The sequence below is a fragment of the Metabacillus mesotrionivorans genome (assembly GCF_052171315.1).
Taxonomy (GTDB): domain Bacteria; phylum Bacillota; class Bacilli; order Bacillales; family Bacillaceae; genus Bacillus_P.
On sequence record NZ_JBQMFF010000002.1, the window covers coordinates 401,524 to 457,929 of the forward strand.

65 protein-coding genes (1 of these 65 only partly in view) are annotated in these 56,406 nt (G+C 43.5%); 13 read left to right on the forward strand and 52 right to left on the reverse strand.

Features of this window, described 5'->3' with window-relative positions:
• Positions 1-35: 35 nt before the first annotated feature.
• Complete coding sequence (gene wrbA, locus ACTSEZ_RS06840; protein ID WP_029566379.1) at positions 36-647, reverse strand: NAD(P)H:quinone oxidoreductase; 612 nt, start codon at positions 645-647, stop codon at positions 36-38.
• 926 nt (positions 648-1,573) lie between these two features.
• Positions 1,574-2,977, reverse strand: a complete 1,404-nt coding sequence (locus ACTSEZ_RS06845) for a S41 family peptidase (RefSeq protein WP_369733421.1) — start codon at positions 2,975-2,977, stop codon at positions 1,574-1,576.
• 154 nt (positions 2,978-3,131) lie between these two features.
• Here ACTSEZ_RS06845 and ACTSEZ_RS06850 point away from each other — a divergent pair, with 154 nt between their 5' ends.
• Positions 3,132-3,854, forward strand: coding sequence for a class I SAM-dependent methyltransferase (locus ACTSEZ_RS06850; protein WP_369734067.1), 723 nt, complete (start codon positions 3,132-3,134; stop codon positions 3,852-3,854).
• Positions 3,855-3,933: 79 nt separating this feature from the next.
• The gene (locus ACTSEZ_RS06855; protein WP_369733422.1) at positions 3,934-4,194 is read left to right on the forward strand and encodes a hypothetical protein; all 261 of its coding nucleotides are present in this window, start codon (positions 3,934-3,936) and stop codon (positions 4,192-4,194) included.
• A 30-nt stretch (positions 4,195-4,224) separates the two neighbouring features.
• Here ACTSEZ_RS06855 and ACTSEZ_RS06860 read toward each other — a convergent pair whose 3' ends face one another.
• The 3 genes from ACTSEZ_RS06860 to deoD all read right to left on the reverse strand — a co-directional run bounded on the left by ACTSEZ_RS06860 (position 4,225) and on the right by deoD (position 6,428).
• Positions 4,225-4,755: a mismatch-specific DNA-glycosylase gene (locus tag ACTSEZ_RS06860; RefSeq protein ID WP_369733423.1), complete on the reverse strand. Its 531-nt coding sequence runs from the start codon at positions 4,753-4,755 to the stop codon at positions 4,225-4,227.
• Positions 4,755-5,576: a M15 family metallopeptidase gene (locus tag ACTSEZ_RS06865; RefSeq protein ID WP_369733424.1), complete on the reverse strand. Its 822-nt coding sequence runs from the start codon at positions 5,574-5,576 to the stop codon at positions 4,755-4,757. Before ACTSEZ_RS06865 ends, ACTSEZ_RS06860 begins: the two co-directional genes overlap by 1 nt.
• Before the next feature lie 147 nt (positions 5,577-5,723).
• Positions 5,724-6,428 (reverse strand): purine-nucleoside phosphorylase, encoded by a 705-nt coding sequence (gene deoD / locus ACTSEZ_RS06870; protein WP_029280764.1) that lies wholly within the window; start codon positions 6,426-6,428, stop codon positions 5,724-5,726.
• A 180-nt stretch (positions 6,429-6,608) separates the two neighbouring features.
• Here deoD and yoyE point away from each other — a divergent pair, with 180 nt between their 5' ends.
• On the forward strand, positions 6,609-6,752 hold the full coding sequence (yoyE, locus tag ACTSEZ_RS06875; protein WP_369733425.1) for a protein YoyE: 144 nt from the start codon (positions 6,609-6,611) through the stop codon (positions 6,750-6,752).
• Positions 6,753-6,791: 39 nt separating this feature from the next.
• On the opposite strand, the gene ACTSEZ_RS06880 is transcribed toward yoyE, so the two are convergent.
• The 10 genes from ACTSEZ_RS06880 to ACTSEZ_RS06925 all read right to left on the reverse strand — a co-directional run bounded on the left by ACTSEZ_RS06880 (position 6,792) and on the right by ACTSEZ_RS06925 (position 13,355).
• Positions 6,792-7,100 (reverse strand): hypothetical protein, encoded by a 309-nt coding sequence (locus ACTSEZ_RS06880; RefSeq protein ID WP_369733426.1) that lies wholly within the window; start codon positions 7,098-7,100, stop codon positions 6,792-6,794.
• 52 nt (positions 7,101-7,152) lie between these two features.
• On the reverse strand, positions 7,153-7,776 hold the full coding sequence (locus tag ACTSEZ_RS06885; RefSeq protein WP_369733428.1) for a phosphatase PAP2 family protein: 624 nt from the start codon (positions 7,774-7,776) through the stop codon (positions 7,153-7,155).
• A gap of 24 nt (positions 7,777-7,800) precedes the next feature.
• Positions 7,801-7,947 carry a hypothetical protein gene (locus ACTSEZ_RS06890; protein WP_369733430.1) on the reverse strand — a complete coding sequence of 49 codons (147 nt, stop codon included), beginning with the start codon at positions 7,945-7,947 and terminating at the stop codon, positions 7,801-7,803.
• A 163-nt stretch (positions 7,948-8,110) separates the two neighbouring features.
• A complete protein-coding gene (locus ACTSEZ_RS06895; protein WP_369733431.1) occupies positions 8,111-8,980 on the reverse strand; it encodes a sulfite exporter TauE/SafE family protein in 870 nt (289 codons plus the stop codon).
• An 88-nt stretch (positions 8,981-9,068) separates the two neighbouring features.
• Positions 9,069-10,103, reverse strand: a complete 1,035-nt coding sequence (locus ACTSEZ_RS06900) for a class I SAM-dependent methyltransferase (protein WP_369733433.1) — start codon at positions 10,101-10,103, stop codon at positions 9,069-9,071.
• Positions 10,104-10,889: 786 nt separating this feature from the next.
• Entirely contained in the window at positions 10,890-11,111 is a 222-nt protein-coding gene (locus ACTSEZ_RS06905; RefSeq protein ID WP_369733434.1) for a hypothetical protein, read from the reverse strand.
• A gap of 37 nt (positions 11,112-11,148) precedes the next feature.
• On the reverse strand, positions 11,149-11,439 hold the full coding sequence (locus ACTSEZ_RS06910; RefSeq protein ID WP_369733435.1) for a hypothetical protein: 291 nt from the start codon (positions 11,437-11,439) through the stop codon (positions 11,149-11,151).
• A 179-nt stretch (positions 11,440-11,618) separates the two neighbouring features.
• Entirely contained in the window at positions 11,619-12,389 is a 771-nt protein-coding gene (locus ACTSEZ_RS06915; RefSeq protein ID WP_369733436.1) for a sporulation protein, read from the reverse strand.
• A complete protein-coding gene (locus ACTSEZ_RS06920) occupies positions 12,376-13,191 on the reverse strand; it encodes a serine/threonine protein kinase (RefSeq protein WP_369733437.1) in 816 nt (271 codons plus the stop codon). The genes ACTSEZ_RS06915 and ACTSEZ_RS06920 overlap by 14 nt, the downstream gene beginning before the upstream one ends.
• Positions 13,191-13,355 carry a hypothetical protein gene (locus ACTSEZ_RS06925; protein ID WP_369733439.1) on the reverse strand — a complete coding sequence of 55 codons (165 nt, stop codon included), beginning with the start codon at positions 13,353-13,355 and terminating at the stop codon, positions 13,191-13,193. The genes ACTSEZ_RS06920 and ACTSEZ_RS06925 overlap by 1 nt, the downstream gene beginning before the upstream one ends.
• 111 nt (positions 13,356-13,466) lie before the next feature.
• Between ACTSEZ_RS06925 and ACTSEZ_RS06930 the strand changes: the two genes are divergently transcribed.
• Complete coding sequence (locus ACTSEZ_RS06930) at positions 13,467-14,558, forward strand: DUF2515 family protein (RefSeq protein WP_369733441.1); 1,092 nt, start codon at positions 13,467-13,469, stop codon at positions 14,556-14,558.
• Between the two features lie 23 nt (positions 14,559-14,581).
• Here ACTSEZ_RS06930 and ACTSEZ_RS06935 read toward each other — a convergent pair whose 3' ends face one another.
• Entirely contained in the window at positions 14,582-14,758 is a 177-nt protein-coding gene (locus ACTSEZ_RS06935; protein WP_081414131.1) for a YozD family protein, read from the reverse strand.
• Positions 14,759-14,899: 141 nt separating this feature from the next.
• Between ACTSEZ_RS06935 and ACTSEZ_RS06940 the strand changes: the two genes are divergently transcribed.
• Positions 14,900-15,070, forward strand: coding sequence for a hypothetical protein (locus ACTSEZ_RS06940; protein WP_369733442.1), 171 nt, complete (start codon positions 14,900-14,902; stop codon positions 15,068-15,070).
• Here the strand turns inward: ACTSEZ_RS06940 and yodN are convergent.
• Positions 15,067-15,741: a germination protein YodN gene (yodN, locus tag ACTSEZ_RS06945; protein ID WP_369733443.1), complete on the reverse strand. Its 675-nt coding sequence runs from the start codon at positions 15,739-15,741 to the stop codon at positions 15,067-15,069. The genes ACTSEZ_RS06940 and yodN overlap by 4 nt on opposite strands.
• A gap of 162 nt (positions 15,742-15,903) precedes the next feature.
• Here yodN and ACTSEZ_RS06950 point away from each other — a divergent pair, with 162 nt between their 5' ends.
• Positions 15,904-16,026 (forward strand): DUF4023 family protein, encoded by a 123-nt coding sequence (locus ACTSEZ_RS06950; protein ID WP_369733444.1) that lies wholly within the window; start codon positions 15,904-15,906, stop codon positions 16,024-16,026.
• A gap of 280 nt (positions 16,027-16,306) precedes the next feature.
• On the opposite strand, the gene ACTSEZ_RS06955 is transcribed toward ACTSEZ_RS06950, so the two are convergent.
• From ACTSEZ_RS06955 to ACTSEZ_RS06975, 5 genes are all read right to left on the reverse strand, one after another.
• Complete coding sequence (locus ACTSEZ_RS06955; RefSeq protein ID WP_369733445.1) at positions 16,307-17,020, reverse strand: YwaF family protein; 714 nt, start codon at positions 17,018-17,020, stop codon at positions 16,307-16,309.
• Between the two features lie 161 nt (positions 17,021-17,181).
• Positions 17,182-17,976, reverse strand: coding sequence for an ABC transporter permease (locus ACTSEZ_RS06960; RefSeq protein ID WP_369733446.1), 795 nt, complete (start codon positions 17,974-17,976; stop codon positions 17,182-17,184).
• A 12-nt stretch (positions 17,977-17,988) separates the two neighbouring features.
• Complete coding sequence (locus ACTSEZ_RS06965; RefSeq protein ID WP_369733447.1) at positions 17,989-18,777, reverse strand: ABC transporter permease; 789 nt, start codon at positions 18,775-18,777, stop codon at positions 17,989-17,991.
• A 13-nt stretch (positions 18,778-18,790) separates the two neighbouring features.
• Complete coding sequence (locus tag ACTSEZ_RS06970; protein ID WP_369733448.1) at positions 18,791-19,786, reverse strand: ABC transporter ATP-binding protein; 996 nt, start codon at positions 19,784-19,786, stop codon at positions 18,791-18,793.
• Positions 19,787-20,015: 229 nt separating this feature from the next.
• Entirely contained in the window at positions 20,016-21,899 is a 1,884-nt protein-coding gene (locus ACTSEZ_RS06975) for an LTA synthase family protein (protein ID WP_503129015.1), read from the reverse strand.
• 221 nt (positions 21,900-22,120) lie between these two features.
• Here ACTSEZ_RS06975 and ACTSEZ_RS06980 point away from each other — a divergent pair, with 221 nt between their 5' ends.
• Together ACTSEZ_RS06980 and ACTSEZ_RS06985 are read left to right on the forward strand one after the other, a co-directional pair.
• Positions 22,121-25,183 carry an efflux RND transporter permease subunit gene (locus tag ACTSEZ_RS06980; protein ID WP_369733450.1) on the forward strand — a complete coding sequence of 1,021 codons (3,063 nt, stop codon included), beginning with the start codon at positions 22,121-22,123 and terminating at the stop codon, positions 25,181-25,183.
• An 80-nt stretch (positions 25,184-25,263) separates the two neighbouring features.
• Positions 25,264-25,809 carry a GNAT family N-acetyltransferase gene (locus tag ACTSEZ_RS06985; protein ID WP_369733451.1) on the forward strand — a complete coding sequence of 182 codons (546 nt, stop codon included), beginning with the start codon at positions 25,264-25,266 and terminating at the stop codon, positions 25,807-25,809.
• A gap of 47 nt (positions 25,810-25,856) precedes the next feature.
• Here the strand turns inward: ACTSEZ_RS06985 and ACTSEZ_RS06990 are convergent, their stop codons facing one another.
• From ACTSEZ_RS06990 to ACTSEZ_RS07065, 16 genes are all read right to left on the reverse strand, one after another.
• Complete coding sequence (locus tag ACTSEZ_RS06990; RefSeq protein WP_369734068.1) at positions 25,857-27,014, reverse strand: MFS transporter; 1,158 nt, start codon at positions 27,012-27,014, stop codon at positions 25,857-25,859.
• A 189-nt stretch (positions 27,015-27,203) separates the two neighbouring features.
• Positions 27,204-27,701 (reverse strand): GNAT family N-acetyltransferase, encoded by a 498-nt coding sequence (locus ACTSEZ_RS06995; RefSeq protein WP_369733452.1) that lies wholly within the window; start codon positions 27,699-27,701, stop codon positions 27,204-27,206.
• A 62-nt stretch (positions 27,702-27,763) separates the two neighbouring features.
• A complete protein-coding gene (locus tag ACTSEZ_RS07000) occupies positions 27,764-29,287 on the reverse strand; it encodes an alpha/beta hydrolase (protein ID WP_369733453.1) in 1,524 nt (507 codons plus the stop codon).
• Positions 29,288-29,421: 134 nt separating this feature from the next.
• A complete protein-coding gene (locus ACTSEZ_RS07005; protein WP_369733454.1) occupies positions 29,422-29,715 on the reverse strand; it encodes a DUF3817 domain-containing protein in 294 nt (97 codons plus the stop codon).
• A 168-nt stretch (positions 29,716-29,883) separates the two neighbouring features.
• On the reverse strand, positions 29,884-31,512 hold the full coding sequence (locus tag ACTSEZ_RS07010) for an MDR family MFS transporter (protein WP_369733455.1): 1,629 nt from the start codon (positions 31,510-31,512) through the stop codon (positions 29,884-29,886).
• A 10-nt stretch (positions 31,513-31,522) separates the two neighbouring features.
• Positions 31,523-31,948: a MarR family winged helix-turn-helix transcriptional regulator gene (locus ACTSEZ_RS07015; RefSeq protein WP_369733456.1), complete on the reverse strand. Its 426-nt coding sequence runs from the start codon at positions 31,946-31,948 to the stop codon at positions 31,523-31,525.
• 254 nt (positions 31,949-32,202) lie between these two features.
• Complete coding sequence (locus tag ACTSEZ_RS07020; protein ID WP_369733457.1) at positions 32,203-32,436, reverse strand: YozE family protein; 234 nt, start codon at positions 32,434-32,436, stop codon at positions 32,203-32,205.
• Positions 32,437-32,520: 84 nt separating this feature from the next.
• A complete protein-coding gene (locus ACTSEZ_RS07025; protein ID WP_029565887.1) occupies positions 32,521-32,802 on the reverse strand; it encodes a YokU family protein in 282 nt (93 codons plus the stop codon).
• Entirely contained in the window at positions 32,795-34,207 is a 1,413-nt protein-coding gene (kamA, locus tag ACTSEZ_RS07030; protein ID WP_369733459.1) for a lysine 2,3-aminomutase, read from the reverse strand. The genes ACTSEZ_RS07025 and kamA overlap by 8 nt, the downstream gene beginning before the upstream one ends.
• A gap of 420 nt (positions 34,208-34,627) precedes the next feature.
• Complete coding sequence (locus tag ACTSEZ_RS07035) at positions 34,628-36,028, reverse strand: sigma-54 interaction domain-containing protein (protein WP_369733460.1); 1,401 nt, start codon at positions 36,026-36,028, stop codon at positions 34,628-34,630.
• Positions 36,029-36,067: 39 nt separating this feature from the next.
• Positions 36,068-36,922, reverse strand: a complete 855-nt coding sequence (ablB, locus tag ACTSEZ_RS07040) for a putative beta-lysine N-acetyltransferase (protein WP_369733461.1) — start codon at positions 36,920-36,922, stop codon at positions 36,068-36,070.
• A gap of 75 nt (positions 36,923-36,997) precedes the next feature.
• Positions 36,998-38,428, reverse strand: a complete 1,431-nt coding sequence (locus tag ACTSEZ_RS07045; protein WP_369733462.1) for an aldehyde dehydrogenase family protein — start codon at positions 38,426-38,428, stop codon at positions 36,998-37,000.
• Between the two features lie 66 nt (positions 38,429-38,494).
• Entirely contained in the window at positions 38,495-39,763 is a 1,269-nt protein-coding gene (locus ACTSEZ_RS07050; protein ID WP_369733463.1) for a peptidase, read from the reverse strand.
• A 22-nt stretch (positions 39,764-39,785) separates the two neighbouring features.
• Positions 39,786-40,424 carry a 3-oxoacid CoA-transferase subunit B gene (locus tag ACTSEZ_RS07055; protein ID WP_369733464.1) on the reverse strand — a complete coding sequence of 213 codons (639 nt, stop codon included), beginning with the start codon at positions 40,422-40,424 and terminating at the stop codon, positions 39,786-39,788.
• Positions 40,403-41,101: a CoA transferase subunit A gene (locus tag ACTSEZ_RS07060; protein WP_369734069.1), complete on the reverse strand. Its 699-nt coding sequence runs from the start codon at positions 41,099-41,101 to the stop codon at positions 40,403-40,405. The genes ACTSEZ_RS07055 and ACTSEZ_RS07060 overlap by 22 nt, the downstream gene beginning before the upstream one ends.
• Positions 41,102-41,116: 15 nt before the next feature.
• On the reverse strand, positions 41,117-42,457 hold the full coding sequence (locus ACTSEZ_RS07065) for an aspartate aminotransferase family protein (RefSeq protein ID WP_369734070.1): 1,341 nt from the start codon (positions 42,455-42,457) through the stop codon (positions 41,117-41,119).
• A gap of 238 nt (positions 42,458-42,695) precedes the next feature.
• On the opposite strand from ACTSEZ_RS07065, the gene ACTSEZ_RS07070 reads away from it, so the two are divergent.
• Positions 42,696-42,890, forward strand: coding sequence for a DUF6954 family protein (locus ACTSEZ_RS07070; RefSeq protein ID WP_369733465.1), 195 nt, complete (start codon positions 42,696-42,698; stop codon positions 42,888-42,890).
• A gap of 37 nt (positions 42,891-42,927) precedes the next feature.
• Here the strand turns inward: ACTSEZ_RS07070 and ACTSEZ_RS07075 are convergent, their stop codons facing one another.
• Together ACTSEZ_RS07075 and ACTSEZ_RS07080 are read right to left on the reverse strand one after the other, a co-directional pair.
• Positions 42,928-43,371, reverse strand: coding sequence for a GNAT family N-acetyltransferase (locus ACTSEZ_RS07075; protein ID WP_369733466.1), 444 nt, complete (start codon positions 43,369-43,371; stop codon positions 42,928-42,930).
• A gap of 17 nt (positions 43,372-43,388) precedes the next feature.
• Positions 43,389-44,099, reverse strand: coding sequence for a nucleotidyltransferase domain-containing protein (locus ACTSEZ_RS07080; protein WP_369733467.1), 711 nt, complete (start codon positions 44,097-44,099; stop codon positions 43,389-43,391).
• Positions 44,100-44,300: 201 nt separating this feature from the next.
• Between ACTSEZ_RS07080 and ACTSEZ_RS07085 the strand changes: the two genes are divergently transcribed.
• From ACTSEZ_RS07085 to ACTSEZ_RS07095, 3 genes are all read left to right on the forward strand, one after another.
• A complete protein-coding gene (locus ACTSEZ_RS07085) occupies positions 44,301-44,960 on the forward strand; it encodes a phosphatase PAP2 family protein (protein ID WP_369733468.1) in 660 nt (219 codons plus the stop codon).
• Positions 44,961-45,067: 107 nt separating this feature from the next.
• Complete coding sequence (gene speD, locus ACTSEZ_RS07090; RefSeq protein ID WP_369733469.1) at positions 45,068-45,478, forward strand: adenosylmethionine decarboxylase; 411 nt, start codon at positions 45,068-45,070, stop codon at positions 45,476-45,478.
• Positions 45,475-46,458, forward strand: coding sequence for a spermine/spermidine synthase domain-containing protein (locus ACTSEZ_RS07095; RefSeq protein WP_369733470.1), 984 nt, complete (start codon positions 45,475-45,477; stop codon positions 46,456-46,458). The genes speD and ACTSEZ_RS07095 overlap by 4 nt, the downstream gene beginning before the upstream one ends.
• A 419-nt stretch (positions 46,459-46,877) precedes the next feature.
• Here the strand turns inward: ACTSEZ_RS07095 and ACTSEZ_RS07100 are convergent, their stop codons facing one another.
• The 11 genes from ACTSEZ_RS07100 to ACTSEZ_RS07150 all read right to left on the reverse strand — a co-directional run bounded on the left by ACTSEZ_RS07100 (position 46,878) and on the right by ACTSEZ_RS07150 (position 54,403).
• Positions 46,878-47,306 (reverse strand): MarR family winged helix-turn-helix transcriptional regulator, encoded by a 429-nt coding sequence (locus tag ACTSEZ_RS07100; protein WP_369733471.1) that lies wholly within the window; start codon positions 47,304-47,306, stop codon positions 46,878-46,880.
• A 21-nt stretch (positions 47,307-47,327) separates the two neighbouring features.
• On the reverse strand, positions 47,328-48,038 hold the full coding sequence (locus tag ACTSEZ_RS07105) for a GTP pyrophosphokinase (protein ID WP_369734071.1): 711 nt from the start codon (positions 48,036-48,038) through the stop codon (positions 47,328-47,330).
• Between the two features lie 41 nt (positions 48,039-48,079).
• Positions 48,080-48,487: a transcriptional regulator Spx gene (gene spx / locus ACTSEZ_RS07110; protein WP_369733472.1), complete on the reverse strand. Its 408-nt coding sequence runs from the start codon at positions 48,485-48,487 to the stop codon at positions 48,080-48,082.
• Between the two features lie 145 nt (positions 48,488-48,632).
• Positions 48,633-48,803 carry a hypothetical protein gene (locus ACTSEZ_RS07115; protein WP_369733474.1) on the reverse strand — a complete coding sequence of 57 codons (171 nt, stop codon included), beginning with the start codon at positions 48,801-48,803 and terminating at the stop codon, positions 48,633-48,635.
• 309 nt (positions 48,804-49,112) lie between these two features.
• Positions 49,113-50,603 (reverse strand): amidase, encoded by a 1,491-nt coding sequence (locus ACTSEZ_RS07120; protein WP_369734072.1) that lies wholly within the window; start codon positions 50,601-50,603, stop codon positions 49,113-49,115.
• A 39-nt stretch (positions 50,604-50,642) separates the two neighbouring features.
• Positions 50,643-51,086 (reverse strand): NUDIX hydrolase, encoded by a 444-nt coding sequence (locus tag ACTSEZ_RS07125; protein ID WP_369733476.1) that lies wholly within the window; start codon positions 51,084-51,086, stop codon positions 50,643-50,645.
• A 37-nt stretch (positions 51,087-51,123) separates the two neighbouring features.
• The gene (locus ACTSEZ_RS07130; protein WP_369733477.1) at positions 51,124-51,972 is read right to left on the reverse strand and encodes a GAF domain-containing protein; all 849 of its coding nucleotides are present in this window, start codon (positions 51,970-51,972) and stop codon (positions 51,124-51,126) included.
• Between the two features lie 131 nt (positions 51,973-52,103).
• Positions 52,104-52,781, reverse strand: coding sequence for an amino acid ABC transporter permease (locus tag ACTSEZ_RS07135; protein ID WP_369733478.1), 678 nt, complete (start codon positions 52,779-52,781; stop codon positions 52,104-52,106).
• 15 nt (positions 52,782-52,796) lie between these two features.
• A complete protein-coding gene (locus ACTSEZ_RS07140) occupies positions 52,797-53,582 on the reverse strand; it encodes a transporter substrate-binding domain-containing protein (RefSeq protein WP_369734073.1) in 786 nt (261 codons plus the stop codon).
• A 140-nt stretch (positions 53,583-53,722) separates the two neighbouring features.
• Positions 53,723-53,974: a DUF2164 domain-containing protein gene (locus ACTSEZ_RS07145; protein WP_369733479.1), complete on the reverse strand. Its 252-nt coding sequence runs from the start codon at positions 53,972-53,974 to the stop codon at positions 53,723-53,725.
• A gap of 78 nt (positions 53,975-54,052) precedes the next feature.
• Positions 54,053-54,403: an avidin-fold protein gene (locus tag ACTSEZ_RS07150; protein ID WP_369733480.1), complete on the reverse strand. Its 351-nt coding sequence runs from the start codon at positions 54,401-54,403 to the stop codon at positions 54,053-54,055.
• Positions 54,404-54,517: 114 nt separating this feature from the next.
• Here ACTSEZ_RS07150 and ACTSEZ_RS07155 point away from each other — a divergent pair, with 114 nt between their 5' ends.
• A complete protein-coding gene (locus ACTSEZ_RS07155) occupies positions 54,518-55,483 on the forward strand; it encodes a DMT family transporter (RefSeq protein WP_369733481.1) in 966 nt (321 codons plus the stop codon).
• A gap of 423 nt (positions 55,484-55,906) precedes the next feature.
• On the opposite strand, the gene ACTSEZ_RS07160 is transcribed toward ACTSEZ_RS07155, so the two are convergent.
• Positions 55,907-56,406, reverse strand: the final stretch of a protein-coding gene (locus tag ACTSEZ_RS07160) for a serine hydrolase domain-containing protein (protein WP_369733482.1). Its footprint extends 544 nt past the window's final position; only the last 500 of its 1,044 coding nucleotides appear in the window; its start codon lies off the right edge, out of view; the stop codon is at positions 55,907-55,909.

The following is a 56,406-nucleotide window of genomic DNA, read 5'->3' on the forward strand; positions in this document are numbered from 1 at the left end:
CAAACCCCTTATTCTTGAAAATTATTGCTTGAAAATTATTGCATTCCTTTTTTAATAGAATCAGCTACCATAACTGTCCGCTTAGCCTGATGCTTAACGGCCGGTTCAACATTCTCTTTTAAATTCCCGTCCTGATCTGCTGTAACAGAAGTGCCGTACGGATTTCCTCCAGCCTCGAACAGAACCTGGTCTGTGTATCCCGGAGCAGCAACAATTGCACCCCAGTGGTACATTGTTGTATAAAGGCTTAAAATGGTTGCTTCCTGACCGCCATGAGGATTACTTGCCGATGCCATTGCACTTACTACTTTATTAGCAAGCTTCCCCTGGAACCATAGTCCTCCAGTTGTATCAAGAAACTGCTTCATTTGAGCAGGTACGTTTCCAAACCGGGTCGGAACGCTGAAGATGATGGCATCTGCCCATTCAAGATCGTCAAGCGTAACTTCAGGTACATGCTGAGTGGCTTCGAGATGCGCTTTCCATGCTTCATTGGACTCAATCGCAGACTGCGGAGCCAGTTCAGGAACTTTTAACACTTTTACTTCCGCTCCCGCTTCCTTTGCTCCCTCTTCAGCCCATGAAGCAAGCTTGTAATTTGTACCTGTAGAACTGTAGTAGATGACGGCTAATTTTACATTTGACATTCCGGTCTCTCCTCATTTCGGTTCGATTTTTATCTTTAAGTAATATATCTCGAAGTCGAATTAATTATATGCTGACCGTATATAAAAGTCAACAATTAACAGTTTCTATAGGTAATATACCCATGAATACAGGGAGAAAACATGTTTCTTGCAGTTTGTTAGGGTTACGTTGGCGCGCTATGGTTTAAAACACTTTCTGAGGTTGGGATTCCTGACAAAGTGTTGTTAACTCCGGTTTAGAACACTTTCTCTTGTTCAGAGCGGTGACAAAATGCTGCTAACTCAAGTTAAGTACACTTTCTGCTGGCCGAATACATAAATAAATGTTGTTAACTCCAGGTAAGAACACTTTCTGCTGGCCAAATCCATAACTTAGTGTTGTTACCTCCGGTTAAAAACACTTTCTCCTGTTCAAATGCCTGAAAAAGTGTTGTTAACTCAAGTTAAGAACACTTTCTGCTGGCCGAATACATAAATAAATGTTGTTAACTCCAGGTAAGAACACTTTCTGCTGGCCAAATCCATAACTTAGTGTTGTTACCTCCGGTTAAAAACACTTTCTCCTGTTCAATGCCTGAAAAAGTGTTGTTAACTCAAGTTAAGAACACTTTCTGCTGGCCAAATCCATAACTTAGTGTTGTTACCTCCGGTTTAGAACACTTTCTCCTGTTCAAATGCCTGACAAAATGCTGCTAACTCAAGTTAAGAACACTTTCTGCTGGTCTAATCCATAACTTAATGCTTCTAACTCCTACTTAGAACACTTTCTCCTGTTCAAAGCAGTGACGAAATGCTGTTAACCCCTCCTATAACACTTTCTCCCCCTTCATCAAGTGAAGCATAACCCCTGTCAGTCAGAAAAATACTTTACATAGAAAAAACCGAACTAATGAATAGTCCGGTTCCTCTTTTTCATATTCTTTTCTTTACTTCATTTGCTCATTCAGCACTTCAAGCGCTTTAGACATCTGCGTGTCGTTTTCCTTAAGTTTTGCCTGCAGGAGTTCCAGCATTTTAATGGTGGTTTCTCCTTTTATTGTTCCTGTTTGGCTGAGGTTGTTTTCAGTCTGGAACCTGGTAACTGCTTTTTTGGTCGTTTCCTCAAAAAATCCTTCTGTTTTAATGTCCTCATAGCCCAGTGCCTGCAGCATCTGCTGTGCTGCTTTTACTTCTGCTGATGAGTCTCCCTGTTTCAATTCTTTTTCAGGATTTAGATACGGGAGATTGGCGTAAGCCGGAAGTGATGCTTTGTGCTGGGGCTCTATTCCCTTTTTATGAATCCAGGATCCATCCGGTGTCAGCCATTTTGCAATCGTATATTTAATGGATGATCCGTCTTCAAAGCTTTTGGCTGTCTGAATCGTTCCTTTGCCGAACGTTTTTTCACCGACGATCGGGATGCCTGCGGACTGATGAAGGGCTCCAGCCATAATTTCAGCCGCACTTGCGGTTCCATTATCGACGACAACGACAACAGGTACGTTCACCGCTGAATCGTTTTGTGATTTTTGAACTTCTTTTGTTCCATCCTTATTTTCAACCTGCATAATCGTTTTGCCTTTTGGAACGAATATATCGCTCATGGCAATCGCCTGATCAAGCAGTCCGCCCGGATTCTGACGCAAATCGAGAACAAGACCCTTAACGTTTTGGTCATTTAATTCGTTTAATGCATCTGCGAGCTCTTTTCCTGTTGTTTCAGAAAACTTGGTAATCTGAACTTTCCCGATACCATTTTCTACTTCTGTGTAAACCGTTTCGAGCGGAATGGTATCTCTCGTCAAATTAAAATCAAGCTGTCCCACTCCGTCGCGTTCAATGACAAGCTGAACCTTTGACCCTTTTTCGCCGCGGATCAGCATGACAGCTTCATTGACTGTCATTCCTTCCACACTTTTATCATCCACTTTAAGAATTTTATCTTTTGGCTTAAGTCCCGCCTTTTCAGCAGGGGAACCTTTAATTGGGGAAACAATCATGATTTTGCCGTCAGATTCCTGAACCTCTGCCCCAATTCCTTCAAAAGAGGATGAAATGTTTTCATTGAAGCCTTTTGCTTCTTCCTGATCCATATAGGCTGAGTATGGATCTCCAAGTGATTGAAGCATTCCTTTAATGGCTCCGTCTACAAGCTTTTCTTCATTGGTATTCTGATAAAATTCGCCCTGAAGCGTGTCGTATGTAGAATAGAGCTTTTCAAACGGATCATCGCCGGTTCTCTCAGCCCCGCTTACTCCCGTGCCTTTTTGAACTACGGCAAACGTAATTCCGGCACTTATGACAGCCGTCAGCAGGATTGCGAACAAAAATTTCAGTTTGTTGTTGGACAAAGTAACACCACCCTCGTTATGTAATCATTATGAGTAACAGAGAGAAAAACGTCAACTAAAATCACCATGAAACAGATTCCCTCAAACAGTATGCTCTATATATGAAAATCCATTCTTTCGGCATGCCTTCTCACACCAAAAGCAAAGCCATCATATCCTAATCAGAAAGGAGTGGTTGAAGATGCCGACTTATCTGGATCTGCTGGCGCAGCTCGGCGTTGGCGGCGCCCACCCGGGGGGTTTTTTGCTGACAAAGGAAATCATTGACCTTGAGATGATTCCCGAAACAGCAGCTGTTCTTGATGCCGGATGCGGAACGGGGCAGACCATGCAGTTTTTAAAGTCCATGATTCAGGATGTCAAAGGACTTGATCCTGATCCTGTCATGATTCAAAAAGCAGCAAAAAGGTTAAACGATTCTTCCTGCCTCATCAAAGGATCGCTCGAGGAGCTGCCTTTTGAGAGCCGCACATTTGATTACGTTTTTTGCGAATCGGTTTTAAGCTTTACTGATGCAGAAACTTCCATTAAAGAAGCACACAGGGTTTTAAAAGATGAAGGCATTCTTCTTGCCATTGAAATTGTAAAATCGGAAAGTGCCGAGAAGCTGATGGCAGAAGAAATTGAAGCGTTTTATGGATTCCAGTCTCTGTTAAATGAAAATGAGTGGATCAATCTTTTTAAAAGCGCAGGATTCACAAGCATAACCGTAAAATCTCAAGAAGACTTTTTAATAGAAGAGAATGAACCAACAACCGAATTTGATATGTCCGAGAATATTCCCGAAACCTATTTCGAAATGCTTGCAAAGCATGAAAGTCTCAGGGAAATCTTTCACCGCGCCGTCCAATTTCGCATTTTCAGGTGCGTAAAATAAGGGCACCGGGGTATTCGTACAAACCCTTCCTGCTGTTTTTTCATAGTTTATGGTGAAGCAGGTGAAGGGAGGAAAAAAAATGTCGCAAAATTATTATAATCTATGCTGCCAATACAACGGGCAGGTAGTGCGCATCAGCGACCGTTTCGGCAGACAGCACGTTGGAAGAATTACAAATGTCACAAGACAGCGTGTATTTATCCAGCCGCTTGGCGGACGCGGACGCGGCGGCTTCGGCATGGGCTATTATGGCGGATACGGACCAGGCTACGGATACCCATACGGCATCGGTCTGGCATTTGTAACAGGTGTTGTTCTTGGCGGTTTGCTGTTCTGGTAAACAAATTAAGGTAAGGAAAAAAGCAGGCCATCACATTTCAGAGATGGCCTGCTTTTTCTTCATAATTAGTGGGATTTCATTATAAATTTCAACAATATCGCTGATTTTCATCCTGACAAGTCCGCTGGAAGATGGTGCCGCAAATTCAAGTACACCCCCGGCAAGCGGATCGTGCTGGAGGCCCCAAGCGGCTTTTTTCTTCCCGCTGTATGCGAGGTAAACTCCTTTTCCAACAAAACAGGCAAGTTTGGGCTGATAGGTTTGGAGCTTATCAAGCAGCTGCACTCTGCCTGCTCTGTATTCGCCTGGAGTAATTTCAGCAGCCGTTTTAGTCGGCCGGTGAACAATGTTTGTGAAACCGATTCCCTGGTCAAGAAGGTCCTTGTCTTCGAAAGGAGAAAACAGCCTGTCCGTAATTCCCGCCTCATAAAGAATCCGGTAGAAACGGTTGTTTTTGCCCGCATAATGATGCATGACCTGTGCTGAATACAGGCTTGGATTGAAGCCAATGAACAAGAGATCCAGTCCGTGTCTGATTCGGTCGAGCTCAGGCCCGCTCATCAGATTTTCTTCACTTTTTTAAAGTATTCTTCTAGAGTCAGCTGGTTTTCGACTATTTCTGTCGCTTCTTTTACCCCTACATAACGCAGGTGCCAAGGTTCATATGAGAACTTTGTGATCTCTTCTTTGCCTTTTTGATAGCGGATGATAAATCCGAATTTATGCGCGTTCGCCTGTACCCATTTTCCTTCGGGAGTATTTCCGAATTTTTCGGTAATATCCATATCGGCGCTTTTGCTTGTAATATCCATCGCTAGTCCTGTTTGATGTTCGCTTTGGCCCGGAAGCGCAACCGTCTCAAGGGCTGTTGTGTCTCCTTTTCGTTCCTTTTCTACATTTAAGATGCCGGTCTGGCGTTCATATGATCGGTAACCGGAGACTGCAAATAATTCTACTCCCTCTGCAGCAGCCTGTGCGAACAATCGTTCAAGGGCTGCAGCTGCTTCTTTTCGAATATAGCGCTGAGGCACCTCTGCATCGCCAAAAGAAAATGGAACATTCGGGGAGACCAGATCAGCAGGCTCGTAATCAGCCGGCAGGGAGAACTCTTTATTTACGAGTACCATGCGGTTCTCGGGGTTCGCAATCGTTTGCTTTCCATTAACCTCTTTAATTTGATTGAAAAACGGCTCTTCTAATGTCAGAATTTCTTCTTTAACTTCTTTTTCCGGCTCTATTTTTTCTTGATGTTCCTGTGTCTTTGCCTGTCCTTCTTTAAAAGGGTTCAGGCTTTTGGAAAAATCCAAGCCGGAACATGCTGAAAGCATCAGTGTCAGCGGCAAAACAGCAGCCATTGTTTTTTTAGTTGCACTCAATTTCATTCACCTTACCTGCATTTTGACATTTCATAGCTTTTATTTTATCACTATTGCCTAAAATGAGGAAAACTATATCTGTCATTTGTGACAGATTTTGTCGAAAAATAAGAAAAACGCACGAAAAAATTTCGCGCGTCTTTTTTTGTACATTTATTTTTTGATCGCTGCTTCAAGCGCAATTTCCATCATTTCATTGAATGTTGTTTGACGCTCTTCAGATGTCGTTTCTTCCCCTGTAAGAATGTGATCGCTTACTGTCAGAACAGAAAGTGCCTGGCGGCCAAATTTAGCAGCAAGTGTGTAAAGGGCGGCGGATTCCATTTCGATGGCCAGTACGCCGTATTTGGCCCATTTTTCAAGCTCTGAATTGTCGTTGTAGAACATATCGGCGGTGAACACGTTGCCTACTTTCAATTTCAAGCCTTTTTCATTTCCTGCTTCATAAGCAAAGCGCAGCAGGTCAAAGTCAGCAGTCGGAGCATAATCAACTCCGCCAAATGTCAATCTGTTCATTTGCGAATCTGTTGAGGCGCTCATCGCAAGAATAACGTCACGGACCTTTACATCCTGCTGAATCGCACCGCAAGTTCCAACACGGATCAGCTTTTGCACATTATAACTTTGAATCAGTTCGTTTACATAAATCGCGATGGATGGCACGCCCATGCCAGTACCCTGGACGGAAATTCTTTCGCCTTTGTAAGTTCCTGTGTATCCTAACATACCGCGCACTTCATTGTAGCAGACAGCATCTTCTAAAAACGTTTCCGCAATATATTTTGCGCGCAGCGGATCTCCAGGCAGCAGAATGGATTCTGCAATCTCATTTGGTTTTGCTCCTATATGAACACTCATTTTCATACCTCCAGTTTCTATGTAAAAAAGGTGCTTTTTCAATATACCATAATCCTGCTGAAAAAATCTTTTCCCTTTCTACATTTTTCGGGATTCCTTTCGATTCTATACATGATACTTATTTACTGGTGTGAAAACGGCTTATTTCGAGAAAAATAGGTGGGAAAAGGAGGGATACTGATGGGCAAAAAACATCGAAACAGAGTCAATGGACAGAAAAAAAACAATCATATTCCGGCTGAAGCTATTGAGGCTGAGCATGATGCACATGGAAAAGAAGCTTCCCCCGAAAAACGCAAAAACGGTCCTGGAAACCACATATAGAAGAAAATCAATAAGAAAGGGCAGCCACTGTCGCTGCCCTTACCTTACCTGCATTCTGCTTATTTTCTTCCAGCCGCCTGAAAACAGCTTATAAAAAGTCTGTCCCCTCTTTCGCTCATCAATCAGCAAAATATCGCCGGTGGCAATAAACCTTGCCTTGTAGTCTTTGGGTACCCTGTCTTTCACATTAAACATGCAAAAGATGTGATGCATGGCATCAATGTGGCCCGCTGCCTCCAGATTCATCCTGTATACTTCTTTGTATCCATTTTTTTGTCCATATTCCGGCGTTTGAAAGATGGTAACCTCATATGTCTGAGGCCTCGCTTCAAAAAGATTTAATCCCATACATGCCACCCCCATATTACATATTAGGTGACTGCTGCCTTAATTCCTTCGTCTAAGCTGCACTAGTTTTGTCGATTAACATTTTAATCCATTCATACAGCCTGATCAGTATTAAGAGCACCACAATGCCTGCGGAAAATCCTGCTGCTACATCAATGGCATAATGAACGCCTAAATATACTCTGCTTAACCCAATCAATCCTATAAAAAAAACAGCCGCCCAGAACCTTTTCTTTTTTGTACGGCTCGCTGCTGATGTGTTTGCCAGCAATAGGTAGCAAATAAATCCATAGAAAACGGTGGAATTCATTGCATGGCCGCTTGGAAAACTGTAATGGGCTGCATCAATGACCGCATGAAAAGATGGTCTTTCCCTTTCAAACAGATCTTTAAGTCCGGTGTTGAGATAGCGTGCAGAATAAAACGCAATCCATAAAAAGACAGGAGCTAAAACGTTTTTATTCAGCAGAAGAAGAAAGGTCGCAAATAAAAGCACAGGGTATTCGGCTTTTATGGAACCGGCATCGCTGACCGCCAGGAACACAGCAGTTGCCGGTTCTGACCGCCACGTTTCAGCTTTTTTTACAACGAAATTTTCAGCATGCTGAATACCATCTATCCTGTAAATACATGCAAGTAAAAGAAACAGGAGAAAAAAGGCGGCTATCTTTTTCACGGCTTCTCCCCTCCCACGGACTGCTTAATTCATTTTGTTTCGTTTATGTTCCTTATGCCCTGGAGCAGGCTGTGGTTTATGTGCGACTTCAGTTGAGAATTCTTCTTTATATTGACCCGGATCTTGTTTTTTTGCTTTTTGCTCAGCGCTGTTCTGATGTTTATGTGCCATGAATCATTCCTCCATATCATAAATAGATGCCTTCTTATTTTTACTGAAAAAAAGTCATCCATTCATGTGTTTCGGAGCCATTCTTTCCATAAATATGCTGCCTGTCTCTCAAAAAGACGCGGGTCATTCTGGTTTTCCTTTTTCATACAGCAAATAAATCCGTTCACCTTGAACGGATTTCCTTAAGCTGCTTTCCAATTTTAAGACCCATTTTCACATAGAGTCCTCCTATAAAAACAATAAGAACAATCATCCCCACATATTCAAGGCCAGCAAGCTTCAATCCGGTGCTCATTGCGGTAATGATGTACAAACTTCCAAGGAGCGTCCTGATCTCCGCCTGTTCAAACCTCGATGTCAAGTATGCTCCTGCCTGCGCACCTGCAAGTCCCCCTGCTATCAGCATGGCTCCAACTGACAGGTTAATTGGTGATTTTGCGTAATATGTGATAAAACCGGCCGTAACAATGAAAAGAACACTCATAAGACTTGTCCCCACTGCTTCCCTCGGTTTAAATCCGGACAGGGAAATCAAAAGCGGCACAAGTATAAAGCCCCCTCCAACCCCTAGAAGAGTTGAAACAAAACCTCCGGTCGCGCCTGTAAACACCAGAATCAGCAATTTTATGCCCTTTTTTCTGCCTGATGATGCTTTCTTATCCTTCCTGAGTAGCAGACTCCATGAAAAATAACCAAGGAGAAGAACATAAGCAAGCGGAATCACTGTTTCATCCAACTGATGATCACTTAAAAAGAAAACAAATGGATTGGCAGCCTGTGTAGCTGCCGCTCCGCTTGCGCCAATCAGGGCTGCCTCCTTCCATTTGACATTTTTCATTTTCAAATGTGCGAATACACCGGAAACTGATGTTCCGATTGTATACATCAAACTTATGGTGATGGCAGTAATCGGATCAACTGAGAGCAGCAGGAGTACCGGAGTAAGGATAAATCCGCCTCCAACGCCGAAAAAACCAGACAAAACACCAATCAGTAAACCGAGTCCTGCGTATAAGATAAAAATAAGAATCACACCTCTGGTAAAAATAGCCGTCAATTCCTATTTTATCGGTCCTGGGGAGAAAATAAAAGGTATGCCTTGTAATCAGAATCTTTCAACTTCACCTCGGCCTTGCGATTACACCGTTATGAACTTTAATAAAGCCGTGGCGCAGGATATCGAAACCGTTTTCATAAATATATAGGCCCATTTGCTGAATCGTCATTAATTCTCTGTACGTATGATTCATGACATCCGCCATGATCTGATAGTACAGTTTTGATTTTGCCTGTGCCCTTGGCGTTGTCAGAATGGCATAACCGCCGTCCTTTAAAAACTTTCTATGCCAGTCGATGGCTTCTGGCTTTTGCTCATCGGGGAAATGCTCAATCATACCAACGCTGATCACAATATCGAATTCTTTTCCGAAAGTAAGATTGCGAATGTCATCGACCAAATAGGTGATGTTAAAGTCATTTTTGTAATAGACTTTGTGGCTGCCTGTCTGAGGGTTTTGACCTAAAAAAGGATAATGCTCCGGAAATTCGGCAAACCTGCTGTCCCTGCAGTACGCATCATAATCCACCATAACCACTTCCGCACCTGGATACATGGCTGCAAGCTGCATAGCCTCATACCCTTCTGCCGCGCCGAGAAACAGTATTTTTGGCTTGCTTACATCCAGCCCTTCAAACAATGCGCGTTTTCCCCGAGGATCCCAAATGCCGTCCTCCATCCTGTGGATGTAATTCCAGAGCCTTAGTTTAAATGACCGGCCGAGTACTTCCCTTACCTCTGCAGGACGAAAAGCAGAAAAATGCATCCTTAATTCCCGGCTGAGCTCCTCCATTTCTCCCGGCACATCTTTTATGAACCACTCGTGAAACGATTTATTGAAATATTCCCAAGATGTGTGCACCGGCATGGACAACCCGTTTTCTTTTTCCCATACCTTCCGGTCCTTTGATAAGGTTTTCACTTCATACGGTTTTCCTGTCTCTTTCCAGGAGAGCTGCGACCAGTCACTTACGACATTTGACGTAAAGAACGCATCTTTCTCTTCATCTGTATATGTGCGCAAGTCAATTTTAAAGCTTTCTGTTAAAGCTGTTTTACCCAGATCCTCTTCTGTAAACGGACGATGTGCGGTGATCATTGCAGCACCTCTTTTTAGTCAGAATTTTACATTCATTCTAACAACGATTATCTGTTGAATCAATCAATTTGTCCACTCATTCTTACTTGAAAAAAGCTGAAATACTTCGAAAAAACGAGAGAGAGAGAGATGAGGTAGGTAAAATGACTATATTCAGCTTTATACAGATAATTCTGAATCTTTAAATTACGTAAAGATTTTGTTAAGATGAATTTACTCAATCAAAGGAAGGCGTGATTCCAATGAAGACGGTCAGCGAAGCATATCAGTAGCTCATCTCGGAAAAGATCAGTCCGTGAAAACTGATTTTGAGGTGTGTGGATATGCGGGAAATCAGTGAATCCGACTTATTAAAGGGGATGATTCCAATGACTGCCGTTAGCGAAGCATATTGTAATCATGCTGCCGCAGGAAAATAGCCGGTGAAAACTATTTTCGGAGCATGTGGATATGCGGGGAAGCCAGAGTGAGAAAGCAATATAATTAAGATGAGTTAGTATGATAAGAAATTTGATTCAAAAGTGTTATAGTAAAGCATTATGCTAAACTTGTGTTAAAAAGAGCAATGGGAATAAACTGATTCATCGTGCACTATGTTAATTGAAACAAATCAATTGATGGAAAGCAGCGAATGGGTTTTAGTAAGAAAGGATCGAACTTAAAAGTGAATATGTTTGGATTGAAATAAGACGCTGTTTATGTCCGGTATACATAGACAGCGTTTTGTTGTGTTCCGGCATCTTTATATACAAAAAGACGCTTCATAGGAAACGCCTTTTTGTCCTCTCAGCCTGCTGTGCCCTCTGAAGAATAGTACTCATCCTTCAAAAACTGCAGAAATTGATCTCCTGCATCATAAACGGGTCCATTATTTCCCGTTTCCTGAATCCTTAATTTTGCAGCATCTATGTATGGAAAATAAGAAGCCGGTATTTCCAGATCTTGAATCAGCTGCTCTCTTGTTTTATCCAGGACTGTATACTTTTTCATCCAGAGATTCTCGTTCATATCTATCCATCCCTTCCCTCTTTCTGAGCCAATATGTTTATTTCACTTCTTCATAAAGCAAAGAAGTCAAAAATGGAAGCTTTTCAGTCATTCCTTCTCCGTACTCATCTTTTAATGCTTCAACTAGCATAGACGGCAGTGTTTCCCGCTTTTGAATATCAAATGAAACGATTTCATTTGCATTAAGGCCGAATGTAAGGCCAGTATAGGTGTATCCGATAAAGAAGCGGTCTGTCTGCAGACATTCAATGACTTCTTCTTTTTCTTTTCCAAGGGTTATTAATGACAGTTTTCCCTTATCCGTGCCTATTTCTATTTCGTAAATCATGCTGCATCCTCCTCATTTCTCTCTTTTCTGACCGATTTCTCGCTATACTATTCGAACAAGTATGGTCATTTTCTGACTGTCCTGAAACCTTATGCAATAGCTGATGCCAGTCTAGTTAAAAAATGACTTCTTCAACTAAAAATAGAAAAAGCAGCAAGATGAACTTGCCGCTTTTAAAATCAGCTGTATCTTTGGATAACATCTTCCAATGTTCTGCGGATGGCCTGCTGATCCGCATTTGGAATCATCACTTTAACAAGAGACTCATCCATTTCAAGCGCTTCTGACAAAAATCCTCCCAGGCCTCTTGCTCTCCTGTCGATCTCAAGCATTAGCTCTACTCCCTGCGGACTGATATTTGAAATCACGACCTCCAGTTCATCCAATTTCCCTCTGAACGGACCTGCAGTCGGATAAAATTCAAATTCCTGTATGAACGGCAGCCTTTTTCTCAGGTGGTATGGAGCTGCCTCGTTTTCTGCTTTGCGCAAATTGAATCCGAGATCTCTTAAAGCGGCAAATACGGTCTGAACAATGGCGGGTGGAAGGACCTCAATCCGGTCTTTATCACTTGGATCAACGGCCCCTTTAATATCCAGCCCTGTTTCAAGCCATACTTTTGATGAACCGAGAGTAATCGGAGTATCCGAAGGAAGCTGAAACGCAAACGGTATTTCTTTCACTTCATTTGCCATGATGACAAATGGCTCATTGATTTTGATTTTGGTGATTGTGGCGTTTTGATAATACTTTTTATCATCTGTCTCTTTTAAGTAGCTTGTTTGGAGGGACAGATAAATCTCATCAATCTGCTGCTCAACATTTCCCCCCTGAACATGGATGATGCCTTTTACTTCATCCATAAGAGCAATCCTGTCAGATGCCAGTCTTGCATCTACTTTTGCAGCCCCAATTCCTACACTTGATAAAATTTTATTAAAAAATGACATTTTCTTCTCCTCCATCTGCACACTTCAAAACATCAGCTTTCAGGTCTTCAATCCTGTCATATGGCTGCTGAAGCTTGAGCATCCGTTTAATCGTATCTTTTGAGTGCTGAGTTATTGCAAGTTCTTCTTCCCAGCTTCTGTTCTTTTTCGTTACAGGGACATATTGCGAATACAGCAGAAAAAGAACAAAGTGGCCAAGCGCATAAAAGTCGCTTTGAAAAGAACGTTCTCTGTAAAGTCTTTTTTCACGGGAAAAAGACTTCCCCATTTCTGCAGGATCCGGTCCCTCTCCAATTCTTACCGCAAGTCCGAAATCAATGATTCTGATGGATTCATCCTTCAAGAGGATATTTGGAATCCTCAAGTCCCTGTGCACAATCCCTTTTGCATGAAGAACCTCTACAGCCTCTATTACTTTCAACAAAATACGGAAAGATTCCTTCTCTCCGAATGATTCTTTTTTCAGGAAGATTAAATCTTCAAACGTATCTCCCCCAATATACTCCATTGCAATGAAATGCTTGTTGTTCCAAAAAAATGACCCTGAATAAGCCGGAAAATACGGACTGCTGAGTTCTGCCAGCAGTTCTTTTTCAAGCCTGAATGACGAGATGCCGCTTTCTGTTTCCGCCTTATATGCCCTAAGCTGTTTGAGTACAAGCGGCTCATCTCTTTTTGTTAAAGCAAGATATGTGATGCCGTAGCTTCCTTTTCCAAGAACTTTCTGTATGGTATATCGATGATCAATTACATCACCGGCCTTTAGCGGCCTCTCTCCGTATTTTAGGAGAATGTTCTTCATCAGCTGCTGTAGGATCCTGAAAATCTGCTCGATTTTGATTTGCGTTTGTAGTGCTTATAGCCGTATTTGGAAGGATTTCCATATGGTCTGCTTCTTCGGTCGCTGCTGCTGTATCTGCGGTGCGATTTTTTTCCGAGAAACGATTCAATCAATTTTTTCAGCATGACAATCCCTCTTTCGTTAAAAGTTCCTGCTCTTTTCATACGTTCCGCGTGAACAAAAGTTTCAGGTTTTTCATATGTAAGTAAGAGGCAAGGTTTTAGGAGCTGGCACAAATGACATTCCTCCCCCTTTTTAAAAAACCAACGATCTCATCTCTTATGGGTCACGCAGAGAAAAAAGCATTTAAAGATTACTTGATGGCTGATCAGCCGGGTCCATCTATTGTGTACGGTGAAGAATCGAAAATAATCCGGAACATCCGGGCTGTTACGGCATCTTACAACCTGAATAATGTAACGAGGACAAAAGCTTATCTTTCCTTCTATATAAAAAATCCGGAGGTTCATTGGGCTTTTTTAGCCCACATGGTTTCCCGAAACGGCGGCTACAGCATGACTGATTTGAAAAACAGTCTGGTGAGCCACTTTCTATCCGAAAATGAACGGAACTCTCTGTTTCATTTTCTTGAATCAGCAAATGCCCTGATTTTCCACGATGCTTATCCCCAGCTTCTGCTTTATGAGGAGAGCAAGAAAAGCAGAAGGTCTTTGTTCCGTCTGCTCCCCGCCTTACATGTTTCGAGATTTATGGAGCCAGTCTGGGCGCAGTTTTATGAAACAAAGCAATCGGAGTTGCTTACCCTTGCGCTGATTACGAATGAACAGCAGTATGTCGAGCAGCAGCTTGTATCAAAATCATCAGACATTTTAAAGTCCATTCCTTATCTGCTTCAAGAAAGGTGCGGTTTTACAAACGTTATTTTCCCCTTTAAAAAAAGAGGGTATGATCAGTATTTTTCACTGGCAGGAGTTGAAATAGGACAGTTTATCGATCCGAAAGAAAGGATCAGCATTGGCAAATCCCTTTACAGCACCTTGTTTCATCCCGCGGTATTCCCGTCAGCTCTTTTATTTGCAAAAACATTTCCCCATTCCGGCTCACGGGAGGATTACTGGCCGAACCTGTTTGCATCTGATCCCCATCAAAAAATATACAGCCCGAAGCTTGCAGATGTGTGGAATGATGTATCCCATAAATATTACCCGTGGCCTGACTGGCTGAAGGATCCGGAGATGGTGTCTGACTTTGATTGCTTTGATAAAAAGAAAACGTACAGGGATATGACAAAAAACGTAAAAATGGATCTCCTGAAAATGGGGTCGATGAAGCTTCTAACAAAACCATTCTTAAAACGCGGCATGTAAAAAACGGCGAGAAATCTCGCCGTTTAATCAACGTCTTCCAGGTCTTCGTCAATAATGCACTTTTCAAGAAGATAATCAAATGCAATATCCGCGATCGTATCAAGCTCCGATTCCGAGGGAACATATCCCCGCTTTGTCAGCTCATTGTAAAAGAATTCAGCCATTTCTTCGGTATCAATGATTACTTCAATTTCTTTCACAACATCGCCCCCTTAGTAATTGTTTATATGTCCAACTTGTATCATCTATGTCTTGCAAATCAAACATTTTTCTTTTCATATTCTTTTTTCACGGTGCATACGATGGAATAAATAGATCAACAAAAAAAGGAGATGCTGAAAATGAAAAATGGACAAGCTGCTGCAAAACAGGAAACGAATAAATTTCTTGTATTTTTAGACGGAGAAGGATTTGAATGCGTTCACAAACAGATGATTGCATGTCTTCAAACAATCATGCTTTATGGATGTATTCCTTTTTTTATTTACGTTCTCATATCGCTTTTTCATTAAGTGTTCGTATATTTTCTTAAACTGTCGATGATAAAATCCATCATTTCCTTGTATTCCAGATCACCAAACATATCATACATAAATAAATAGTCATTATAGATATCTAAAAGTTCATCAACAATATCACGTTTGCTGCGCTTGACTTTCTTCGCGGGGAGTTCCTGCTTAGGCAGCTTTTCTTTTGCCAGAAGCTGCTCAATCCCATTTGTTTCCTGCGAAACAATATGCATCAGGCTAAGCTGCTGGACAAATGTGCCTGCCTGCTTTTTCCCCATGACGAAAACAAGCTCTTCTTCGGATGCTTCAAGCCATTCCCCGTCGTTGATTCTCATCAGTTCATAAATGATGTCTTCCCAGCCATCTTCTGTGTATCTCCAGATTTCAGTCCGGAATCCAACCACCTTGAAAAGCTCTTCTTCATAGCCCTTCACTTGAACAATATCCCCGATATGGTATTGAAACTCAATTTCGATCTTCTCGGAATCAATCACCTTCCCGGTGTATTCAGAGTAAAGCTGTATCGCGTTTTCAAAGTACAAAATCTCGCTGTGGTTCACTTCGTAAAGATAATGCTGATCGATCTGATGAACGTTCGTCACTGTCCCGACCGTACTGTACATAACAATCACGACAATATCCCCGACTTTGTACTTTGGTATTTTTTTGTTCACGATAGATCCTCCTTTGCCGCGATTCATAAAAGATAAAATAGTATATGCCGGAGCGCAAAATAAGTAATAGGCAAAACAGCAAAGGATTCCGAGATGGACTCATGAATGTTCATCAAGAAGGAAATAGTAAGAACCTAAAAATCAATTCAAGGAGGACTCACCGTGGAGAACACATCAAACTTCGTAAACAGCCTGCAGCAAAAACAGCAAAAAGACGAAAACAACCGCGAGCACCAGGGCAGCAGCAACCCGGGGAAGAAGAAGCCTAATAAGACGAATAAGTAAGAAAAGCGGAAGCGCCTGGTTAGCTCCGAAGGACAGAAAAGGCTCCGCCGGAAAAAGCCGGTCTTGCTTTTTTTGGCGGAGCCGTTCTGGCCGAGGAGTTAGGCGCTGGAGCTGGACAGTAAGAAAAGCGGAAGCGCTCGTTTATCTCCGGGAGTCAGATAAGGAAACGGCGGTAAAGGCGCTTATTGCCTTTGGCGACGGTTCCGTTCTGACAGAGGAGCTGAGCGCTGTAGCTGGACAATAAGAAAAGCGGAGCCTTTTGGCTCCGCTTTTCTTATGATTAGTCATGCAGTCTTCCTCTCTTATACATCCAAAACAGCAGCAGAAAACTGACAATCATGATGAGCTCCGCCCAGATTAAATACCACGGCCATTTGCCAAGCACGTTAAGCAAAGACACACCCTCAGGCTTTTTCATCAGGAACATATAGTTTGACCCCAGCCACTTGTTTACGGCAAAAATGATGGCAGCATACAAATTAACAATCAGAACGCATACCCATACTGTCCGGAAGGTTATTTTATAGGAAAAAGCCATCAGCATGACCAGCACCGCCAGAATAACAGTCCCATGCGAGATAAAAAAGACAAGGTACTGAAAGTGCGGAAAATGATAGGTGCCGAGGTCCGGAGTCAATAGAGCCTGCACAGAGCTTGCAATTCCTGCAAAATATAAAAACTGGAAGAGTTTTTCCGACCCGTTTATGAGCATGATGAAAGCGAATATGACGGACAGATCACTTACATGCAAAGGCAGGGCAGATGCTGCAGACCACGCATGTTCACTCAGCAGCCATATCTGGTGAGTGATCAGCGCAAGAAACAATATTGCTGCAAGAACCAGCCTGATGGAATGCTGATGCGGCATCCAGCTCTTTTTTAACAGCATTATTCCAAGAATAAATACAGATATAATAACTAGCGTCCATATGTGCTCTGCAGAAAACAGACTGAATGTGTCTCCCTCTGGACGATACTGAAGGTACTCTTCCACGCCCTCACCTCTCATGTTTTTTATTAGATTTCACTTTAACAGGAAGTCTATCCGTGAAAAAAAGAGGCGCGGCTATAAAACAAACAGATTACAAAAAAAGGGTGAATTTGATCCGCACGTGGTCAAATTCACCCTATTTTTTGTGCCGGCTGCTTTCTCCCTTACGTTCCGGTACTCGCGTAAGCCCGCAATCCATACAGCCAGAAAACATAGGCAAGAGCTATGCTGACTAAACCGACTAATGGGGACAGAATCCCGACAAAAGCATACCCTTCTCTGTCAAGGAACCATGCCGCCGGATAAAAGGCCGTAAACCCGTACGGAATGACCCACGTTAAAAAGACACGAATGGTTTTGTTGTAGATCGTCATCGGGTATTTAGCAAACTCACTCAGATTAAAAACAGCGTATACAATAGGCAGGCTGTCGATCATCCAAAAGGAGAATGTGGCAAAAAACAAGTTTATGGCAATGTAAATCAAACCGCTTGAAACAATCATCACAACGAGCATCAGCCAATCTGCAAATCCGAATGCCAGATTCAGCTGCGGAAAGGCTGCTGCAAGAATAAGTATCCCGATTACAAGCTGACCCAGTCCATCCTGCTGCAGCCTGTCTGCGCATACATGAAACAGGGGATTGATCGGCCTGATAAGAAGCCGGTCCATCTGCCCGGGCCTCACATACTGCCACCCAAGCGTCCATAAATTATCAAAGAATATATGATGCAGAGACCTGCCTGTTGCGGCAATGCCGTAAATAAAAAGAATTTCATAAAACGTCCAGCCGTTAATTTGCTCAATATGATCGAACACTACTTTCACAAAAAAGATGCTTGCGAACTGCTGAAGCATCACGCTGATCACTCCGATGAAAAAATCCACCCTGTATTCCATCATGACCTTAATGTGATTTTTCGCAAAAATATAATACAGCTTTGTATACCGTTTGAGCATTGTATTACCCCCTTACCCGCCGAAAATGGTCACTTTTTTGATCGCCTGGGACCAAATCAGTTTCATGATAAGAAACATTCCGAAGCACCAGCCAAGCTGAATCAGCAGAGCAAGATATGCATCACTGCCTTTCAGAATACCTGTATATATAGAAACAGGCGTAAATACCATCGCCTGAAACGGCAAATAAGAGCTCAATGTTTCAAGCCATCCGGGAAAAAGCGTAATCGGAACAAGAGCTCCGGAGAAAAACGTGATGACTCCCTCTTTCAGGACTCTCAGACCCCAGACGTTTACCGTCCAAAAAGCAATGATGCCTATCATCAAATCAAAGAACGTGCCAATCCAGACTCCAAGTGCCGCGCTGATGATAAACAGGAGTGCCGCTTCCGCCGAGCCGGGAAGAGACAGATCGATGAACAAAAAGGCAATCACCATCAAAGGCAGGGTTTCCCTGAAAAAATGTGTGATCTTTCCGCCAAAATCCATGAATATCAGTTTAAAAATCACATCATAAGGCCTCATCAGCTCAATGGCAATGTTCCCGTCCCTGATATCGTGTGCCAGCTCATTCCCAACTCCGGAAACATATCCCTGAATAAACATGGCCACCACAATATACGTCAGCATATCCTGCAGCGTAAGGTTCTGAATAGTGTCCTTTCCGTCGTAAACGGCATGCCAAAAATAAAACATGATCATCAGACGCATGATGGATGATGCTGTTCCAGCCCAATACCACGCGGAGTATGCAGTGTTGATCTGCATTTGGGATTTTGCAAACATCAGGTATTTCGTCATTTCTTAAAACCCCCTATAGTCCGCGGTTATAAATTTCTTCTACAATGGTTTCGATTTTTGGATCGTTTAAAGATAAATCAATAATGTCATTTTCAGATAAAACCGCAGAAATCACTTCTGAAGCAGCCACATCCTTTTGAGAAAATGCAAGGATGACTTTTTGCTGCTGATCTTCATCGACTACTCTAAGCTCTGTTCTGTCCTTAATAGCGGCCGGGTATGAGAAGGATTGCACATTTTCGACCTCAAAATGAATTTCCCGCTTAGCCGCGAACGTGTCTTTTATTTCATGAAGGCCGCCGTCGTATAAAATGGATCCATTGTCGATGATGATGATTCGGCTGCAAATCTCTTCAATGTCCTGCATATCATGCGTTGTTAAAAGCACCGTCGTTCCAAACCGGGCATTCATTTCCTTAATAAATTTCCGGATCCGTACTTTCACTGCCACATCAAGTCCGATAGTCGGTTCATCTAAATAGACCACATCCGGTCTGTGGAGAAATGCTGCTGCAAGCTCACATCTCATTTTCTGCCCAAGCGAAAGCTGCCTTACCGGTATCGAAAGCAGCGGTTTCAGCTGCAGGACCTCTGTGAACAAATCAAGTGTTTCCTTAAACTGCTCTTCAGGCACTTCATAAATATATTTGAGCAGATCAAACGACTCAGATACCGGAATGTCCCAGAACAGCTGAGTCCGCTGGCCAAAAACCGCACCGATCTGTTTCGCATTTTGTTTTCTGTTTTTATAGGGAACAATTCCGCCAACCTTTACTTCCCCAGAAGATGGTGTCAAAATTCCCGTCAGCATTTTGATGGTAGTTGACTTTCCGGCACCATTTGCACCGATGTACCCAATCATTTCCCCGCGGTCAATTTTGAAAGTAACTCCTTTGACAGCTGTTTTCGTCACGTATGTACGTTTAAAGAGTGCTCTCACTGCTCCTCTTAAACCTGGTTCTCTCTTTACCAGCTTGTATTCCTTTTTTAAATCCCGCACTTCGATCAATCTGATGTTCCCCCTTTGCTGTCTGTATTTTTTTGCAACTATAAAATTATAAAACTGATAGAAAATTTTGTAAATCACTTTTTTGATGCGCTTTCAAAAAATTCCTTCAAGCATTGCAGCCTTCCTTTATTAAAAACGTCCTTTCAAAATAAAAAACCGTGTATCTATTTGGATACACGGTTTTAGGAAGGCTCAAGGCCTCCTCCTGCCCATCACTCTGGCGTCACAGTCAATAATTATTGAAGAGCTCTAGAAGGAGGTCATTTTCAAGGAACATAGATGACCACTCTATATCCTGGACAAGTTTTTCGTAGTTTTCTCTGCATGCTTCAACATCCGTTACTTCTCCTGAACTGTTGTTTATGCATTTTCCTGATTTAAAGTTGCCTGTATGCGAAGCTGCATAATCATACTGATCGGAATAAAATGAGTATCTCGTCGTTTCATATGCAAAGCCCGCAAAGCCTTCCGTAACTGAGTCCAGCGGCCTGCCGAATTGAATTAACGGCTGTTCAATTCCAAGAAGCGAAGTAATTGTAGGGGCAATATCCATCTGACTGGCAGTCACTTCATTGACAGTGCCTTCTTTTTGATCCGGATGATGAATAATCAGAGGGATATTAAATTGTGCTTTTTCATCAAACGGAACTCCAAGCAGGTTATTAATCTCTTTTTCATCCATCGGGAGAGGTCCGTAATGGTCGCCATAGACGACAAAAATGGACTCGTCCCAAAGCCCCTTTTCTTTGAGGTCCTGAATAAAGAGACCCAATGCTTTGTCAAAATAATGGACAGACTGCAGATAATGCCCTGTATTGGTCCCGTCAAATCTGCCCGGAAGTTCAAGTTCACGGTATTTCTCTGGCATAACAAACGGTCTGTGGTTCGTGAGGGAAACAATAAAACTATAGAATGGCTTCGTTTCATTTGCATAGATTTCGGTCATTTGTCTGAAGATACTCTCATCTGATATGCCCATTCCGATGATTTCATCAGATTCTATGTTTGAATGATTTTTATGATAAAACGTTTCGTAGCCTTGATTGTCATAGGCTGCTTCCCTGTTCCAGAAGTCCGGGATATTGCCGTGGGTGGCACTTGTTGTATAGCCTCCGCTTTCCAGAATGTTTCCAAGCGAAAGAAATTTGTTTTCCGGAAAATCATTGTAAATTCCTTTTGGCGCCATCGGGTAGATTGAATTGTTGGCTACAAATTCGGCGTCCGACGTATTTCCGCGGCCAATTTGAAGATACGTATTGGGATAATACTGACTCTCCTTAATCAGCTTATTCAAATTTGGTGTAATTTCTGCCCCGTCAATGGTCAGTCCCACGGGGAATACGTTAAGGGATTCTGCCTGGACCATAATGACATTTTTGCCTTTGAATCTGCCGAAATAAGGTGACTTCTTCTGCAGTTCCTGGTTCTTCCTGAAATATTCCTGAAGCTTTTCAGTCTTCTTTTTATCCCCAATAAACGTTTCATTGGCAAATGCTTCGTTTACAGTCATTTGTTTAAAGTCATAAATATGTGCAGGCAGAATTCCAGTCAGTGAAACTTTGTACTGATCTGAAAAAGTGTCTTTAAACGGGAAGAAAGAAGTAAAAATAAGGGCAGCTGCACCAGCTGCAAAAATTGCCCTGCTTTGCCATTTCCGCACTTCCTCTGTTTTCAGCCAATAACAGAATATCAGAACTGAAGCAACTGCCGGCACATCAGCCCAGTAAAGATAGTCGGTCTGATAAACCAAAGATAGAATGGAGTCTTTGACATCTCCAAGCTGACCCGCCTGCCCTGCAAGCTTTAAATTCAGAATACCGTCATAATAACGTTCATAAAGCACGTCTGCATACAGCAAAAGCGAGAGTAAAAAATAAATGAGAAAAACAGCTGTGAATTTTACAATGGATCTGCCTGTGGCAAGGAGGGCAGCCAGACATAATGCCAGCCCAGCCGATGCTGTGAGAATAAATTTTTTGTGGGGGGACAATCCCATTTCATGTACGAAATACAATGATTTCAAAAACCAGAATCCACTGATTGTAAAGACAATGCTAAAAAAGAGAAACAAGCTTTTTTTATTTCTATTAAAATATGACAATCCTGCACTCACCCTTATTAAATAATTACATAATGTTCACTCCATCATATCAAAAGTAATGGAAGATACAACAAAAAGATTTACAAAATATTAATTTTTGTAATCTTAAATTTACATTTCCCCTCTTTCTTTCCGTTCACAAATTTTTAACACATTCGGAAATGAAAATCACGCTTCAAGTGTGCTATAGTTTACTTAGTCAAATTTGACCTAATTGAAGGAGGAACTTATTTATGTTCGAGAGCTTTCTAAAACGCGGAAAATTAATCATCATTTTATTTTTCGTTATTATTCTTGTCGGAGGCTATTTATTTTATCAGCTTCCTAAACGCGAACTGCCAGAGTTCTCGGCCAACATCGTAACCATTTCAACGGTTTATCCGGGTGCAGAAGCAGCGGTCGTTGAAAGTGATGTAACAGAAGTGCTTGAAGATGCCATTAATAACTCTGATGGCGTCGCGAGCCTGAATTCTGTTTCGGCAAAAGAATTCTCAAATGTCATAGTTGAAGTCGAAGATGACGAGGATATAGAAAAAATCACATCCGACCTAAAGCAAAAAGTATCGGATGCCGCTTCCAAACTTCCTGAGGAAGCATTTGATCCTGAGGTCAAACAGGCTCAGACAGGACTTCCTGTAGCATCGTACATGTTTACAGCAGAAAGCACAGATACGCTTAAACAGAGCCAGGAAGAAATACTCCGTTTAAAAGAGAAGATTCAAGACCTTGATGGCGTATCAGGCGTCACCATAAAAGGATTCAAGGAAAAAGAAGCTATCCTTGAACTTGACAGTGAAGTTCTTGCAGAAAATGGACTGAATGTTTCTAACATTATTGAAGCCATCAACAACGAATACAAGACAACACCGCTTGGCGAAACGTCCCAAAACGGTGAAACGACTCGTCTTACTCTCGATCAGTTCAAGGATATTGATCAAATCGAAGACATAACTGTACTGTCTCCAATCACTAAAGAAGCTGTCAAAATTGGAGATGCAGCAAAGCTAGTTCTGACGGAAAAAAAGCAGGAAGATATCGTTTCTTTTGAAGGCAAACCTGCCTATTCATTTACAGTAAACATCGAATCCGGTCTTGATATTCCGGCTACTTTTAAAAAGGTCGACAAAGAATTAAAGGATGAACTCAGCCTTCCGGACAATGTGGAACTGAAAACCTACTACTCGCAAAAAGCGGATGTAGATAAAATATTTGATGAATTGATCAAAGAGGCTGCCATTGCTGTACTTGCAGTTATCCTAATTACCACCCTCGGGCTTACTCTCAGCGGAGCCTTTATCGTATCTCTTGCCATTCCGCTTTCCATTACACTCGGAACCCTTCCGCTGCCTTTTTTGGATGTGGATTTGAATCAGATTTCGGTCATTGGGCTGATCATCGCCCTGGGAATTCTTGTTGATGACGCGATTGTCGTCAACGACAATATTTTAAGACAATATAAGCTTCAGAAAAATGGAAATGCCCTGCAGGCAACCAAAGATGGCGTAAAAGAGGTTTGGGGATCCATTGTGACTTCTACACTCGCCGTAATCTTTGCTTTCCTGCCGCTTACTCTTTTGTCAGGTGCAAATGGTTCGTTTATCCGTTCTTTGCCTTCTGTGCTGATCCTGACCGTTGCCGCTTCCATGATTATTTCGCTTACACTGGTGCCTGTTTACCAGTACGCCGTGAACAAGCGGAAAATCCGCGTCAGTGAAAAGGAGCCTGGTTTTTTGGGAGGCCCACTGAAGAAGCTGTCTGATTTTTATGCTGACACGCTGCTTAAAAAAATTGTTAAGCGTCCGGTTTTAATAGGAATAACCGGCATTATCGGAACGACGCTTATCTTCCTGCTGGCGTTCTTTGTCCCGTTCGAGTTTTTCCCGTCAGCAAACAAGAAAGAAATTACTGTTACGGTTACAATGCCGACAGATTATACCCTCGAAGAAACGAATACTGTCCTTGAAGAAATGGAAACCGATCTTCTCGCTATTAAAGAAACAGAAGAGACAGCTATTTTTACAGGCTCGGGAGTACCCGGTCTCTTTAGTGAAACGGTTGAAAATGCAGGTCCAAATACCGGACAGATCGTCACACGCATCGACAACGAAGCCGTTACAGCTGATGGATTTATTGAAGAACATACAGATACACTCAGGGAAAAATATCCTGAAGCCGAAATTTTCTTAACAACGATTGTTCAGGGTCCTCCAACTGGTGCACCTGTTACTGTGAAATTAAGCGGCGAGGATTTCAACAAACTGAACGAGATTAAAAACGAACTCGCTTCTGACATTAAAAATGCAGACAGCGGACTGATCATTGATAATGTGAAAGAGCCTGTTGCTTCTGTTCAATATAAGCTTGACCGCACAGCATTAACAGAAAGCGGCCTTGATCCTAAATTTGTAAGTGATCAGATCCGTTTAGTAACTGAAGGCGTACCAATGGGAACCTTCAAAAATAACAGTGAAAATATAGACTTATTGATCAAACAGGATCCTGCTGTACATGAAGAAGGCATCAAACTGGATGAAATTCTGGTTCCTCTTCAATCTGAAGGTCCCGTGCCTCAGACGGCTCCTCTAAGTCAATTTATTGAAACAGAAACCGTAGAGCAGTATCAGACCATTCCGCGTGAAAACGGGGAACGCACAATTACACTTAAAGCATATCCTGGTGAATCAGAAACGTTCAAAGAGGATGTCGCATCCATCGTAGATGACTATAAGGAGAACTATTCAAGTGAAGGATATACCCTGACACTCGGCGGAGAAAACGACGATCAGACGAAGTTCTTCATTGAAATCAGTCTTCTGTTCTTAGTTGTACTTGTTCTGATCTACATCACGATTGCCTTTCAGTTTAACTCTCTTTCTCTTCCAATGCTGGTGCTCGGAACAGTCTATCTTGCCGTTGCCGGTGCTGTTGCAGGATTATTCGTCACTCAGACACCATTCAGCTTCATGGCCACAATGGGAATCGTTTCTCTTGCTGGAATCGTCGTCCGGAACTCTGTTGTTCTCTTTGAATTTATCGAACAGCGCATGAGAGCAGGTTACGACCGTGCCGAAGCCGTTATTGAAGCCGGACGCGCAAGGATCCGTCCGATTTTGCTGACAGCATTCACGGCGCTCGTTGCCCTTCTGCCTGTGGCATTCAGCAACGATCCGCTCTTTAAACCGCTCGCCATCAGCATCGTTTCTGGGGTTCTCTTCTCGACGATCCTGACCCTGCTGATTGTGCCTGCCCTGTTTATAACGGTTGATAAACTCCGTTCAAGAAAGAAAAAAGCGTAATTTAAGTAAGGCTGCCGGGATTGGCAGCCTTTTTCTTTTTCTGTATAGTAGATAAATAGACAAAGATTGGGGGAATTTCAATGTTTATACATAAGATTAATGATGAACTCTCACTTAAATTAACGGAAATCAGAGATTCAAAGGAATTGTTCGAACTCACTGATTCATCCAGAAGTCATCTGAAAGAATGGCTTCCCTGGCTTGATTTCACAGTCAAGGAAGAAGATACAAAGGCATTTATTGAAGGCACTCTCCGTGGATTTGCCGATAATAAAAGCTTAAGTACAGTCATTCTTTACAAAGGAAAAATAGCGGGTACAGCAGGATTCAATTCCATCAGCTGGCCAAACAAAACCGCCTATATCGGATACTGGCTCGGTAAAGATTTTCAAGGAAACGGCATTATGACAAAAGTCGCCGAAACACTGACAGAGATTGCTTTTAATGAATACGGACTGAACAAAGTTGAAATCAGGGCGGCAGCAGAAAACACGAAGAGCAGAAGCATTCCAGAACGCCTCGGTTATAAACATGAAGGCACCATCCGAGAAGCAGAATGGCTTTATGATCATTTTGTGGATCATGCTGTTTACGGAATGCTTGCACGTGAATGGAAGCAAAAATAATCGACGAAAAAGCAGGTCTGATTTGATGTTCAGACCTGCTTTTTTTATCACGTATTCTCTTTTAAAACCAAATGCTCTCTTTTGCTTAGTTTTCCTTCAAGAAGCGTCAGCACCACCGGGATAAGCAGGAAAATGCTCGAAATTTGGAAGAGCACAGCCGTTTCAACAAACTGGGCGAGAATTCCGAAGACAATTCCGCTTAATCCGATTCCAAAATCGATCGCAGAAAAGTACATGCCGTTCGCTACTCCCCTTCTGTTGTCAGGGGTCATGGAGAGCGTCCAAGACTGAAGCGTCGGAAGCAGGGAACCAAAGCCGATTCCAAACAGAATTCCGGCGGCAGCTATTCCTGCATTTGTATGGGAGAGTGACAGAACCCAGAGTCCTGCAAAAGTTAAGGCCGAACAAACAATAATTAAACCCTTAGGTCCCTTCTGATCAAACCATTTCCCTGAAACCGGCCTTGAAACAGATGCCATAATAGCATTAAACAAGTAAAAAAGAAAAATCTGGTCTATCCCCCGCTCCTCACCGAATATCACGATGAATGTGACAACTGAACCATATCCAAAAGTTGCAATCATCGTAATAAATGCAGGATACCAGCTTGACTTTTCAACAAGTGAACCCACATATGAAAAAGACAAGTCTTCCTTTTTAGTCGTTTTTACCGACTCGGGCGTGTGATACCGGACTGCTGCAAGCAGCCCAAACGCAATCAGGCCAAGAGCACATGAAATGTAAATTAAGTTGTTAAATGAAGTGACGCCAAAAAGATAAATCCCAAGGCTTGGCGCAATAATCATTCCAAGCGTAACGGACAGGCCAAAATAGCCCATGCCTTCACCAAGACGCGATTTCGGAATCACATCTACGGCAGCCGTACCGTTTACTGTTGTAGAAAACCCCCAGGCAAGACCATGAACAAACCTAAAAAGCAGAAAAATGAAAATCATGCTTGATAACGGATATACGATGGTAATGGCAAGAAGGGCTAAAGCTCCGGCAAGCACGAGCGGCTTGCGTGTCCTGTATTCGAGCATATAGCCTATAAACGGCCTGCTTAATACAGCTCCTATTGAAAACAGTGCAGTCACAAGCCCGATTTCAAGACCTGAGGCCCCAAGGGACTTTATGTAGGGCGGAAGCGTCGGAATCAGCATCTGAAACGACATAAAAATAAACAAATTTCCAACCATGAGCATCACAAACGACTTTGTCCACAGCGGTGCTTTTACTAATGTACTCACTTTATCTCTCCTAAATTATCTGTGTATCTGCCAATATATTTCGCATTCCTAAATAATAGCACAGACAACACCAGGATTATACTGATTTAGCATCGTAAATTATAGACAGAAAATTTAGAACGGAAAGAAAGAAATGATCCACAGCTATTCATCATCGGAAAAAGAATCAAGCACGCTCACCGTTTTTTCAAAGTAAACCAGTGTGGCTGCATCATTCAGCTTTTTCTTTACTCCAGTTCGCGTAAAACCTGCTTTTTCATAAACACGGCAATTCTTCTCTTCCTCAAGAATAGTCGCAAGTTCCCATTTACCCGCCTCTGGATATTTTTCTGCTGCAAGCTGAATGGTCCTGGCGGCAAATCCGCGTCCCTGCCACTCCGGCAGAATAAACATCGGGCTAATCCAATGGCTCTCAGTTTTTTCACCACGTTTAATTCTGATGGCTCCTGTAAACTGGCCGTCTGCCATCACCTTATAAAAGTGCCCCTCCCTTATTCGGCTGCGAACTTTATAGATCGGTTCATTCGCAGGGCTTGTGTCAAAGTCCCTGTATCTCTCGAGCAGCGGTTTGAAAGCATTGACTTGTCCCCTGTGGATCATTTCCGAATCCTCGATTACAGCTTTAACTAAAATAAACGCCATTTTTCTCACCTCTTATCCATTAAATCAAAAAAAATCCCTTGCTGAAACGGGATTTCTCATTTTTAAAACGGATCTATCTCTTTTCCGGTTTTGATATCAATCACTTTTATTGGATTCTCAGGTGCCTGAATGTCCTTGCTTTTTGGAGGCTTTGCACCATTCTCTACCCAGTCTACAAGCAAATCAAAGGATTGATGGGCATACGGCAAAAGCGGCTGGAGGTTTTTATCTGAATCTGTTGCACCATTCCAGACTAGGCTGTCAACATGATTTCCGTTTTCAATGTAATACATGCGGTGCAGCTTTTCCTTGCCTGCTTTTTTAACAAGCTTCTCATATCCCAATGCATGAATGTCAGGGAAAATCAGAGCGTCAAGGGTACCCGTAAAGCTGATCAGAGGAACATCGATATCTCCCGTATTTGCAACCTCTTTGATGTTTTCCTTTACACTTTTCGGGCGGGATGGATAGCGGTAGTTTTCAAAAATAGAGTCATAGCTGCGGTCCCTCATACCGTTTACAAAATTCAAGTAGTTTCTCCAGTCGATGCGTCCAGGCGCAGTGGGATCAAAGTGGTCGCGGTAAATATTGGCGGTAATAAACCAGTATACCTGGTCATGATAGCTCCACAATGCTTCGGATCCTTTTGGAACCCCTGCTTTATACAGCTCTTTTACCGCTTTTTCTTTCTCTTTTCCACTGCCGTATATGGCAGGCTCGGCATGATTGACAACCTCTGTCAAAGAGGAAATCAGGTTAGGCTGCTTCTCTGTCCACAGTACGCCTTCCCAGTCTACGCCGCCATCAAACAGCCTGTCTTCTTTTTTCTGCCGTCCGTCATGCTCAAGCGCGTACCTGACCACATACCCTCCATTTGATATTCCGATTGCATATGTAGGCACGCGATGATTTTTTCTGATCAGGTGATGGGCAGCATTCGACTTGTCTTTAGGCGAGATGAGCTTGTCCGCATAATTTTCTTGGAGGTAGGCTTGAGCTGACGACGTTATCTGCCGGTATCTTTTATGCCATTCTGCAACCGAATCATCCTCTTCAACAAGAGCATTTTTTGCTTTTGCAAATGGATCGGCAGGATTTGATGTACCTTGTGTTCCCTTATCAATGGCCGCAAACGCGTACCCTTTTTCCAGGACAAAATCACTGAAGAGCAAGTCTGTCGAGGTTTCATTGCGCGTTGCCGGAATTCCGGCCGATACCAGTTTCCCGTTCCAGTTATCAGGAATCCGGATCACAAATTGTGCATCCTCAAATGCTCCAGTAATCTGAGTTCCTGTGACCGGGGCTGGATTGTACATTTTGTGCCAGCCAGTTTCCTCTGCCGCACTGCCCCAAAGATATGGCGTCAGTCCGAGATTTCCAAAGAGAGTGGCCTGCTGATATTGGACAGGATTTTTTGTTGTTAAAAAATTCTCATTCACACCGTCAAAGTAAACCACTTTCACATCATGTGCACCAGGAATAGAAACTTCTTGTGCGGCTGTTACTCTTTCATGACCCGCAGTCCCAGGGACAACAGGCGCAAGCAGTGCCGTCGCCAATGTAACCGTCAACATTTTTCTTTTCACGAAATCACACCTTTATTAGAATTTTCTGTAAACTAAACACTATTAGTTTACTCTTTTTGGAATCTCCCGGCATGGGACGAAAGATGCAACTCTAAACGATCAAAAAAAATAACCCGTGACTGGGTTATTTTTGATTATAAATTGGCTTTTTTAAGTCTTGAATCAAGTACCAAATTTCCAAATGGAATAAATGCAACAGCTACTGCACTGAATACCCAAGCAAAAGACCATCTGATTTTATACGTTGTATATGCAATGATCAGGAGGTAGGCAATAAAGAAGAATCCGTGCAATGAGCCGACAATCGTAACGGCCATTGGAATATCCGCCCAGTACTTCAGCGGCATGGCAATAAACAGAAGGATGAGCAGCGAAGCTCCCTCAATGAATCCCATAAATCTGAAACGGTCAATCGGTGTTTGAGGCATAGGTGTTCCTCCATCAGCTTTTTTCTTCATTATAAAGTAGGATTTTTGCAAAAACCACTCTTCCCGGACAGACGTCATAGAATGTTCAATTCTATATGTATGTCCACTGCTTTGTTTTATACCTTTTCAGGCAGGAAAAACCAGGATGCTCATGCATCCTGGTTTTCCTTAGTTTTCACTGCCCTGCAGTTCACCGGTTTTTAATGCTTTTTCCTTTTTTACTGAAGGCTGATCCTTTGCACTTCTTAACGGAATTTCTTTAATAAAGAACGTTAAGAGAATGGCCACCGCCATTGTAATCGTGACAAAGATAAACACACCGGATAACGCATAGCTGAGTGAATCCTGGAGCTGACGGATCACATTTTCAAAGAAAGGCACCGCTTCAGGAGGAAGTGTGTTCTTTAAGCCGTCAAGCTTCTCATGATCAAGCAGCAGCTGAGGATTTTGTAGAGATTCCAGTTTTCCCGCAAGTTCAGGAGATGCAGCCATCTGATTTGTTTCACCTGCGCTGCTCATAGAAGCCATCTTATCCTGCATGCGAGAATTAAGAAGTGTGCCCATGATGGCAACACCAACTGTTCCCCCTACTGAACGGAACAGCTGAGAGGATGCGGTTGCAACACCAAGCAGTTTCTGTTCTACTGCATTTTGCACAGTAAGTGTAAACACGGTCATGCCGATTCCGATTCCAAAGCCGACAAGTGTCAGGTAAAATACGAGCAAATACTGTGAGGTGTCTACCGTCATAGTTGACAGCAGGTAAAGGCCCGCTGCAGAAATGCACAGTCCGATGATCGCCTGCAATTTGTACTTCCCTGTTTTAGAGATAATCTGTCCGCCAAGAGCACTTGCAAACACTAGGCCGAGCGTCATGGACATTGTCAGGAAGCTTGAATGAGTAGCCGAGTAGCCGAGCACGCCCTGAATGAAATAAGGAACATACATGACACCGCCGAACATGGAGACCCCAATGACAAACCCTATGATATTTGAAATGGTAAAGATGCTGTTTTTAAACAGATCAAGCGGCAGAATCGGGCTAACAGCTTTTCTTTCGACTAAAATAAAGATGATCACTGACACAGCTGCAGCCGCGAAAAGAGAAAGGATTTGTGCTGAGCTCCAGTCATATTTCGTACCTGCCCAGGAGAACGCGAGAAGCGCTGCAACAATGGCTGATGAAAGAAATAACGATCCAAGGTAATCAACTTTTTGGCCAGCCTTTTTCTCCGTTGAAGGGAAAAGCTTCCAGATTAAGATGAGTGCGACAATTCCAAGCGGAAGGAAGACCCAGAATACCCACTTCCACTCAAGGTTATCGACAATGTATCCGCCAAGCGTCGGTCCAAATACACTTGAAACCCCGAACACGGCACTCATGGCTCCCTGCCACTTGCCCCGCTCTCTTGGAGCAAATAAATCCCCTACAGCCGTAAAGGCAGTTGACATGATCATACCTGCTCCAAAGCCCTGGATACCGCGATAGCTGATCAGCTGAATAATGTCAGTTGATGTACCTGCAAGAAAGGCTCCAATAGAGAAAATGATGATCCCGATAATAATAAACGGTTTCCTTCCATACATATCTGAAAGCTTTCCGACAAGAATTGTTGTAATCGCACTTGTCAGCATATAGATGGTGAAAACCCAGCTGTAATAATCAAGCCCTCCAAGTTCTGAAATAATTTTTGGAAGAGCATTCCCTACAATTGTCTGATTAACTGCCGCAAAAAACATCGCTGCAATGATGGCAATCATAATGGTTATTTTTTCTTTGTGACTTAAATGTTCCATGATTCCACCTCTAGTTTTCTTCTAATAATTTTTTTAAAAGGCGATTAAATACAATCATTTCATCATCGGTTACGTTTTCCAGTTTCCGGTGAAAGTATTCTGTGATGGTCGCCTCTACTGTTTTCGCCACTCTCTCGCCTTCTTCCGTCAGCTGGAGAAGGACAACTCGTCTGTCGTCACTTGCCCTGACACGTGTTAAGTAGCCTTTTTTTATCAGCCGTTCACTTACTGAAGTAATATGGCTGCACGAAACACTCAGCAGATCTGCAATCCGGCTGACATTCGGATGATCCTGTTCATGCACGAGCCGAAGCACCATAAATTCATTAAACGGCAGCATCGGTTCAAGCATTTCATTCAAATGTGCCCTGGTCATCTTGTTCAGCTTTCTGTAATTCGAGAGAAATTCGTAGGTGAGCTCCTGACGTGTATTCATGTTCCCCTCCCGTTTTTCCAAATCATTTTAATACTTAACTTACTTAACTATTAACTTTATTAACTATATGACGGAGGTGAAAAGTTGTCAAGGAATAAAAGCATAGATGAGTTTATTCTCGAACAAATTCTTTTACGAACGGTATTTTAAACACTGGGTTACGTTTTAGCGTAAGATTTGCTCTCTTGCTTATGCTATCTTTCACACTCAAGGGGTTCTGAAGCATAAAAAAACAGCCCTGGCCAGGACTGCTCTCAAAGTGCTGATTTTTTTAAGATTTCCATTTCATACAAGTCCCAGGCATCATCAAATACGACAAGACCCGGCAAGTACGAGCCGTTGAGCTCAAGATATGAGCTGATTTCATGGTAATCGTCGGATGATTTTGGGAAACTGTGATCATCGTAAGCATCATTGGCAAAACGGCTGATGTCATCCTGAGGCTTCGGATGACGGTATTTCATCAGGTAGTGATAAAAAGATTTCATGCGGGTCCCCTCCGTTGGGTTTGTAAAGTGCCCCTATTATAACGCGGATTGGACAAGAAGAAAACCTCAGAATCGTCTGAGGTTTCACGTAAAGTCAAAATAATTTCGCTTTAAATGGCGCTTCCATTTCATGAGCTCATCAAAATTCACTCGGTTTGGCAGTTCTTTAACATTGATCAGAAGGAGCTGATTTTCGATTTCATTGATTGTATCCTCGCTCTGATAGCTGATGCCGCAATCCGGACATTCCGTACAGGGCGTTTCAGAAATTTCGATGGCGCGTGATCCATCCGGCAGCTCCCAGTGAACAAGGTTGCTTGTTTTTACGGCATTTTCCGATTCACACCACTCGCAGCGCTCACTCATTTTCCGCCGCCTTCTTATCTTCGGATTTTAAAAGCTGGGCACGGTATTTCTTCTCTTTTAATTCGTCCCGCTTTTCCCGCTTGTTCTTTAAGCTTGCATGCTCTGGATTGGTTTCAAACGTTTTTCTTCGGCTGATGCGTCCGATGCCCTCAGGAATCAGGTTAAACTGTGCATCTTCATATAAACCTGCAATGCCTGACAATGATTTTTTCGAATCTGAGTCCGGATAGATTTCATTGAAATAATCTTCAGCAAGTCCCGGGACATAATTCTCCGGCTCCGGATACGTTGTGATCACACCCTCGAAATTTCGAAGAACCACTTTCCCCGGACTTTGGGAAATCAGATAGTTAGGCTGCAGAGCGATTTTCCCTCCGCCTCCCGGTGCATCCACTACGAATGTCGGTACGGCATAACCGCTTGTATGACCTCTTAGGCCTTCAATAATTTCGAGTCCTTTTGAAACAGGTGCACGGAAATGGCCGATGCCTTCAGATAGATCACACTGGTAAATGTAATACGGACGGACTCTGATTTTTACGAGGTCGTGCATGAGTTTTTTCATAATTTGAACGCTGTCATTGATGCCGGCAAGGATAACTGCCTGATTGCCGACAGGCACACCTGCATTAGCGAGCATCTCACAGGCCTTTTTGGACTCTTCTGTAATTTCGATGGATGTATTGAAATGGGTATTCAGCCAGATCGGATGGTATTTTTTCAGGATATTGCAGAGATTTTCAGTAATGCGCTGCGGAAATACGACCGGAGCACGCGTTCCAATCCGGATAATTTCAACATGATCAATAGCTCTCAAGTTTTTTAAAATATACTCTAAAATGGTGTCATTGATTAAAAGCCCGTCACCTCCTGAAATGAGGACATCCCGCACTTCCGGTGTTTGAGCAATATAAGCGATGGCATCGTCAAGCTGCTTCTTTGGCACTCCCATGCCGATTTGTCCTGAAAAGCGTCTTCTTGTACAGTAACGGCAATACATGGAGCATTGATTTGTCACCAGGAAAAGAACGCGGTCCGGATAGCGGTGGGTCAGGCCGGGCACAGGAGAATCTTCATCTTCATGCAGCGGATCTTCCAGGTCATACTTTGTTTTATTCAGCTCCTGGGAAATAGGCACCGACTGCATGCGGATCGGGCACCTTGGATCATCTTCGTTCATCAGCCAGGCGTAGTATGGAGTAATATTCAAAGGAATGGTTTTCGTAGAGATTTTGACGCCTTCTTCTTCATCTGGTGTCAAGTTCACAACTTTTTTCAAATCTCCGAGTGTCCGGATCGTGTTCGTCAGCTGCCACAGCCAGTCATTCCATTGCTCTTCCGTCACATCTTTCCACAGCTCAATATCTTTCCAATGGCGTTTCGGCTTATACAAGTTGTATTTCACAGCAGTTCCCCCATTTCGGTCTTTACCACTATTACATGCAAAAAGCGTGCCAGCGTGACACGAAAAGCGGAAGCGCCCGTTTAGCTCCGACAGACAGAAAAGAAATCACCCGAAAAGTCCGGGTTTGACTTTTTGGGTGATTTTGTTCTGGCGGAGGAGTTGGGCGATGGAGCTGGAAAATACGAAAAGCGGAAGCGCTCGTTTAGCTCCGGGAGTCAGATAAGGAAATGGCGGAAAAGGCGCTTTTTGCCTTTACCGACAGTCCCGTTCTGACAGAGGAGTTGGCTGATGGAGCTGGACAATTCGAAAAGCGGAATCAGCCGCCTTGCTCAGATCCGAAGAAAAAAAATCACCGGAGTCCGGGTTACGTCTTTTTGAGTGATTTTATTGAGCGCTCACGAAAACGCCCTCAAATCCCCCCTACCCTTTTGTCTTCACTGCCGGAAATTGGTCACTAAGATATTTTTTGAGCTTGTATTGAAGGGTTTGTCTTGGAATGCCGAGAAGCTTTGCAGCTTTCAGGACATTTCCTTTTGTTTGTTCCATAGCATCAAGGATCAGCTCGCGTTCATATTTTGACAGCCTGCTTTGCAGGGAACCGCCCCTTTCATCCGATTCTTCCTCATTCATTAAGTACGGAGGAAGGTGGCTCGGCAGAATCTGCCCTTCATCACACATGTTCATGGCAAATTCCAGGCAATGCTTGAGTTCCCGTACATTCCCCCGCCAGCGCTTACTGCTCAGCAGGTTCTCAGTCTCTTTTGAAAGGCCGGTTACCCGTTTGCCGAATTCCTGATTGTATTTTTTGATAAAAGCAGCCGCAAGAAGCGGGATGTCAGCTGGTCTTTCCCGGAGAGGAGGAAGGCTGAGCCCGAACACATTGAGCCTGAAATATAGATCTTCTCTTATCTTATGTTCTTTTAAACATTGCTCAGGCGGGATATTCATGGCGGCAACCACTCTGACATCAACGTTTACCGCCCGGCTGCTGCCGATTCTTCTGATTGCCCCGTCGTCAATGACGCGAAGAAGCTTTGCCTGAAGGTTAATGGGCATCGACTGAAGTTCATCCAAAAAGAGAGTGCCGCCGTGGGAAAGTTCAAATAAACCTGCCCGGTCTGCGGCCCCTGTATAGCTCCCTTTTACCGTGCCAAACAGCAGGCTCTCAAGCAGGGCTTCCGGAAGTGCGGCACAGTTTTGGGCAATGAAAGGTGCCTGTCTTCGCGCAGATTCATTATGCACCGCCTGAACAACCAGTTCTTTTCCCGTTCCTGTTTCCCCGTATACCAGCAGATTGGAAGATGTTCTTGCGGCTTTTTTTATCAGTTCTTTTACATGCAGCAGATTCCTGCTGACTGTGAGTATGTCTTCGAGCCTGTACACGGTACCGTTGACAGCTTTTGCTTTAACGGGTGACGATATTCTTGATTGCAGGTCTGCAAGCCTTTCTGTCAGCTGTTTGATGGCAGAAAAATCCTTTGCAATTTCGACTGCTCCGATGACAGTGTTTCCTGATAAAATAGGCAGACTTGTATTCACCGTTTCAATTTTTTCGCCTTTTACATTTATGTAGGTCTGCGTGTGATGGTAAATCGGCTTTTTCGTCCTGATCGCCTTAAGAAGTGTGCTTGTTTCTTCTGACAGAGATGGAAAGGCGTCAAATAAATGTTTTCCCAGGACTTCTTCCGGTTTCAGTCCATCGTGATAGGCTGCAATCTCATTGTAGAACACCGTTATCCCGTTTTCATCAACCGCATGAATGCCTTCATCAATTGTCTCTAAAATATGATGGATGAGCTTCTCTCTAGTTTGGTCCGCCATTGCAATCCCCCTTAGTGCCGGTTTTCCGGCAGCAATCGCTCACTTTTGGGCAGACAAATCTTTGCACCAGACATTCATATTTTCAAGGTCTGTACTGATGATGCAGTTATTTGTGAGTCTGCCGGTATATTCATAATCAAGCTGATAAAGAACCGCGTTCATCCCCAACGAAGCTGCCCTTGCAATGGAATAGGCACAGAAAATACCCTGTTTTCTTAGAGCACCTTCAAGCTTCAGCAAAAGTGTCCGCATCAGCCGGTGCTGCCTCGCTTCAGGCAGCGTTGCACAGTCTGTCAGCTCTGCATTATGATAGATATCATTTATTTCCGCTGATGCCGCACTGACGATTTTTTGATTCTCTTCAGCCAGAAAGTAGACCGTCCCTTCTTTCATCGTTTCCACAATATAATCTGAAGAATGAAGGGGCGTCGGATACACTTCAAATACCTTTTTGTAAAGAGACGCAAGCCCTTCTGCATCTGTTCCTTCTGCTTTTCGGAAGGTAAAACCTGAAGTATCCGGAAAGGCCGTTTTTTCTTTCTGATAAATGGCATTAATCATTCTGTCCTGCTCCGTCCACTCAGTCGTGGTTCTTCTGTCCTCGCTGAAGTATTTTGTAAAAAAGCAGGCATGATCACCGTGGAAATACCCTTTAATGACTGCTTCAAGCTGATACTGTCTTTTTAAAAGCTCATGAATATCCGAGCTTTTCCCCTTAATAATGAGCTTGGTGAAACCGCTGTCCAATACTGCTTTTTCTGCACCAGCGAGTAGTTCTTCCATATTTCCCCGGTAATCATCAATTCTCATCCGGCTGTTAAAATGGTCAAAAACCGCAATCGCCCTGTATGACCTGCCTTTCAGTTCTTTTTCCTCTGTTTTATATTCCTTCACGCTTTTGCCTCCCTTTTGTTCACTCCAGAAAAAAAGAGTGCAGGAATCGCACTCACTCTTCTTTTCACGGCTTCTTTATCTATTCGCATGATTAAATGAAATCAGTTTCAACTCGGTCAGTTCTTCCATTGCATATTTGATGCCTTCTCTTCCAAACCCGCTGTCTTTCACGCCGCCGTACGGCATATGATCAACGCGGAACGTCGGGATGTCATTGATCATCACTCCGCCGACATGGAGATCTTTTGCCGCTTTAAATGCAAGGTCCACTCTGTTTGTAAATACGCCTGCCTGAAGTCCGTACCGGGAGTTATTGACTTCTTTAATGGCTTCATCAAATGTCCGAAAGGAATTGATGATGGCAACAGGTGCGAATGCCTCCTGGCAGGAAAGACTGGCGTCAGAAGGCACATTCAGCAAAATGGCCGGTTCGATTGTCTGATTCTCTGACTCTTTTCCTCCGCACGCACGCGTTGCACCTGCTGCTTCGGCTTCCTCAATCCAGGCGATGGCGCGATCCACATCATCTCCTGAAATGAGTGAGGATACATCCGTCTGCTCATCAAGCGGATTCCCGACTTTCAATTTCCGTGTTTGTTCAACAGCCTGGGACACGAATTCATCAAATATGGCCTCATGCACATAAATACGCTGCACCGAAATACACACCTGCCCTGCAAATGCAAATGCTCCAGTGACGCATCTTGCTGCTACTTCAGAAACATTTGCATCTTCATTTACGATTACTGCCGAATTAGAGCCAAGCTCAAGAAGGGTTTTTCTCATGCCGGCTTCCTGCTTCAGCTTTTTTCCTACCTCTGGGCTGCCTGTAAATGTCAGGGCTTTTATCCGTTCATCCGAAGTAAAATGCTTCCCTATCTCGCTGCCCTTGCCTGTGACAATGTTCAGGGCGCCCGCAGGCAGACCCGCTTCATGAAAAAGTTCTCCAATAAAATAGGAACTTAAAGGGGTTTGGGTTGCGGGTTTTAAAACAACCGTATTTCCTGAGGCGAATGCAGGACCCAGCTTGTGAGCCACTAGATTCATTGGGAAGTTAAACGGTGTGATGGCACCAATGACGCCAATTGGCTCCCGCACCGTATAGGCAGTGCGGTTTTCCCCTCCGGGTGCTGCATCCATTCTGATCGTCTCACCGTCGAGTCTTCTTGCCTCTTCTGCCGCAAATGTATAGGTCATGACTGTGCGGTCTACCTCTGCCCGTGCCGTTTTGATCGGCTTTGCCGCCTCTTTTGCGATAATTTGTGCCGCTTCCTCTTTTCGTTCCGCAAGAAGCTCTGCTGTTCGTTTAAGTATATCTGCCCGTTTGTACGCAGGAAGCTCCTTCATTTCATAGAATGCTTCAGATGCAGCATCCACGGCTGCTTTCACCATGCTGCCGTCTGCGATGGCGACTTCTGCGAGCCTCTCTTTTGAGTAGGGAGATGTCAGTTCCACATATGTTTCTGATTCTTCATGTTTACCATTGATCCACAAATGCTGCTTCATTTCCGGTCACCTCTATTAGTAAGTCTTTTCCTGTACTTGTTTCCCCTCTCCTAAGCCCTGAAAACATCACTCTGACACTTCGCACCAGTCTAATAAGAACGCAGCAATCACTTTTGTGCAGGAGATCATCTGATCGATGTCGATATATTCATTTGGAAAATGCGCCATCTCTGTTTCTCCGGGACCAAATACGATTGAGGGTATGCCGCCGGCGTGCGAAAGGAGACCGGCATCCGTCCCCCATGGGGATGCTTCAATTACAGGCTCTCTTTCCAGGATGTCGACATATGCTTTTGACAAAGCCTCTGTCAGCGGATGCGTGCCGTCAATTTCATTCGGCAGCCATCTTGCCCCGAACCATTCAAGCTCAGCCGGATGTTCGTTAAACCATTCATCTTTAGAGGACAATTCGTCTATCCATCCTTGAAATTCAGCCTGCACATCCTCTATGTTCTCATTCGGTGCAATTCCGCATCTGCCTTCAAGTGTCACAAGATCCGCTACCGATGAAGGCCATGTGCCTCCTTCTATTTTACCGATATTAATAGGAACTGGAATGGGAATTGTCTGATAGAGAGGATCTGTAATCCGTTTATTTCTTTTTTGTTCAAGCTCAAGCACATGCTGAAAAACGAGGGTAGTCTTCTCAATGGCACTCACGCCTTCATATCTTGTTCCGCCATGTGCTGAGCGGCCTTTAATCTTAAGCCTGAACCACATGGACCCCTGCTGTTTTTGAAAGATTTTCATTTTGGTAGGCTCCGGCACAATCGCAGCATCCGCTTTATAGCCCCGCAGTATAGCTGCAAGTGTTCCTGCTCCTCCGCTTTCCTCCTCTATCACACTTTGAAAAATCACATCTCCCTTCAGTGAAATGCCTGATGCTTTAATGGCTTCTATTGCCATTAACAGACAGACATTCCCGCCTTTCATATCCGTTGACCCTCTTCCGTAAAGACGGTTATCCTTCACAGCTGCCTGATACGGATCAACTTCCCACTGCTTCAGATCTCCTTCCGGAACAACATCTACATGGCCGTTTAAAATAACAGACTTGCCGCCGCCCGTCCCTTTCATCACCCCAACGATATTCGGGCTGTCCTTAAAGGATGTTCTTGTCGCAACAAAATGGGGATGCTGCTTTAATGCTTTCCCCCCGGGTTCCCATAAATCGATGTCCAGGCTGAGCTGCCGGCACTTCTCAAGGACGACAGCCTGTGCCGATGCTTCATTCCCCTGAACACTCCGCTGTTCCACCATTTTCTTCAGCAGCTTAACGTGGCGGTGCCGGTTGTCATTGATCCAGGCGCAAACTTGCTTTTGTGAGTCTTCCATTCCATCACCTCTTCACTAAATTTCAGGTTTCAAGCTTCACCCCTGTGTGTTTGATCACATCCTCCACTGTGAAAGGAGGCATGACCTCAAGCAGCTTCAGACCACCCGGCTGCACTTCGAGCACGGCCATATCCGTAATGATCATATTGACACATCGTTTTGAAGTGAGAGGCAGCGTACACTCTTCAAGGATTTTCGGTTCACCGTTTTTATTCACATGGTTCATCACAACGATGACTTTTTTGGCTTTTGCAGCAAGCTCCATGGCTCCTCCCATTCCAGGCACTCTTTTTCCCGGTACAATCCAGTTTGCAAGATCCCCTTTTCCGCTTACTTGAAGAGAGCCTAAAATCGTCATATCCACGCAGCCCCTGCGGATCATCCCGAATGCCGCTGCAGAATCAAAGTAAGAGGCCCAATTGCCTGCAGTAACCGGATAGCCCGCTGCATTGCACAGAGTGCCATCTTCTTCACCGGGCGCAGGAGACGGGCCAATACCGAGAATTCCGTTTTCAGCCTGAATCATGACCTGCGGCTTACCCGTTAAAAAATTCGGTACTAGAGAGGGGATGCCAATTCCCAGGTTGACAATCATGCCGTTTTCGATTTCCTGTGCAGCCCTTCTGGCAATTTTCTCTCTCACTTCGGCTCCCATACCCATTTCCAGTTCACCCCTTCACTTTGGACAATTGCCTGAACAAAAACGCCCGGCGTAATAATCGTTTCCGGGTCGAGTTCTCCGGAGCTTACAATCTGGTCCACCTCTGCTATCGTATAATCGCCTGCCATCGCCATCAAAGGATTCATGTTTCGGGCACTCTTTTCATAGACAATATTCCCAAACTCATCCGCTGTCCTGCCGCAGATAATCGCTACATCTGCCGTCAGGGCCGTTTCAAGCAAATAGGTCTTCCCGTTTACGGTTAACTGTTCTTTTCCTCTTTCCGCAATCTCGCTGCCTATGCCCACGTCACAAAGGATCCCGCCAAGGCCCATCCCTCCTGCGCGGATTCTCTCTGCAAGCGTCCCTTGAGGAGAAAACTCAACATGCAGCTTCCCTTCTGACATCAGAGCCCCTGCAATAGGATTTGATCCTATATGTGAAGCAATCAGCTTTCGGACTCTTCCCGAAGAGACGATTCTTCCAATGCCGATATGGGGGAAACCAGCATCATTACAGATGATTTCAAGGTCCCGAACCCCTTTTTCAAGAATGGCATCTACAAGTGTCGGTGGAGTGCCTACTCCTCCAAATCCTCCGGCCATGAGAGTGCAGCCATCATTAACTTTGGACAGTACTTCGTCTATTTGCCTGATCTTCTGAAAAGCGTTTGAAATCATACACATTCTCCTTTATACCGGCAGGACTTCAGCCTCTATCTCCGAAATGGTTTTGGAAAACAGCCGGACCAGCTCGTTTAGTTCTTCCTCACTAATTGTAAGCGGAGGAGCAATTAAAATGGCGTCTCCGTCTCCCCCTTCGATTCCTGCCGCAGCGGGATAAACGAGAAGTCCGTTTGCCTGGGCTTTCTTAATAATGCGGCTTGTCAGGTGATAGGCTTTTGAAAAAGGCTTCTTTGTCGCTTTGTCTGCTACAAACTCAATGCCGATCATAAGTCCCATCCCTCTGACATCCCCAATGATGGAAGTCTTCTTTTGCAATTTCTGAAGCTGTTTCATCAGTGTTTTCCCTTTTTCAGCCGATGCGTCATTCAGGCTGTTTTTTTCGATGTAATGCAAAACAGCAAGACTTGCTGCCGCAGATTGTGGATTGGCACTGTAGGTATGGCCGCTCATAATCAGTTTAGATCCCTGCTGAATCGGCCTCATCACTTTGTCGCTTACAAGGGTTGCCGCTATCGGGGCATATCCTGCGCTCATTCCTTTGCCGAGGGCCACAATATCCGGTAATACTCCCCAATGCTCTATTGCCAGAGTTTTCCCTGTTCTGCCAATGCCGGTCATGACTTCATCCGCAATCAGGAGGATATCATACCGGTCGCAAATATCCCGGATTTTCTCATAGTAGCCTTCAGGAGGAGTTAGCGCAGCTCCTGCTGCACCTACAAGAGGCTCTGCCACAAATGCGGCAATATGTTCTGCTCCGGTCCTTCTGATTGCTGTTTCAAGTTCGCCTGTACATTTTGCTTTGCAGGATGCGGGCTTTAGGCCAAATGGACACCGGTAGCAATATGGCGGGGAAACTTCCGGATTTGACTCAAGCAGCTGCTGAAAGCGGAACCGCCTTTCAGGATGGCCTGAAAGGGATAAGGCTCCTAATGTAATTCCGTGGTAGCTCATCCATCTCGATATAATCCTCGTTTTTTGAGGACGATTCTGCTCCTGAAAATACTGAATGGCTGTCTTCATAGCCGTCTCAATTGCCTCTGAGCCGCTGTTAACAAGAAATGTCCAATTAAGGTCACCCGGCGTGATTTCTGAAAGCTTCTTTGCAAGTCCTTCAGCTGCATGGCTTGAAAACTGGGATCTGTATACAAAAGAAACGGCATTTGCCTGCTTACCCATTGCATCAATGATTTCCGGTACCCCGTGGCCTATTGAACACGTAACTGCTCCTGAAGAAGCGTCCATGTATTTTTTTCCTTCAGTATCAAAGAGATAAACACCTTGTCCATGGCTGACTATTTTATAGCTCTCATCAAGCATGGGTTTGATTAAATAGTCCCTCTCCACCCCGCCATTCACCCCAACCTTCTAATGTATCTTGCTCATTAATACATATGTGGAAGACAAAGCGGTTATTTCTCATGAGCGATCAAAGCCATCGACAAACCTGTTTCTGCCTCATTACAGCTGGCTGATGCCTTCAGTATCCACCCAAAAGAAGGCTGTATTTTTTGTAAGCGCTATCATTAGTTCATAAACAAATTTCTTTTCACCTGCATACCATATCTTATTGAAGGGTCAGGTGATGGTTGTGCTGAAGTGGCTGTTTCACGGTGTCTTTTTCGCGATGTTTATTCTGCTTGCCTATTTTGGAGGCGGATCAGTCCTGTTTGCAGACGGGGAGACAGGGGAACGCGTCGTTACGGCTTTTTTTGTCATAATGACAGTAGCTTTTCTCGGAATGGTTTACCATTCTCTTTGCAGGCATTTTTTCAAATAAACGCTTGGAAATCCTCCAAGCGTTTTTATCTGCACTTTTATATGGAATAGGTCAGAAATTCACCTTTTTTCCCGCCCATTCTGGCATAAAAACGCTGGGCCCTTATATTGCTTTCAGCGGTCTCCCACGTCATCGCAGCAAAATGATGCTCCACCGAGTATGTATGGCAGCTTTTAAAAAGCTGTTCAGCAGCACCTTTCCCCCTGAATTCTCCTTTTACATATAGATCATTCATAACCGCAATTTCGCTTGCTCTTGTTGTGCTGTACGTAAAATAAAGGGTTGCAAATCCAACAAGGTTATTACCTGTCTGTGCAACAAACTGAATACCTCTTTCCCCTTTAAGAAGCGTTTCAATGAGCTTTGTCAGCTTTTCTTCAGCAGGTTTTTCACATTGATAAAAATCTACAATGTACTCATACATCAGCCCCATTAATGCTTCTGTGTCTTTCTTCTCCGGATGCCTTACGATGGTCTTCAAAATGATCCATCCCCTTCTTATTCGTTTTTCCCTAATGAAAACCCTTCAAAAAATCTTCCTCCATACGGCTTTAAAATGTCATCGGCCAGACGGATTACGCTCTCTTTTTCTCCATGGCGGTAGTAATCCTCAAATGCGTCAAAAAATGATTCAGCCATATGGTCGTCAAATTGTTTTAACGCTCTATGTATCCATTTTGATTTGCCTATAAATCTTCCGTTTGTAAGCAGAACAAATTCATGGAGGAGTTCAGCAAGATGCCCTGCAACATGAATGCCCTCCGCACGATTCGTACAGCCGGTAAAGTCGTCCAAAGCATCGGTAATGAAATAGCGTCTGCTGTCAATTCCCTCTTGTGTCAGGGGCTCAGGACCATTTTCAAGCAGAGCTGATGCCTCCTTTTTAATCGGGGCAAGCAGTTCCTCACCCCTCAGCACAATTCCTTCTGCTGTCATTCTCGGCATCGATGGTGTTCCGCGTTTGCAGTCTTCCTCAAAAAAATAACGATAAGATGAAAAATTATGGACAAATGCCTCTACAGGCCAGTCGAAATCGACAAACGATTCTCTGTAAGACTCTTCAGTGCTCGCGTCAAATATGACAAGATCCAAGTCTGATGTATGAGTGCCTTCCCCTCTCACTACACTTCCAGCAAGCACAGCTGCGGAACATGAAGGAAACCTTTTTTCAACAATTTTTATTGCTGCCTCTGCAGGCTGAAGCCTCATTTTGTTTCCCCCTTCTCTCTTTATTAAAAAAAGATTTCTTTTTTTCACCGCAGCGGGTATAGTAGGAATGTTCTGTCTTTCTTCCATTATACTCATAATCTGGCAAAATGTAAGATTGTGAATTTCCAATTAGAGACAGATTAACTTGACGTTTGGCCGGGTATAACATTTTTATCACACTTATTGCAGGAGCGTTTTCTTATGACAAAAAACTATTTTCGTAAAATAAGAGACTTATCCGGGTTTCTCGTATTCCCCCTTCTCGGACTGATGTATGAATTTTTAAATGAAAGGCAGACAGATGCGGTCGACATGACCGCTCCGGCAGATGCTTATATTCCATTTGTCCCGGTTTTCATTCTTCCTTATATCATCTGGTATGTGTATATGTTTGGGTTTCTTCTCTTTTTCTGGTGGAAGGATTCAGCTGTTTACTGGAAAACTGTAATTGCCCTGACAGCAGGAGAATTAATCTGCTTCGGTGTTTATTTTTTCTTCCAGTCAACTGTTCCGAGACCAGAGCTGACGGGCGACGGTTTCCTTATCCATCTTGTTTCGGTGATTTATCAGAACGACCAGCCGTTTAACTGCTTCCCAAGCATTCATGTTCTGACAACTTTTATCATCATGCTCGTCCTCCCAAAACTCAAGCTCAGCAGAATGGTTTCATTTATCTCTCAGCTGACGGGAGTTTTAATTATTCTGTCAACGTTATTTGTAAAACAGCATGTGATCTATGATGTGGTTGCATCGATTGCCCTTGGCCTTTCACTCTGGTATATTCTTTTTGAATTAAAGCGCGCTCCGGCACGTTTGCCTTCCGTCATCAAAGAACGAGTGTCTGAGAGGAATGCCGGCTGACAAACAGAACCTGAAAGGGTTCTTTTTTTCTGTATTAGAACACAGACATGTTCGGGTTTTCGGCATATACTGTAGGAAATTTGCAGAAAAAGGGGATGATCCAGCTCTTGAATATTGAAGGAAAACATCTCATTTTGGATGCCTTTGACTGTAACCCGGACCTTTTAAACAGCAGGGAGCACATAGAGTCTTTACTGCTTCAGGCAGCAAAGAATAATGGGATGCAGGTGCTCTCATCATTTTTTCACCTCTTCCATCCCCAGGGAGTGACTGGTGTGCTGGTTTTATCAACTTCCCATATGTCCATTCATACTTGGCCGGAGAAAAGCTATGCATCTATCGATTACTACACATGCGGAGATGCTGATCCTGAAAGCCAGACTCACTTCCTATTAAATGGGCTTGGCGCAAAAAGTTCCCTTGTATACACCATCGCCAGAGGAAGAAAAGGCAAACAGCTGATTCTTCCGAAAGAAATGGCCGCATACGATTCTTCAAAAGGAGCAGACCAAACATGAGCAGAAATCAGCACTCCAAGCCATGGACCGCTGCTTGTTTAAACAAACCTTCTATAAGTTCCGATTCTTATAAAAAACAGACACCTTCTGCATATCTGAATGGAGATAACCGGGATAAGATTGCACTGAATGAATTGAAAAAGAGAAAGCACCGGAATTTATTTGACCAAAAAAGCAGCTTTCAGGATATTCAGATTGTTGAAGTCTCTGATCTGAGGATGTATCTTGATGGCCAGCTCCAGTTCAGTTCACTGGATGAAAAGATTTATCATGAAGCTCTCGTCCATCCTGCATTTGCAGCAGCACCTGAACATGAGCGCGTGCTGATTTTAGGCGGAGGAGACGGTCTTGCCTTAAGAGAAGTGTTAAAATACAGCGGTGTTAAGCACGCTGACTTAGTGGACCTGGATCCCCTTGTCCTTAAAGCAGCAAAAGAAATAGGAAGATTTGCTGCTTTGAACAATTATTCTCTCCGCAGCAAACGGGTACACGTCCATCCGATGGACGCTCAGGCATTCCTTGCAGCAAAACCTGTTCCCTACGACATTATTTTTGTCGACTTTCCTGATCCTTCGGGCAAAACCATCAGTGATCTTTATACGACTGAATTTTACTCCATTTTGAAAAAATCACTTAAACCTGATGGAGTCTTTGTGTGTCAGGCGAACTCTCCTGTTGAGACACCTCTTGTTTTCTGGACAATTGGAAAGACGATCGAGAGTGCGGGCTTCGCTGTAACAAGCTACCACACAACCGTTCCATCATTTGGGGACTGGGGCTTCCATCTGGCATCCGCAACGCGTAAATCCTTCTCAGGAAAAACAGTTCAAGTATCAGCAAAATCACTGCCTTCTAACCTTGGGGAGCTTTCCAAATTCCCTTCTTATGTCACAGAGAAAAAAAATCAGGGGATCATCAATACGAAAAACAAGTCTGTCCTCCATACTATTTTCAAAAAAGAAAGCTTTTACATGGATTAACTCACTTAAACGGACAGCTTGCTGAAAGCTGTCCATTTTTTTTATTCAGACCAGTTCATTGAAAAAAATTTTTTTCTGAGAAGAAAGGCATTTACATCTCATCTGTCGAATTACTATCCATCACTTATTAGTACACTGCAAAGCGGCACAGAGATAAATGTGGGAAGGTTTCCATTCCATTATGGAGGGGTATATTTACCATCATAATCATAGGTATTAATATGGCTTCTGCTCGGATGGGGACTTTGAATGAAGGAGGCTTTTAGGATGACTAACGAAAATGAAAGAGAAGACCTTTGTGATGAGTGTTCTTTTCACAAAAAGCTGACGTTTTCAGAAAAAGAAGAGTTATGGCTGTGTGAATCCTGCGCATCGGAAGAATAATAAACAAAAAAGCCGGAATTTTCCGGCTTTTTTGTTTATTGGCCCATCAGACATTTGTGGAAAATGTCCCGCAAATTTTGAATTTCCTCATCTGAAAGCATGCCGAACATGTTTTCAATCTGCTGGTTGATCTGCTTTCTTGCGGAATGGAGCAGTTCCTTTCCTGTCTCTGTTATTTCAAGGTTATAAGCTCTGCGGTCCCTTTCGCTCTGGCACTTTTGCACAAAGCCGTCTTTAATCAGCTTGCTTGTCAGTACGGTAACTCCGCCCGTCGTTATCTGCAGCTGCTCTGCAAGCAGCGAAGGACGCTTGAGCCCTTCTGTCTCGAGAATCTGCAGAATCAGAATATGGGTTTTGGAAAGTCCCACCTGATTCACATGGTTCCAGTCATTCATCCATTTGCGTTCCAGAGAAACAAAAATCTCAAACAGGGAGACGATATTTTCGTTTCTTTTCGTATTCATAGGGGTCATCTCCAGCATGCGTTATACTCTTGTCTGCCTAAGTTTAGCGAGCAGTTCTAAAGGAAGCAGCATTTGTTCCTCAAGAGGATTCTGTTCTTCTCCGTTTTTTTTCAAATCGGTGATCTCATTGTGCAGCCTTTCCATCTTCCGGTCAAGCTCGGCTGCCGATAATGCCGCTTCTCTGAGTTCATCAGTCAAATGTTCGGGTATTGCCTGGTTATATTTATAATAAATTTTATGTTCAAGACTTGCCCAGAAATCCATGGCTATCGTTCGGATTTGAACCTCAACCATCACATTCTCCTGTCTGTCAGACATGAAAACAGGAATTTCTGCCAATAAATGAAGGCTTTGATAGCCATTCTGCTTTGGGTTCTTAATATAATCCTTGCATTCGACGATATGGATGTCTTTCTGGTTTTGAATCATATCGCTGATCTGATAAATATCAGATAAAAACGAGCATGTTATACGAATTCCCGCTATATCTTTCATATTTCTTCTGATTTCTTCCAGTGAAAAAACATAGTTTTTACGGTGCATTTTTTTCATGATGCTTTCAGGCGACTTTAGCCTCGAGCTTACGTGCTCAATAGGGCTGTAATCGTGAATATACTGAAATTCCTGTTTTAAAATATTTATTTTCGTATTCATTTCTTCAAGTGCAAACTTGTAGGACATCATAAAGCGCGTGAGTTCTCTCTTGATGGTCTTAAGCTTCTCTGCACTCATTTCCGGCACTTTAAAATCTTCCACCGTATAAACTCCTTCAGTTAATTTGGAAGCATCGTTTTTGCTTCAAGCAGTCTAAGTAAGTATGCCCTGATATTTCTTGGCAAAAACTTGCGGATTTCATCTTCATTAAATCCTACAAGGAATTTTTTTTCATCCATGACAATCGGGCACCGCAGCAAACCGGGTTTAGACTTAAGAAGCTCAAGTAATTCGTGCATGTGCAAAGAATCGAGGTTAACGTCAAGCTCCTGAAACTGCTTGGACCGGGTTGAGAGAATTTCATCTGTCCCTTCTTCTGTCATACGCAATATCTGTTTAAGTTCCTTCATTGTCAGAGGTTCAGTTAAAAGATTTCTTTCTGTATATAAAATATCGTGCTCTTCCATCCAAAGCTTTGTCTTTCTGCAGGATGAGCAGCTGCATGATGTAAACAACGTAATGGCCATAAATGATTCCTCTCCTTCAAAGATTGATCATAAGTTCCACCTGTTTCTAAAACATGTACGATATATATATCTTACAAGTAAGATATATATAAATCAACTAATAAGCTTTTACTTGTTTGTGTGTTTTTATGCAAGAAAAAAGCCATCACTTAAAAAGGGATGACTTTACAGGCCTTCTGCGGTAGTTTGTTCTAATGGGTTTATCCGGGTATAGAGCCAGAATGGAATCCATCACGCTGTGCCCGCACACCAGACACTTGCTGTCTTCATGCTGCTGCTCACACTTGCATTTAGGACAATGTTTTTGTTCTTCCATAGGATATGCTTCCCTCCTGCTTAGATATCTTTCTTGGTATTATCGGCTGATGTTTTATTTTCTTTACTGCGCCAATCCATTATTAAAAGTGAATACATATACAAAACATTAAATTTCCCGCAAGTGTATTCATAGTGTCTAAGCAGGCCTTCCCTAATAAACCCTTGCCTATGCGTAAGGGTAATGGAAGGTAAGGCAAGGAATCCATACGATCAGCTGAAATCACTGAGTATCTTAATTTACTACGAGGTTATTCGCCATGTTTTTACAATTATCCTTCTTTTTCTCTCTATTTCTAAGTCCTGCTGGTCAAAAAAACGGATTTCCTTCCATCCCAATCCACAATTGCGTTTGTTCAATGTCTCCTGCAAGTGAAACAAGCAAGTCTTCTCTTCCTTTAGGCGCTATAAACTGAACTCCAAGCGGGAGTCCTTGTTTTGTCATATGAGTCGGCACACTCATTGCCGGCTGTCCCGTCAAATTGGCCAGCTGGGTAAACGGCGTGTACGTCAAGCTTTTCAGGAACATGTCATAGACAAATGGAAGATGCTCGTCCTTATTGCGTTCACTGATTTTCAGCAGCGCCTGAATTTCTTCTTCCTTTTGCATTAATTCTCCAATTTCCGGTGCGGCAAAGGCAGTCGCAGGTGTCAGATACAAATCAAACGTCTCATGGAAAGCGGCCATCTGAGCTGCTGCGAAATCCCACTCTGCAAGACTCTTAGAAAATTCGGCCGCTGTTACAGAATGCCCGGCCGTACTCAGAACCCAGGTCACAATGTCCACATCATTTGCCGTAATCGGACGCCCGAGCATCTTCTCCAGGTCAAGAATCGTTGCCGACATCTCTCCATTGTTCATCGTATAATAATTTTCCATCAGCCTGACGCCGTCTATGCCATTCCCGCGTTCCTCTACTTGGTGCCCCTGACCCTCAAGCCAGACGGCCATGCGATGAACGGCCTCTTCTGCTTCGCTGCTTACTTTTGTCCCAACTGGTGACTGGGTCTGAAAAGCAATCCGCAGCGGCTTTTTCATTCCTGATTTAAGAGTGTCCGTATATTTCCCTTCAAACAAAGGCGTATGAAAGGCTGCTTCCGGCTGGATCACCTGCAGGAGATCAAGCATCGCCGCACTGTCCCGCACTGATTTTGTCAGAACAAAATCAATGGATGCCCCGTGCCATTGCCTGCCCACACTTGGCCCGACTGGAGTTCTTCCTCTTGTAGGTTTTAATCCGAAAAGGCCGGTAAAAGAGGCCGGAATCCGGATGGAGCCCCCGCCGTCGCTTGCACCGGCTATCGGCACCATTCCTGATGCCACAGCGGCTGCTGAACCGCCGCTTGAACCTCCGGCTGAAAACTTTGTGTTCCACGGATTTTTAGTCGCACCGTGCAGTTCAGGTTCCGTAATGTTTCTCAAGCCGAATTCCGGTGTGTTTGTATGGCCGATCAAAGTAAAACCTGCTTTTCTTAAGCGCGCGACAAAATGGGAATCTCTTTTCGCTGTATTGTTTGTCAAAAGCTTTGAACCCGCAGTCAGAGGTTCTCCTTCAATAGCCTGTGAAATATCTTTCAGCAGCATCGGAACTCCTGCAAACGGCTGAGAATCAACTTTAAGCTCCTGTATTTCCTTCAGTGCTTTCTCCTGCCTGGTTCGGACAACACCGTTTACTAGCGGATTGACATTGTCAATCTGCTTAAATGCAGCATCTGCCAGTTCCAGAGGGGAAACCTCTCTTTTTTTAACCAATTCTGCAAGGCCGGTTGCATCGAAGGACGCGTATGTATGCAGATCCATCATTTTTATCATCTCCTGTCATTTTCAGCTGTCCGACTCTCATAGTTTTCCTATCAGCTCTTCTGTCTCGCTTCCTTTAAATTCAACATAAAAAGGCTGCATTTCTTCGTTTAAACAATATTCAATTCTCTGCCTGAAATTTTTCCAGGTGACCATTTCAAGCGCCTGCTCAATTGGAAAATACCCCACTTCTAAACTCTCAGAACTTGTCTCGGGCTTTCCTCCAACCGGCTTACCCATAAAAAGTGTATTGCAGATTGAGCGGTCAACATTTTGAAAAACACCGCAGAATTTCGTCACTTCGATGATGATTCCCGATTCTTCCCGGGTTTCTCTGATGGCTGCTGCTTTCAGTGATTCGCCTTCTTCTACTTGTCCCCCGGGAATCTCCCACCCTCTTTTCGGACCTTTTATAAGCAAGATTTCTCTCTTTTCATTAAGTACAATAGTCGCTGCGGAAACAATATGTTTGGGCGGCTGCATCCCGATCCCCCATTCTTTTTAAATTCCAAGCCGGGTCCTATTTTTCTGTCAATTGATACCCGATGGATTCAAGCGCAGTGCTAATATCCTTTGCAAATGAAGCTTTGATCAGATCGAAGCTTCTGTGTCTGTACTGCTCGATTGCAAAATCGGCGGTTACTCCGGTTATAATTGTGTCGGTACCAATTAACTTTAATGCCTCTGTCAGAGTAAAAAGAAGATTTGAAAATAAATCGTCCTGAACGAAGAGTTTTGACAAATCTATGATGAAGCAGGAAATACTGTGAATAGAAGCATTTTCAAGCACATCCGAGATGATTTTTTCTGAGCGGATTTCATCCACCATTCCCTGGAGGGTGAGAATAGATACACCTTCTGTAATTGGGATAATGGGAACACTTAAAAAACCAAGGTCATATTTCGCCCGGTCAAGCTCAATGATGTGCGAGAGCAATTCAGCCATAGAAGAAAGGTATTCAGCATCTTCTGTTGAGAATTCTTTTTCATTCCTGTCCATAACACACAGCGTCCCAAATACGTTTCCGTTCACATCTTTCAGCGTGACACCTAAAAACCCTTTCATCTTAAGGTCCCCAGTAACAGAAAGGTCCTTTGTCATGCTGTATTGCATGAGATTTGTAGTCGTCATCATTCCATTTTCAATAATATGCCTGCAATAGGTGCTGCTGTATTCTACAATGTATCCTTCCGGAATAATTTCTTCTGTATGATTGTAGGAGCTGAGGACGGTTATAGCATTATTCCCTCTCTTCGTCACGTAGGCAACTGGAACATTCAGCCTTTCACAAATCATCGCAAACATTTTTTTTGAGACAGTGCCGAGAGAAGAATAGCCTGACTTCAATTGATCTTTGGCAGTTTTCAAATAAACCCTCCTAAAGGATACAGTGTGGACTCTTTCGATAAGTATAGCATGGAAAACCACCGCTCAACCTTTTCTGGAATGTAAAAAAAAAGAAAAACCAGATGCCGCATTTGCAGCAATCTGGTTTCTGATTAAAGCAGGTATTCATATCTTCTCTCAAGATAATTTTGAAGCAAAGTAAGCAAGGAGCAGATCCCCCAGTAGATAAGTGCGACTAGAATATACATCGTCATATAATCCAGCTCTCTTCCTCCTACAATTTTTGCCTGCTGGAACAGCTCAGGCACCGTAATCATAGCTGCTAAAGAGGAAGCTTTTGTTAAATCGAGGAGCACATTCGACAGAGGCGGAAGCGCTATTCTAAACGCTTGAGGGAGAATGATTCCTCTCATTGTCTGCCAGTACGACATTCCAAGAGAACTTGCTGCTTCCCACTGCCCCTTTTCCACAGATGCAAGTGCTGAGCGGTTGATTTCAGCCATATAGGCAGCACTGTTCAGACTGAAGCCGATCAGGGCTGCGGTAACCGCTGTAAATTCAATCCCGATGATCGGAAATCCGAAATACAGGATAAACAGAATCACCAGAATCGGAACGCCGCGCATAAATGAAATGTAGATTCTCGCAGGCCAGCTGAGGACAGGAGACTTGGACGTTCTTCCTAATGCGAGAAAAAAACCGAGCACCAAGCCAATTCCCATGCTGAGAAGGGAAATAAGCAGCGTGTTCCAGATTCCTTTCATAACAAAAGGAAAGGACTTGACGGCAAGCTCCCAGTCAAAGAGGTATTCCCATTGGATCGCATCCATTGCCGTCACCTGCCGCTACTTAAAATCAGCATCTGTTTCTTTTGAAACATCTGCTCCATCAAAAAATTGCTTTGAGATTTTGGCGATCGTTCCGTCCTCAAGCATTTCGTTCAGTACGGCATCGATTTCTTTTTTAAGCTCGTCATTGTCTTTTTTCATAATGATGCCCTGGCTGACAGGATTGAATTTGATGTCAGGATGAATAGTAATGTTCAAATCCGGAAAAGCAGCAACAGCCAATCGCTGAAGGTAGTAATCATTTAAAATGACATCCGTTCTTCCGGTTGACACATCACGCAAGTACTGATCATTTGTTGCATTGTCATAAATGACTTCCTCAGCTCCGTACTCGCGGGCTACAGCCATATAAGTTGTTGTTGCTTCTCCTGCTGCTTTTTTCCCTTTCAGGTCTTCAAGCGATTTTATGCCGGAAAGGTCATCCTTCCGCACCATAGCTGTCCCGTATGAGTGTTTATAAGGCACTGAGAAGTCAAACTTTTCTTTCCGCTCATCAGTCATCGTAATATCATTTGCAGCAAGATCAACTTTGCCGCTTTGAACAGACGTCAGCATACCGTCAAACGCCATTTCTGAAAATTCAGCTTCGAGATCCATGCGTTTCGCCATTTCTTTGACCACTTCCACTTCAAATCCAGTCAGCTCATTTGTTTCTGAATCATGATAGGAAGCAGGATAAAGTGTGCCGGAAGTTGCTACTTTCAGCTTGCCTTCTTCTTTAATTGTGTCCCAGGCTGTTTTTTCGTCCTGTTTCTCCTGAGAACTGCTGCAGCCGGCAAGCATAAATGCAAATGCCATTATGGCGAAAATGGCGCCTGTTTTATTTAGTGAAAAAATATTCTTCATGCAAATCCACCTTTTTTTCTATAATCCTATAAAAGATAGCATTACAGGATGAAATTCGCAATATTTATGATTGAACGTTACCTTTTTACAGACCGTTCAAGAGCGTACAGATCCTCTTCCATTGACTGCATTCTCTGTTCAACCAGATTTTTCGCATCTTTTACAGCCTGGTTATAAAAATGGGGACCGATGGATTCTTTAATGAATTCAAGCAGGTTTTCAGCGGCAATTTCTCCGATTTCATCTCCATTTTCCTGATAATAATAGCGCTGAATATCTTCAATCATCATCATCTTCTGTTCTTTCGTAAATTGAATAAACAATTTCATCAGCCTTTCCTGTACTAGATTCAAGCCTGAGGATATCAGAAAATAAAGCAGATTGTCAGTCTGTATTTTTCAGAAATTTTATGTACAAGGCAGGATTTCCTCAATGACAGACTCTCCTTCTGTGCCCTCCTCGTCCGTCCACTGCCATTTCTCAAAAAGCCGGATTCTTCCGTCAGGCAGTTTTTCAGGTGCAGAGCAGCAGCGGCCTCCCCTGATCTGATTTTTATCATTAATATGATGATAGCTGAATTCGAGGGACCCGTCTTCCTTTACAAGCCCCATCAGCGAACCTTTCAGGATTTCCCCTCCCTCATATGATCCTGTCAAAATGTTTCCTTCCTGCTTGTAAATAAAAATCGTTCGCGAAGATACTTCTCCATTATCTGAGTTTGATACAGCGGCAAAACGGCGGTTATTGTAATTAATCATGAGCAGCATCCTTTCAGCATGTTTTTGCTATCGTATCATATTTCTTTCGTATTAACTGAATTTTCCGTCTGGATATTTGTATAATAGAGGCACACGTTTTAATAGGGGGAAGCTATGAAAGAAATAGGAACAGGCATCATTGCCTCCATGTTTTTTGCTGTAACGTTTATCTTAAACAGGTCAATGGAGCTTGCTGGAGGCAGCTGGCTCTGGAGTTCATCGCTGAGGTTTTTATTTATGATTCCATTTTTGGTGCTGATTGTTATTCTAAGGAAAAACAGCAGGCAGCTCTTCTCTGAAATGAAGGCGCAGCCCTCTAAGTGGATCCTGTGGAGCTTCACAGGGTTTGTCCTTTTTTATGCACCCATCACATTTGCGGCTGCATACGGGCCCGGCTGGCTTGTAGCGGGTACATGGCAGCTGACCATTGTAGCCGGCACATTGCTTGCCCCGCTTTTTTATGAAAGCACGGGAGGTGTGAAAAACAGGAGGAAAATCCCTCTGCCTGCTCTGCTCTTTTCTGTCATCATTTTTTCAGGAGTCGTTCTCATTCAAATGAAGCATGCATCAGGAGCTGGAAGCTGGGCCCTTTTGGCGGGTGTTCTTCCGGTAGCTGCTGCAGCCCTTGCTTATCCGCTCGGGAACAGGAAGATGATGGAGGTTTGCGGAGGAAGGCTGGATACATTTCAGAGAGTGCTCGGGATGACACTCGCAAGCACTCCGTTTTGGGTCATCCTGGCTGTATGCGGGTATGTTTTCACCGGCCCTCCCTCATCCGCTCAGGTCGTACAATCCTTTATCGTGGCCGTCAGTTCAGGTGTAATCGCAACGACACTTTTTTTCATTGCAACAGACAGGTCACGCCATGATGAAGGCAAGCTTGCATCTGTTGAAGCTACTCAATCAACCCAGGTCCTTTTCGTTCTTGCAGGAGAAATGATCCTTTTTTCAAGTCCATTTCCAGGAGGCATTACCCTTGCCGGGATCGGACTGATTATCGCCGGAATGTTTATGCACAGTTATTTTAATGAAGGCCGTTTGAAAAAAATCTTCTATTCACGTGCAGCTAAAAACCTTTGAAGAGAAAGCCGCTTTGCACCGCTTTTTGCGGTGTTTTTTTTGACTCAATAAACAAAATAATAAATGACAAAATAACTGATAAAGAACAGGCCAGAACCTACTAAGAACGGGCTGACAATCAAATAACTTTCCTCGCGCCTTGGCTGATAGCTTCCTGCCATCGCTGTAAAAACGGAGAACTCAGCATTATTGGACAGGAATCCACCCGAAGAGCTTATGATGAAAGAAATAAACAGAAATATGAAGGAGCCGAAAAACATGGTTTCAGGAAAAGCCGTGTTCCATATAAGAATTGTTCCGGTTATCAATAAAGACTCAATGATTACTGTTAACAAGACAAAAAACAAATATTTTTTCATTTTGCACCCCGCAGTCTTTAAATGACTTTATATACGAAGCGACTTCATTAAAAGTTTCATTTTTCTAAAAATTCACTGCCCAATCCCTGCAGATTTCTCCGATTATCCCTTCCAGTTGATGTACACCGGTATCCGTATTAGTCATTATCACTAAACCTTTTCCTAAAAACGGATATGCCACCATCACACATTGAAAACCTGCTCCCCAGCCAAGTGATGAGATTTCAATTCCCGTTTGGTTTTTATCCAGGAAAACACCAAGCCCAGTCCATTCATTGCATCCCTGGGATTCAATCACTTCCATTGCTTTATTTGCAGAAAGCTTAAGGCTGCCTTCACCTTTAATGGAGTTCATTAGTTCTATCACTAAAAGAGCTAAATCTGCAGGTTTTGTCCACAGCCCTGAAGCTGCAGGAAAAGGATAAACAGGATATTTCCCATGAACAAGATCACCGCTTTTACTGTGACCGCATGAGAAATTCCCTTTTTCTGCGGATGATACAGGCAGATCAAATGTGCTGTCAGACATATTTAATGGACGGAAAATAAAATCATGCACCAGCT

Coding starts and splice junctions, on each gene's coding strand:
- ACTSEZ_RS07135 (WP_369733478.1), bottom strand. CDS start 52,781: ATGGATGCGATCCAATGGGAATACCTCTTTGACTGGGAGCTTGCCGTC.
- ACTSEZ_RS06890 (WP_369733430.1), bottom strand. CDS start 7,947: ATGGCACATAAACATCAGAACAGCGCTGAGCAAAAAGCAAAAAAACAA.
- ACTSEZ_RS07055 (WP_369733464.1), bottom strand. CDS start 40,424: ATGGGTATGGGAGCCGAAGTGAGAGAGAAAATTGCCAGAAGGGCTGCA.
- ACTSEZ_RS07020 (WP_369733457.1), bottom strand. CDS start 32,436: ATGAAATCTTTTTATCACTACCTGATGAAATACCGTCATCCGAAGCCT.
- ACTSEZ_RS06920 (WP_369733437.1), bottom strand. CDS start 13,191: ATGAAGAACATTCTCCTAAAATACGGAGAGAGGCCGCTAAAGGCCGGT.
- ACTSEZ_RS06905 (WP_369733434.1), bottom strand. CDS start 11,111: ATGAACGAGAATCTCTGGATGAAAAAGTATACAGTCCTGGATAAAACA.
- ACTSEZ_RS07115 (WP_369733474.1), bottom strand. CDS start 48,803: ATGGAAGAACAAAAACATTGTCCTAAATGCAAGTGTGAGCAGCAGCAT.
- ACTSEZ_RS06880 (WP_369733426.1), bottom strand. CDS start 7,100: ATGGGATTAAATCTTTTTGAAGCGAGGCCTCAGACATATGAGGTTACC.
- ACTSEZ_RS07005 (WP_369733454.1), bottom strand. CDS start 29,715: ATGCCTCAAACACCGATTGACCGTTTCAGATTTATGGGATTCATTGAG.
- ACTSEZ_RS06980 (WP_369733450.1), top strand. CDS start 22,121: ATGTTCGAGAGCTTTCTAAAACGCGGAAAATTAATCATCATTTTATTT.
- ACTSEZ_RS07125 (WP_369733476.1), bottom strand. CDS start 51,086: ATGCAGCCGCCCAAACATATTGTTTCCGCAGCGACTATTGTACTTAAT.
- deoD (WP_029280764.1), bottom strand. CDS start 6,428: ATGAGTGTTCATATAGGAGCAAAACCAAATGAGATTGCAGAATCCATT.
- wrbA (WP_029566379.1), bottom strand. CDS start 647: ATGTCAAATGTAAAATTAGCCGTCATCTACTACAGTTCTACAGGTACA.
- ACTSEZ_RS06990 (WP_369734068.1), bottom strand. CDS start 27,014: ATGCTCATGGTTGGAAATTTGTTTATTTTTATGTCGTTTCAGATGCTG.
- ACTSEZ_RS06995 (WP_369733452.1), bottom strand. CDS start 27,701: ATGGCGTTTATTTTAGTTAAAGCTGTAATCGAGGATTCGGAAATGATC.
- ACTSEZ_RS07050 (WP_369733463.1), bottom strand. CDS start 39,763: ATGGAAGACTCACAAAAGCAAGTTTGCGCCTGGATCAATGACAACCGG.
- ACTSEZ_RS07105 (WP_369734071.1), bottom strand. CDS start 48,038: ATGAGTGCAGAGAAGCTTAAGACCATCAAGAGAGAACTCACGCGCTTT.
- ACTSEZ_RS07150 (WP_369733480.1), bottom strand. CDS start 54,403: ATGATTAATTACAATAACCGCCGTTTTGCCGCTGTATCAAACTCAGAT.
- ACTSEZ_RS07120 (WP_369734072.1), bottom strand. CDS start 50,603: ATGGATCTGCATACATACGCGTCCTTCGATGCAACCGGCCTTGCAGAA.
- ACTSEZ_RS06930 (WP_369733441.1), top strand. CDS start 13,467: ATGACATTCCTCCCCCTTTTTAAAAAACCAACGATCTCATCTCTTATG.
- ACTSEZ_RS07085 (WP_369733468.1), top strand. CDS start 44,301: ATGACAAAAAACTATTTTCGTAAAATAAGAGACTTATCCGGGTTTCTC.
- ACTSEZ_RS07100 (WP_369733471.1), bottom strand. CDS start 47,306: ATGAATACGAAAAGAAACGAAAATATCGTCTCCCTGTTTGAGATTTTT.
- ACTSEZ_RS06925 (WP_369733439.1), bottom strand. CDS start 13,355: ATGCTGAAAAAATTGATTGAATCGTTTCTCGGAAAAAAATCGCACCGC.
- ACTSEZ_RS06960 (WP_369733446.1), bottom strand. CDS start 17,976: ATGCTCAAACGGTATACAAAGCTGTATTATATTTTTGCGAAAAATCAC.
- ACTSEZ_RS07010 (WP_369733455.1), bottom strand. CDS start 31,512: ATGGAACATTTAAGTCACAAAGAAAAAATAACCATTATGATTGCCATC.
- ACTSEZ_RS06865 (WP_369733424.1), bottom strand. CDS start 5,576: ATGAAATTGAGTGCAACTAAAAAAACAATGGCTGCTGTTTTGCCGCTG.
- ACTSEZ_RS06860 (WP_369733423.1), bottom strand. CDS start 4,755: ATGAGCGGGCCTGAGCTCGACCGAATCAGACACGGACTGGATCTCTTG.
- yoyE (WP_369733425.1), top strand. CDS start 6,609: ATGGGCAAAAAACATCGAAACAGAGTCAATGGACAGAAAAAAAACAAT.
- ACTSEZ_RS07015 (WP_369733456.1), bottom strand. CDS start 31,948: ATGAATACACGTCAGGAGCTCACCTACGAATTTCTCTCGAATTACAGA.
- ACTSEZ_RS06940 (WP_369733442.1), top strand. CDS start 14,900: ATGAAAAATGGACAAGCTGCTGCAAAACAGGAAACGAATAAATTTCTT.
- ACTSEZ_RS07045 (WP_369733462.1), bottom strand. CDS start 38,428: ATGAAGCAGCATTTGTGGATCAATGGTAAACATGAAGAATCAGAAACA.
- ACTSEZ_RS06915 (WP_369733436.1), bottom strand. CDS start 12,389: ATGTCATTTTTTAATAAAATTTTATCAAGTGTAGGAATTGGGGCTGCA.
- ACTSEZ_RS07145 (WP_369733479.1), bottom strand. CDS start 53,974: ATGAAATTGTTTATTCAATTTACGAAAGAACAGAAGATGATGATGATT.
- ACTSEZ_RS07080 (WP_369733467.1), bottom strand. CDS start 44,099: ATGAGGCTTCAGCCTGCAGAGGCAGCAATAAAAATTGTTGAAAAAAGG.
- ACTSEZ_RS07095 (WP_369733470.1), top strand. CDS start 45,475: ATGAGCAGAAATCAGCACTCCAAGCCATGGACCGCTGCTTGTTTAAAC.
- ACTSEZ_RS06985 (WP_369733451.1), top strand. CDS start 25,264: ATGTTTATACATAAGATTAATGATGAACTCTCACTTAAATTAACGGAA.
- ACTSEZ_RS06900 (WP_369733433.1), bottom strand. CDS start 10,103: ATGATCACCGCACATCGTCCGTTTACAGAAGAGGATCTGGGTAAAACA.
- ACTSEZ_RS07025 (WP_029565887.1), bottom strand. CDS start 32,802: ATGAGTGAGCGCTGCGAGTGGTGTGAATCGGAAAATGCCGTAAAAACA.
- ACTSEZ_RS06855 (WP_369733422.1), top strand. CDS start 3,934: ATGTCGCAAAATTATTATAATCTATGCTGCCAATACAACGGGCAGGTA.
- ACTSEZ_RS07035 (WP_369733460.1), bottom strand. CDS start 36,028: ATGGCGGACCAAACTAGAGAGAAGCTCATCCATCATATTTTAGAGACA.
- ACTSEZ_RS06910 (WP_369733435.1), bottom strand. CDS start 11,439: ATGATTTACGAAATAGAAATAGGCACGGATAAGGGAAAACTGTCATTA.
- ACTSEZ_RS07140 (WP_369734073.1), bottom strand. CDS start 53,582: ATGCTTGCCGGCTGCAGCAGTTCTCAGGAGAAACAGGACGAAAAAACA.
- ACTSEZ_RS06965 (WP_369733447.1), bottom strand. CDS start 18,777: ATGACGAAATACCTGATGTTTGCAAAATCCCAAATGCAGATCAACACT.
- spx (WP_369733472.1), bottom strand. CDS start 48,487: ATGGCCATTACGTTGTTTACATCATGCAGCTGCTCATCCTGCAGAAAG.
- ACTSEZ_RS07070 (WP_369733465.1), top strand. CDS start 42,696: ATGGTTGTGCTGAAGTGGCTGTTTCACGGTGTCTTTTTCGCGATGTTT.
- ACTSEZ_RS07155 (WP_369733481.1), top strand. CDS start 54,518: ATGAAAGAAATAGGAACAGGCATCATTGCCTCCATGTTTTTTGCTGTA.